This is a genomic window from Vibrio sp. R11-SG3-ISO9, assembly GCF_059834255.1.
Window position 1 is genome coordinate 1 of the sequence record NZ_JCBDGU010000034.1, and the last position, 57,671, is coordinate 57,671.

Consider the following 57,671-nt stretch of genomic DNA (forward strand, 5'->3'; position numbering starts at 1 on the left):
GTTCCTCGTTCTAGGGAATGACGGTTGATTGGGAGTTATCTTCGTCACCCTCGGTCGTGAGGAACGAGCGAGCCGGGGATCTATTCCGTTTCGCGACGAGTTTACCCATCCCTCGTATTTATACTCCTAACATTAAAAACTATTGATAGTGTGTTAAAAACTATGTTACCTTCCCGCCCAATCTCGGAATGGACAACGATTGCTTCTGGGGGATACGCGCAGTGACCATTCAGGCTGATTGTGACACTGCGTAGGGTAGGTATCAGTTAGTTCTTTAACTGATAGACGGGATACTTATGGCGCTTGATGCCATGTTAATGGGAAACCCAACATTGAACTCACTTAACACAACACTGCGAATCAGCTTTTCACATCCAATTGGGCCGGTACTTCACCTTTGCCCGATCCTTCAAAACAGTAGCATTACTGAACCTTGATTTTGCGCTAAGTAAATTTTGCTGTCGTTAGACGGCGCTTTGTCGTGTTTGTCATTTGACTTACGCGAGCGTACAGCTATACCTCACTTCTAGCAATGTGCTGTTAGGAGGGAGTATGAATACATTCAAGGGATTTTTTATGACTACCGCCTTTGAAGTCGATACAAATACTATCGCACACTCGTTTTCAACTTCAGTTCCTGTTGTTGAAGGCACTTATGATCTTACTCCAGACGCTATTTTGCTTGAACAAGAGCAAAACGAATCGGCAGTCCGTTCTTACCCAAGACGTCTACCGATTGCAATAAAACGAGCATATGGCGCTCTGGTTGAAGATACCCGTGGACAAATTTTCCTAGACTGCCTTGCCGGTGCAGGGACGTTAGCACTGGGTTATAACCACCCAGAGATTAACCAAGCATTAAAAGCTCAGTTGGATTCAGGTCTACCATATCAAACCTTAGATATCACAACTCAAGCGAAAGAAACTTTTATCAATCGTGTTAAAGGGTTCTTACCACAAGACTTTGCTGAAAATTCAGTGATTCAATTCTGTGGCCCATCTGGTGCTGATGCGGTTGAAGCTGCTATCAAGTTGGCGAAACAGACTACTGGTCGTAACACGATGTTTGCTTTCCGTGGCGCGTACCACGGGATGACCAACGGTACTATGGGCATGATGGGTAACTTAGGCACGAAAGCGCGTCGTAGCGGCTTGATGTCTGATGTTCACTTTATGCCATTCCCATACAACCTTCGTTGCCCATTTGGTCTTGGTGGTGAGCAAGGTGCACAGGCCAGTCTTCGATACATCGAACGTCTACTTGCGGATGACGAAGCGGGTATCATGAAACCTGCCGCGATGATCGTTGAGCCAGTACAAGGTGAAGGTGGTGTAATTCCAGCACCTGCTTCTTGGTTGCGTGGTTTAAGACGCATCTGTGATGAGCACGGTATCCTACTGATTTTTGATGAAATCCAGTGTGGTGTAGGCAAAACAGGTCATCGCTTTGCATTTGAAGAGTCCGGTATTAATCCAGATATCCTATGTCTGTCTAAAGCGATCGGTGGCGGCCTACCAATGTCACTGCTGGTTTTTGATAAGAGTATTGATACTTGGAAAGCGGGTGAACATACCGGTACTTTCCGTGGTAACCAATTGGCAATGGTGTCGGGTGCGAAAGCCTTAGAGATTATTGAGCGAGACAACCTTGTTGAGCACGCGAATATTTCGGGTCAATATCTTCGCCACGGTTTAGAAAAGCTACAGCAACGTGTTGACTGTATTGCTGAGGTTCGTGGTAAAGGCTTGATGTTAGGTGTTGAGATTCAAAACCCTAACGGTGAAAAGAACAGTTTTGGTGAGCCAGTTGCTGACGGCGAGCTGACTCTTAAAATCCAGCGTGCAGCACTTGAGCGCGGCTTGATGGTTGAAAAAGGTGGACGTGAAGGCTCTGTTATTCGCTTCCTTCCTCCAATGATCATCAGTTTCGAACAGATTGATTTTGCCCTTCGCGTGATGGAAGAAGCGATTCTTGCAGCCGGTGGTAGCCATGTTGAAAGCAGCAGTGCTAACGGTGAATGGAAAAAACACTTCATCCATACAGGTGTAGGTGGCAGCGACGAATTTGAAAAGGTTCTTAATCAAACCACTCAAGCAATGAAGTCGGTGTTCGAACAAGTGGATGCCCCATATTCTGGTCTCGAGCCTAAGCTACTAGAAGCCGCAATTAACGCAGTCGATCTTGATAACGTTCAAGGTTCACTGGTTGATGTGGTAGAAGATACGGCTGACTTGGTTGCTAAGAACTCCATCTTTGTTCAACACCCTGACTGTATTGCACACCTGCATACACCACCATTGATGGCATCTGTCGCTGCTGAGTCTATGATTGCGGCACTTAATCAATCAATGGACTCGTGGGATCAGGCATCTGCGGCAACCTATGTTGAGCAGAAAGTGATTGATTGGATGTGTGGCAAGTACGAACTGGGCGAAAATAGCGATGGCATTTTCACAAGCGGCGGTACCCAAAGTAATTTAATGGGGCTGCTACTTGCACGCGACTGGATCGCGAACAAAATCGATAACCACTCGATTCAAAAACTCGGCCTCCCAGAGTACGCACAGAAATTACGTATCCTTTGCTCTAAAAAATCTCACTTTACAGTCCAAAAGTCGGCTTCTTTGTTAGGCTTGGGCGAAAGTTCGGTGCGCTGTGTTGATACTAACAGTAACGGTACCATTAAAACCGAATTGTTAGAGAAAGCGATTAAAGAGCTAAAAGACGATGGCCTGATTCCATTCGCAGTCGTAGGCACGGCAGGTACAACCGATCACGGTGCGATTGATGACTTAGAGTCGATTGCGCAGATCGCTCAGCAACAAGAGCTGTGGTTCCATGTCGACAGTGCTTACGGTGGCGCTTTGATCCTCAGCAGCCACAAATCTCGCCTGAAAGGTATTGAGAAAGCGGATTCTGTCAGTGTGGATTTCCATAAGCTGTTCTATCAAACGATCAGCTGTGGCGCGCTGTTGCTGAAAGATAAGCAAAACTTCCAGTTCTTACTGCATCATGCTGACTATTTGAACCGTGAGCACGATGAACTGCCTAACTTGGTTGATAAGTCGATTGCAACGACCAAGCGTTTTGATGCGCTCAAAGTCTTTATGACGATGCAGAGCGTAGGGCAGGAACAATTGGGTGAGATGTATGATCATCTGTTGGCACAAGCACTTCATGTTTCCGATCTAATTCAAAACCACGAAGGTTTTGAGCTATTAGCCGAACCAGCATTATCGACAGTGCTGTTTAGAGCGGTTAATAGCAATGTCACGGATTTAGACACGTTTAACCAAACATTAAGGTTAGAGGCTCTGACTCGTGGAGTCGCTGTACTGGGCGAAACAATGGTTGATGGCAAGAGCGCTTTGAAGTTCACCATCCTAAATCCATGCTTAGACATGGCAGACTTCGAATCTCTAATTACAAAAATTCATAATCTAGCAGCTGAGCTAGCAGAACAACAAGGGTAATAAATATTATGGCAATTCTACAAATTGGTGCAGGTGGCGTAGGTTGGGTTGTTGCACATAAAGCGGCACAAAACAACGACGTTCTGGGTGACATTACTATCGCATCTCGTACTATCGCGAAATGTGAAAAGATCATCGAATCGATCAAAGGTAAAAACAACCTTAAAGATTCAACTAAGAAACTAGAAGCACGCGCTGTAAACGCAGATGACGTTGATGCACTTGTTGCTCTAATCAAAGAAGTTCAGCCTGATCTAGTGATCAACGCAGGTCCTCCATGGGTAAACATGGCGATCATGGAAGCGTGTTACCAAGCAAAAGTATCTTACCTAGATACGTCAGTAGCGGTTGACCTATGTTCTGAAGGCCAACAAGTTCCTCAAGCTTACGATTGGCAATGGGGTTACCGTGAGAAGTTCGCAGAAGCGGGCATCACAGGTATTCTTGGTGCTGGTTTCGATCCAGGTGTGGTTTCAGTATTTGCTGCTTACGCGGTTAAGCATCTGTTCGATGAGATCGATACTATTGATGTAATGGACGTTAATGCTGGCGACCACGGTAAGAAGTTCGCAACTAACTTCGATCCAGAGACAAACATGCTTGAGATCCAAGGCGATTCTTTCTACTGGGAAAACGAAGAGTGGAAGCAAGTACCTTGTCACTCTCGTATGCTAGAGTTTGATTTCCCGAACTGTGGATCTCACAAAGTATACTCAATGGCGCACGATGAAGTTCGTTCAATGAAAGAGTTCATCCCTGCAAAACGCATTGAGTTCTGGATGGGCTTTGGCGACAAGTACCTAAACTACTTCAACTGCATGCGTGATATCGGCCTACTGAGCCCAGATCCGCTAACATTGCACGATGGTACTGTGGTTCAACCTCTGCACGTTCTTAAAGCATTGCTACCAGACCCTACATCACTTGCACCGGGCTACACAGGTCTAACGTGCATCGGTACATGGGTACAAGGTAAGAAAGACGGCAAAGAGCGCAGCGTGTTCATCTACAACAACGCAGACCACGAAGTGGCATACGAAGATGTAGAGCACCAAGCGATCTCTTACACAACTGGTGTACCAGCAATCACAGCTGCACTTCAGTTCTTCCGTGGTGAGTGGGCGGACAAAGGTGTGTTCAACATGGAACAGCTAAACCCAGACCCGTTCCTAGAAACTATGCCGGGTATCGGTCTAGATTGGCATGTTCAAGAGCTTGAAGCTGGCCAAGGTCTTCCTGTGATTCATGAGCTGAAAAAATAAGAACCGTTTCTTGTTTTGATTGCTAATTAAAGGGGACATGGATTGTTCCCTTTTCGATGATGATTTCCTTAAAGCTTTGGTATCATTTATTTTGATTTTGTAACTCACTACGTTCGAACAGGACAAAATCAAAATAAATCACACCAAATGTTTAATTTACCTTTCCATCTTTAGATGCTGCTTGAGCGCGTATAGAAAATGACATTTAAGAAAGAAGAACTTAAAACCCCATACTTTATGATCAACGAAGATAAGTTGATTGAGAATCTAGAGAAAGCAAAACAGCTCAAAGAGTTGTCTGGCGTTAAGCTTGTGTTGGCTTTGAAATGCTTCTCTACGTGGGGCGTATTTGACATCATCAAGCCTTACCTAGATGGCACGACAAGTTCTGGCCCGTTTGAAGTAAAGCTAGGTCATGAGACCTTCGGTGGTGAAACACATGCATACAGTGTGGGCTACAGCGAAGATGATGTACGTGAAGTAGCGGACATCTGTGACAAGATGATCTTCAACTCACAAAGCCAGCTTGCGGCTTACCGACACATTATTGAAGGTAAGGCGTCTATTGGTCTTCGCCTAAACCCTGGCGTTAGTTATGCAGGTCAAGATTTAGCAAACCCTGCTCGTGAGTTCTCTCGTCTAGGCGTGCAAGCTGATCATATCAAACCAGAAGTCTTTGAAGGTATTGATGGTGTAATGTTCCACATGAACTGTGAGAACAAAGATGTGGATGCGTTTATTAGCTTGCTAGATTCAATCTCAGAACAGTTCGGTGAATACCTTGATAAGCTGGACTGGGTGAGCATGGGCGGCGGTGTCTTCTTTACGTGGCCAGGTTATGACATTGAAAAGCTAGGTGCTGCACTAAAAGCATTTTCTGAGAAGCACGGCGTTCAAATGTACCTTGAACCCGGTGAAGCGATCATCACTAAGACTACAGATCTTGTAGTGACAGTAGTTGATATCGTAGAGAACGTAAAGAAAACAGCAATCGTTGATTCTGCGACAGAGGCACACCGCTTAGATACGCTTATCTACGACGAGCCAGCGTCTATCTTGGAAGCGTCAGCGAGTGGTAAACATGACTACGTAATTGGTTCTTGTTCTTGTCTTGCGGGCGATCAGTTCTGTGAAGCAAGCTTTGATGAGCCACTAGAGATTGGTCAGCGTCTGCACATTTTAGACAGTGCTGGGTACACAATGGTGAAGTTAAACTGGTTTAACGGTTTACGTATGCCTTCTGTCTACTGTGAGCGCTCAAGTGGCGAAGTGCAGAAACTAAACGAATTCGATTATTCAGACTTTAAGCGCTCATTATCGCAATGGTCTGTAAAATAGATTGAAATAAAAAGAGCAACCGATGGGTTGCTCTTTTTGTATGGGATTAGAGAGTCTTAGTTAAACTCTTTTACTAGTCGAACAAGTGGGGAAGGAACATTGTCTGGGTCTGTAATCACTTCCAACGCTTCGTCAAAATCGATGATCAGACCTTCGTAATGACTATTGATGCTATGAGCATCTGGTGTATTGGTCCAATAAGGTTCATTGGTCGTCGTTGGGAAGAAGGTTAGGTTGATCGCTGGTCGAGTGCAGCGGTAATCCACAATAGAGCTCAGTTCTTTGATGTTTGGAAGCCTAAAGCCGGGTTGGCCCGCAATTGTTGTTAGCGTGGTGTCATGTGTGGCAACCAAAGCATCGCTCCAGTTTTGGTACTTTAGAGCAGTTCCATCACAAGTATCTGTAGACGCATTGTATGTTTCGCCTAAGTTACACTTTGACCACAATAAGTTCGTTGTTACGTCTAGCAAGGTACCATCTTTACGATCGATAAATTGCCCGTCTTGATGAGAAGCTGTTTGCGTCGTGACACATGTTTGAGCGATAGCATTTGCACTTAGTAGAGCGGCAATAGCGCCTAAGCATAATTTCATTTTCATTACTCGATTCCTCCACTTACCGCGACGATGCCTGTTGAGCCTGTGATGTTCTTGTTGCACAGTTCCAATTCACCGGTTTGAGAGTCGATACATCTCGCACTACCGTCTTGCTTTACAGAGCTCGAGTGAGTGAACAGGTGATCTCCAAGGTTAGGGAAGAAATTCACTGAACCACTCGGCGATGTGCCAACGTTGAAGTTAATGAATGAACGAGCCTCAACTGGTGAAGGTAAACGCCAATCAGTGATACCGCATATCGCGTAAGTATTTAGACTTGAAACATAGCTGCTGGTATTACAGTTGCGAGTGCCTGAATTGTCATTTGGGTATGCGCATTCAGACGAAATCGGCCCTTCACTATATAGTGCATCGTTGGGAGCCCCTGCGTATCCCCCATTGGTTGTCCCATCTGCGTCGTACCAAGTATACGTATACGATGAGCTACGCCACATTGAAGACTCAGTGCCATATGGATAAGGGTAAGCGTCTGGATCGTTTTTATGATTTTCAACCCAAGTGTCAATATCAGACTGGCTTGGTAGAGCAGTTGGAGCTTGTTTTGCTTCGATGTAAAGGCCAGTGTGTTCATCCTTTACACAGCGCCAGCTTGTCGCACTTGGATCCATTGGGTTACCGTGAGCATCGATTTTGGTATAACGAAAACCATATTCGCCATCCGAGTGCTCTGTACCATTGGTTTTATCCAAACCATAGTCTGCATCTTGGTTTGGATGACTGGCTGGCGGGGTCGTGCTATCAAAAGCGGTACCGTCATAATAGGTTACGTAGCCGGTGTCATTGAAATTCTTTTGGCCTGGAATATAGAAGGCTAGCGTGTTTTTCGCTGAGTCAATCGTTGCATTCCCGACTTCTGTCATGGTGTAAATGACGGATTCACCGCCTTCGTTAAAGCCATCATCTTTAGCAGAGAAAGTAATGTCTGAAGTTAGGGTTTCCGCAGAGAGCGTAACGTTGAGGCTCGCCATATCAACTGTGTAGTCGTCGGATGCCGCAATACCGGTTTGAACCAAGGTAATCGTGACGTCTTGGCTTGAATAGTTACTTAGCACCATTTGTTGTACAACGCTATCACCTTCAACGACGGTACTTAGGCTATTGCTAAACCCGATAGTAGGTTGGCTGTTCGCATCGTTGATCGTTACGGTCGTTTGGTTATTGGTAATGGTGTACGTCGAACTTGAAAGAGCAGTAATCGAGTATTGGAGCGTCTTAGCGCCTTCAAAGACATTATTGTGTAATACATTAAGCGGCAGCGTTGCGGTTGTTGACCCTGCTGGGATAGTTACGACGGAGCTACTTAGCGGGTCATAATTTCTAAAGTCACCAGTAGAACGAGCAGTGACATTTGAAGTCGTAATAGTTAGGTTTACATCGCTAGTGAGTGCTTCTGAAAGTGTGACAGCCACGCCTTCTGTACTGGAACCTGAACTTGGCTCGGTCACGCTAAGCGTCTCTGGGATGGAAATACTGACTGCTGTCGGGTTGGTGGAACCATCACCACTGTCTTCATGGCCACTTTGACAGCCTGTGAAAAGTGAAGTTAGAAGGATTACTGAGACGGCATTAAGCGGCCAACTCGGCTTGTTTCTATCCATATGTGAACCTAAGTGACTAAGTTAATGAAAGTAGCCGTATGGTAACAAAAAACGCAACCAAGTAGTCTTGTTTCACTATCTAAAATTATGATTTACGTAGAATTTATATAGAAATTTTGTAAGTAATGTAAGAATCGAAAGGGATTTATAGGATGTGTTAAAGGGAAGGTTGGTTATGGCTTTCTCCTCCGGCAATTTGTTTCACCGGAGGAGAAAGTGAATTAACTCTCAATCATAACGCGTGTATCTTCGCTCAGTGTCTCAAGTTCGTTTGCGACGTCTTGAATTGGTAACTCAAGAGGAAGTTTTACGGCAATCTTAGCGGTGAACAGACTTGAGCTGACACCACCGCCTCCTGCGATAAACACACGGTGACAGTCCATATCGAGAATTGTAATACCTTGACCATCTAATACATGGGTGACTTCGTTGACGATACCGGCGCGATCATTCGAATCCAAACGCAGATGATGGATAGTATCTTGTACTTGTGGAGAGTGGTCGGCATCAACAAATTGGACGGTTAAGTCGATATTGGCGCTAAATGCCTCTTTAACCGTGGACTCGTTGATTGCTGGGAGCTCAATTTTGATTACGCCGGCAACTTGATCCTCAATGAAATTCACTTTACTGATTAGCCACTTGCCCCCGTTTTCGTGGGTGACTGCCGCAAGTTGCTTGATGGTTGCAGGTGACGCCTTACCAATAAAGTTAACGATAAATGTACTATTCATATCAGCCCCCAAAGATTCAATTGAACGCCCCTAATAAGCGTTTGAAATAACGAGATAATCTGTCTTACTTACAGTTTAGAAGCTGGTTTAGAACAATATTTGACCTGCGTCAATTTTTGAAACTAAGCCGTGGCGCAAAACAAGTTAATGAAGAGTAGGGCACAAAAAAAGCGACTCGTAAGTCGCTTTTTAGGGAAATTTGCATTTATTGAGTGATTTAGAAGGTCACTTTGAAGTTCATACCGACAAATTGCGAGTCGTATGCAGCACCTGCATCGTATGCGAATTTAGCTGCATCTTGGTTGCCCCACCAAGGGTTAGTGTTCAGATTCACTTCTGCATCGCCACCCCAAGCATCACTTACCCAGTAATGAATGTGACCAACAGGGTTCAAGAAGAACAGAGAAACATCACCCATGGTTTGTGAGCCCATCACTTCACCACCAGACATTAGGATGTCTTGCTCAGCTTCTAGCATCATTTCACCAACAACCGCACCGAAGAATGGAGTAATGAAAAGGTCTTGCCAAGAAGGCACTTCAGCAAATGCTTCAACACCGTATTCCCAGAAGAAGGTCGACATGGTCCAAGAGTACACGAAAGACTCAAACTCGTTGTAACCAGCGTGACGAGCTGCCGTGTAGTAAACACCACCAAAGTAAGGGTGCATCACATAGTTTAGGAAGTGCTCATCTCGGTCCCATACCGGGCCATCAGAGACGTTATCTTTCCATTTTTGACCCAGCTTACTTAGGTCACGCTGGTCATCATCCCATTTGGTGATGGATTCAGGAAGGAATGTCATCAAACCAACAGTCGCAACACTAAGACCCAGAATGGTATAAGTTTGGCCCATTAGGTAATCCCAGTCTTTCTCTTCGCTTACTAAGAAATGCTTTGGTTGTTGGATTGAGAAATCGTACTCGTCGCTTGATTCACTTAGCGCGTAATTGGTGCTCGGCTTGTAGGTATACAAGTTATCATTTACGCAGTACTCTTGAGTACAATCATCCGAGTATGAAAGGTTGAATGGTTGGTCGAAATCGTATTGGCTTGCAACCGAGTTCGCTGACATTAACAGTGAAAATGCAGCAGTAACCTTTGCTAATAACGGTGATTTGGCCACAAGGGTCTCCATGAAAGTTGATAGGTTGAGCGAAGTCACAATTATCTATTAATTGCCTGATTTATGGAACTAATAATTGTGCGCTTTCTGAAAGATAATCTTAAATTTCACATCATTAATACTTGTGAAATGACTTAAACGCCTAAACATTGAAGATAGACCACTTTAAAAATAATGCAGCGTCTTTATATGACAGCAAGGGATGAAAATATGACCAAAATCGCAATGTTAAGTACAGGTGAAGAAGTTCTTCACGGAGACATTGTAGACACGAATGCCGCTTGGATGTCCGCTGAGTTCTATCAACACGGCTTTGCATTGGCAAAACGTTCCACTGTCGGTGACCAAATGGGTGCGCTGGTGGAAGAGCTTTTGATGCTGAGTTTTAACTACGATGTGGTCATCGTTAATGGTGGGTTAGGGCCAACGACGGACGACATGAGTGCCGCCGCAGCAGCAAGCGCGGCCGATCAAAAACTGGTTCTTTTTCCTGATTGGCTGCAACGTATGGAGAGTATGTTTGCAGCGCGTGGAGCTAAAATGCCAGACAGTAACCTGAAACAAGCTATGCTGCCTGAACGTTCACAGATCGTCGATAACCCTGTCGGCACGGCTTGTGGTTTCAAACTTAAAATTAATGACGCGACCTTCTACTTCACTCCCGGTGTCCCGAGTGAGTTTAAAAAGATGGTGAAAGATCAAATTCTACCGGATCTATCGCGAAGCTACCCAGAAATCAGTGCTTTTGAATGCAGCAGGCTCTACACCTTCGGACTCTCTGAATCCGGTATCTCAGATATTCTAGACCAGCTTAAGTTACCTGAAGGATACGAATTAGGTTACCGTTCTTATTTACCCTTTATAGAAGTGAAACTATTTGGGCCTAAATCGGGCCTTGAGGTTCGTGTAAAACTGCTTCAGATGGTTCATAAGCTCTTAGAAGGCAATGTCGTGAGTGTCGATGAGCCAATGGTTGAGCATTTAGGCCACCTATTGAGTGAAAAACACAAAACCTTATCTGTGTCAGAAGTGTCGACTAAGGGAGCTTTATCTGCATGGTTACAGTCTGACGAAAACATTGAAAACTGTTTTGGCCACTCTTGGGTAATGGCGGAGAGCAAAGGCAGCGATATCGATAAAAGCGATCCTTTGGCTGCAACATTGGCCTTAGCTGGAGCGACAAGAGAGAAGTGTGCCACGGAGCTCGCTCTTGTGACGGGCAAACTTGAAGATAAAACCTTCAGTGTAGCGTTATCGACGCCAGCAGGTGAGTGGGGGCAAGTATTTGAGTTTCACCGCTCATACAACCGAGAAGACTCCAGAACGGTAATCAAAACGGTTGCCGCAGACATGTTACGAAGACACTTAGAAAATAAACCTATGTTTGGTCAGTTCACTTCGCTTAAGCGCATCAAAGAGCTGTTCATTCCTAATTCTGTTTTATGACAACAGGCTTGTAACGTTAGAATCAATATATGAAAAAGGGCCCGATAATATTAATTATCGGGCCCTTTGTGTTTTGATGTCTTTATCGAGCTATCCCATGACTAAGCGCGTTTCTGCTTGTTGCGATGAATCACGTTGCTCAATGACAACTCTGTTTTGGCTTTACAAATACAAGGCAAGATCTCGTTGCTTTGTGTGTAAGCCATAGCAAAACCAACGTACTCGACTTCGCCTGAGTCCAACGTGCAGCGACAAGCGCCACAGTGACCATCTCGGCAGTTGTACTCAGGCTCAAGTCCTGCCTGCTCCATGGTCTCTAACAGAGTGTTAGATGGGTTAGATTCAATCGTGATGAGTTTGTTGATCTTCAGCGTTGGCATTACAGTTCGAAACCTTCGAAGTCATCAGCATTTACTTCGTTGTCGATTTGACCAACTAGGTAAGATGAAATTTCTGCTTCCTGTGGTGCTACTTGAACGTTATCAGAAGATAACCAAGCGTTGATCCACGGGATAGGGTTAGACGTTGCTTCTGGGTAAGCTGTACCTAGACCAACCGCCTGCATACGAATGTTCGTAATGTACTCAACGTATTGGCAAAGGATGTCTTTGTTTAGACCGATCATAGAGCCATCTTTGAATAGGTATTCTGCCCACTCTTTCTCTTGCTCTGCTGCATCTTTAAATAGGTCGAAACATTCTTGCTTACACTCTTCAGCGATCTGCATGAATGAGAAGTCATCTTGACCGTTACGCAGCAGGTTAATCATGTGCTGAGTACCAGTTAGGTGAAGCGCTTCATCACGAGCGATTAGCTTGATGATTTTCGCATTACCTTCCATTAGCTCACGCTCAGCGAATGCAAATGAACACGCAAAACTTACGTAGAAACGGATAGCTTCTAGTGCGTTAACAGACATTAGACATAGGTACAGTTTCTTCTTCAGCTCGTATAGCGATACTTTGATCTCTTCGCCGTTGATGTTGTGTGTACCTTCACCGTAGCGGTGGTAGTCAGAAGTCAGCTTGATTAGCTCATCGTAGTAGTGTGCGATGTCTTTCGCACGCGCTAGGATGTGTTCATTTTCAACGATGTCGTCGAACACAACGCCTGGATCATTCACAATGTTGCGGATGATGTGCGTGTAAGAACGAGAGTGGATCGTTTCAGAGAAAGACCAAGTCTCGATCCAAGTTTCAACTTCTGGTAGTGATACCAGTGGAAGTAGCGCTACGTTCGGGCTACGGCCTTGAATTGAGTCAAGAAGCGTTTGGTACTTCAGGTTTGAAATGAAGATGTGCTTCTCGTGCTCTGGTAGCTTGTTGTAGTCGATACGGTCGCTAGATACGTCAACTTCTTCTGGACGCCAGAAGAAAGACAGTTGCTTCTCGATAAGCTTTTCGAATATTTCAAATTTCTGTTGGTCGTAACGTGCTACGTTTACAGATTGACCAAGGAACATAGGTTCTTTTAGTTGGTCATTTTTTGTTTGGGTAAAAGTACTGTAAGCCATGAATGCCTCAAATCCTTTCCAGACCTATATAACAGGCCTCGTTAATGCTTTAGACCCAGAGAAGATGGCTTCTCTGGGTTCTTATGTTTGTTACTTGTGCTTAGATCTTACAACCGCCGCCTGCACAATCATCTTCTTGTGCCACTGCGCCCTGTTCATCTTTCGCACCATCACGAGTGTTATGGTAGTAAAGCGTCTTCACACCGTATTTGTATGCAGTCAGTAGGTCTTGAAGAAGTTTCTTCATTGGTACTTTACCGCTTTCGTATACGTTTGGATCATAGTTAGTGTTTGCTGAAATCGCTTGGTCTACAAACTTCTGCATGATACCCACTAGGTGCAGGTAACCGTCGTTAGAACCGATGTTCCAAAGTAGTTCGTAGTTGTCTTTCAGGTTTAGGAAGTCAGGCACAACCTGCTTCAAAATACCGTCTTTCGATGCTTTTACAGAAACGAAACCACGTGGTGGCTCAATACCGTTTGTCGCGTTAGAGATCTGAGAAGATGTCTCAGAAGGCATTAGCGCTGTTAGTGTTGAGTTACGCAGACCGTGTTCAACGATCTCTGCACGTAGTGCATCCCAGTCGTAGTGAAGTGGTTCTTCACATACTAGATCAACGTCTTTCTTGTAAGTGTCGATTGGCAGTAGGCCTTTCGCGTAGTTCGTTTCGTGGAACGAAGGACACTTACCTTGCTCTTTCGCAAGCTCTACCGACGCTTTCAATAGGTGGTATTGGATAGCTTCGAATGTACGGTGAGTTAGACCGTTTGCGCTGCCATCAGAGTACTTAACACCGTGTTTTGCTAGGTAGTATGCGTAGTTGATAACACCAACACCCAGAGTTCGACGGTTCATTGTTGACTTGTAAGCCGCTGGCAGTGGGTAGTCTTGGTAGTCAAGAAGTGCATCAAGTGCACGAACCACTAGGTCAGACAGTTCTGCTAGGTCATCAAGAGAGTCGATAGCGCCAAGGTTAAATGCTGAAAGCGTACATAGTGCAATCTCACCTTCGTCGTCTTCTACGTTTGTTAGCGGCTTAGTTGGAAGCGCGATTTCAAGACATAGGTTTGACTGGCGAACAGGTGCTACTTCCGCATCAAATGGGCTGTGAGTGTTACAGTGGTCTACGTTTTGAATGTAGATACGGCCTGTAGAAGCACGCTCTTGCATTAGTAGAGAGAATAGCTCTACCGCTTTCACTGTTTCACGCTTGATCGATGGATCGTTCTCGTACTTAACGTAAAGCTCTTCAAAACGTTCTTGGTTTTCGAAGAACGCATCGTATAGACCAGGTACGTCAGATGGCGAGAATAGGCTGATGTTACCGCCTTGAACCAAACGAGAGTACATAAGCTTGTTCAGCTGTACACCGTAATCCATGTGACGAACACGGTTCTCTTCTACACCACGGTTGTTTTTCAGTACAAGTAGAGACTGAACTTCACCGTGCCATAGTGGGTAGAATACTGTTGCAGCACCGCCACGTACGCCACCTTGAGAACAACACTTAACCGCAGTTTGGAAGTATTTGTAGAATGGGATACAACCTGTGTGGAATGCTTCACCACCGCGAATCTCTGAACCTAGAGCACGGATACGACCAGCGTTGATACCAATACCCGCACGTTGAGAAACGTAACGTACGATTGAGCTTGCTGTTGCGTTAATTGAATCTAGGCTGTCACCACACTCAATCAGTACACAAGAGCTGAATTGGCGTGTAGGAGTACGTACACCAGACATGATCGGTGTAGGTAGGGAAATCTTAAATGTCGATGCCGCATCGTAGAAACGCTTGATGTAATCAAGACGAGTTTCTTTCGGGTATTTAGCGAACAGACAAGCAGCAACCAAGATGTACAGGAACTGAGCACTTTCGTAGATCTCTTTCGTTACACGGTTTTGCACGAAGTATTTACCTTCAAGCTGCTTAACCGCTGCATAAGAGAAGTCTAGGTCGCGTTTGTGATCGATGTATTGATCCAGTTCTGCAAACTCTGCTGGCGTGTAGTCTTCCAGAAGGTGACTATCGTACTTACCCATATCAACCAGTTTTGCAACGTGGTCAAATAGTGCTGGCGGCTCGTATTGACCATACGCTTTCTTACGTAGGTGGAATACAGCTAGGCGTGCAGCTAGGTATTGGTAATCAGGAGTCTCTTCGGAGATCAGATCCGCAGCTGACTTGATGATCGTCTCATGGATGTCAGTTGTGGTGATGCCATCATAAAATTGAATGTGAGCTTTCAATTCTACTTGTGATACAGAAACATTGTGCAAGCCTTCTGCTGCCCATGTGATCACGCGGTGGATCTTTTCTAGATCAATCGTTTCTTTGCGACCGTTACGCTTAGTAACAGTAAGTTGTTGGTTCATTCTGCTTAATTTCCCTAACAAAACTGATTAAAGCCATGTTTTTGTCTATTTCTGTGTAATTTTTGTAAATTACATGTCGGCTTTGTGATCTTGGTCTACCCATATATTGTAGTTCAAACACAACATATAGGGGTCATTTGTTTGTTGGGTTACAAGATAGTGCTAGGCCGGAGATTTTTCAAGGCAAAGAAATGGGAGTACTTGTGGATAACTACGAAATTGAAAAAAAACTGTAAGTGACCACTAACTGATGAGGATAGCTCTCACTTGATTGTAGAAAATTGGCTTTTTAATGATGGTTTAATTTTGCGCGCTCATAAAAAAAAATTCCTTGATCTTTGGCCAAAAGAGGAGGCGGATTTTCAAAGGTTAAAATTGAATCTAGATGGTCAAAATGGAATCGGGAGCACGAAATTTAGACTGAAAAAAGTCGCAAACTTATGGTAATTGCAACCTTTTTCATTAGTCTAAATTAAATTATTTTTTATGGGGTTATTGGTAGGGTTTACGCAAAATTCTTTGTGTGAACAATGTAGTTAACATCTATGTTACTTCCCAAACGGTAGGTGTCCGTCAGTGGGTTGTAATGCAAGCCAGTAATACCTAATTCCTGAAGAGGCGTATTATCGATCATCTTGATAAGTTCAGCTGGGCGAATGAACTTCTCGTGCTCGTGAGTACCCTCTGGAACGATCTTCAATAGCTTCTCTGCGCCAACAATCGCAAACAAGTACGACTTAAAGTTGCGGTTTAATGTTGAGAAAAAGACGTGGCCGTTAGGCTTCACTAACTTAGAACAAGCCGTGATCACCGATTGCGGGTCTGGTACGTGCTCAAGCATCTCCATACAAGTTACCACATCATACGTTTGTGGGTTTTGCTCTGCGTGATCTTCAATGGTGCTCTGAATGTACTCAAGCTTGGTGCCAGTCTCTAACGCATGCAAACGAGCAACTTCTAACGGCTCTTTACCCATGTCTAAACCGGTAACAACTGCGCCTTCTTTTGCCATGCTCTCAGCAAGAATACCGCCGCCACAACCCACGTCGAGAACTTTCTTTCCGAACAGGCCTTCTGTTTTTTCTAGCACGTAATTTAGGCGTAAAGGGTTGATTTGGTGAAGAGGCTTAAACTCGCCTTCGAGATCCCACCAGCGTGACGCCATGTCTTCGAATTTTTTGATTTCTGCTGGGTCGACGTTCTGTGATTTGGTCATAATCGGCATTTCCAAGTTAAATAATGCATCCATGAAATTGAGAGCATTATAACTTGGCTTTTGCCTCTGACCAGAAGATCTACAATTTTGCGAATTTGTTGGACGCAAAGTAACCATCTTTCAGCAAGATATGATGATGACGTGCAATTTCTCATCAATTGATTGGCTACAAGGCTCACAAGATGATAAAAGGATAGGGAAAGTGATGCCTCACAAGGTAAATTTGTGTTATATTTTTCGGTCTTATACGTATTCAAAAATACGATCTGACTATAGAGGGAAAATGGCTCTATGAGCGATCTAGCGAAAGAGATCACGCCCGTAAATATTGAAGATGAGCTTAGAGGTTCATACCTAGACTACGCGATGTCCGTCATCGTTGGTCGTGCCCTTCCTGATGTGCGTGATGGCCTAAAACCAGTACACCGCCGCGTTCTATTCGCGATGAATGTACTTGGTAATGATTGGAACAAACCATATAAAAAATCTGCTCGTGTAGTAGGTGATGTAATCGGTAAATATCACCCGCACGGTGATAGCGCTGTATACGACACTATTGTTCGTATGGCTCAGCCGTTCTCACTGCGTTACATGCTAGTTGATGGCCAAGGTAACTTTGGTTCTATCGATGGCGACTCCGCGGCTGCAATGCGTTATACCGAAGTTCGTATGGCGAAAATTGCCCACGAGCTTTTGGCTGACCTTGATAAAGAAACGGTGGACTACGTACCTAACTATGATGGTACTGAACAGATCCCAGCGGTTCTACCAACGAAAATTCCTAACCTATTGGTAAACGGTGCTTCTGGTATCGCAGTAGGTATGGCGACCAACATCCCACCTCATAACCTAGGTGAAGTTGTTGATGGCTGTTTGGCTTACATCAATAATGAAGAGATCACGATTGATGAGCTAATGGACTACATTCCTGGTCCTGATTTCCCAACAGCAGCGCTGATCAGCGGTCGTAAAGGCATCGTCGATGCTTACAAGACTGGTCGCGGCAAGATTTACATGCGTTCAAAAGCGGACATCGAAGTAGAGAAGAGTGGTAAAGAGACCATTATCGTTACTGAGATCCCTTACCAAGTAAACAAAGCACGTCTGATCGAGAAGATTGCTGAACTGGTTAAAGATAAGAAAGTAGAAGGCATCAGTGCACTGCGTGACGAGTCTGATAAAGACGGTATGCGTATTGTTATTGAATGTAAGCGTGATGCAGTAGGCGAAGTGGTTCTAAACAACCTTTACGCACAAACTCAGCTGCAAACGACTTTCGGTATCAACATGGTTGCCCTAAACAACGGCCAGCCACAGTTGTTCAACCTGAAAGACATGCTTAAGTGCTTCGTAGACCACCGCCGTGAGGTTGTGACTCGTCGTACTATCTACGAACTAAGAAAAGCACGTGATCGTGCACACATCTTAGAAGCGTTATCTCTGGCTCTAGCGAACATTGATGAAGTTATTGAACTTATCAAGAACGCTCCAACGCCAGCAGAAGCAAAAGTTGGCCTAGTTTCACGTGGTTGGGACCTAGGTAATGTTGCTTCAATGCTTGAGCGCGCAGGCACTGATGCGGCTCGTCCAGATTGGTTAGAAGACCAATACGGCATCCGTGACGGTCAGTACTTCCTAACGGAAACTCAAGCGCAAGCAATCCTAGAACTTCGTCTACACCGTCTAACCGGTCTAGAGCACGAGAAGATTCTAGACGAATACAAAGCACTTCTTGATGAGATCGCTGAGCTAATGCACATCCTTGCAAGCACTGAGCGCCTAATGGAAGTGATCCGTGAAGAATTAGAAGCAGTTCGCGATATCTACGGTGACGCACGTCGCACTGAGATCACCGCAGCTAGCCACGATATCGACATGGAAGAGCTGATTGCTCAAGAAGACGTAGTGGTGACACTGTCACACGAAGGTTACGTTAAGTACCAAATCCTAAGCGACTACGAAGCACAGCGTCGTGGTGGTAAAGGTAAGAGTGCGACTAAGATGAAAGATGAGGATTATATTGAGCGTCTGCTTGTTGCCAATACTCACGATAACATCTTATGTTTCTCTACTCGTGGTAAGACGTACCGTCTGAAAGTTTACCAACTACCACTAGCAAGTCGTACTGCTCGTGGTAAGCCAATCGTGAACATTCTTCCTCTAGAAGAAGGTGAGCGAATTACAGCGATTCTACCTGTTTCTGAGTTCTCTGAAGATAAGTTCATCTTCATGGCGACTGGCGACGGTACTGTTAAGAAGACATCTCTGGATCAGTTCGCAAACGTACGTGCTAACGGCCTAATCGCGGTTAACCTACGTGACGACGATTCATTGATTGGCGTAGACATCACAAACGGCGATAGCGACATCATGCTGTTCTCGAAGTCGGGCAAAGTTGTTCGCTTCAACGAAGATAAGGTTCGCCCAATGGGTCGTACTGCTTCTGGTGTTCGCGGTATGAAGCTTCCAGAAGATGACCAAGTTGTGTCTCTGATTGTTCCTTCTAATGAAGGCGACATTCTAACAGTGACTCAAAACGGTTACGGTAAGCGTACTGAGCTTGCAGAGTACCCAACTAAGGGTCGTGCAACGCAAGGTGTAGTATCTATCAAAGTCTCTGAACGTAATGGCCCAGTTGTTGGCGCAGTTCAAGTTGAAGAAGGCGATGAGATGATGATGATCACCGACGCAGGTACATTAGTACGTACTCGCGTAGCGGAAGTGAGCCAAGTTGGCCGTAATACGCAAGGTGTGACGCTAATCCGTACTTCTGAAGACGAAAACGTAGTTGGTCTACAGCGCATCGATGAAGTTGAAGAAGCAGAAATCGTTGACGGTGAAGTTGCAGAAGGTGAAGCGCCAGAAGCAACAGCTGAACAGCCAGCTGCAGATGCATCTTCAGATGAGCAAGACGCAGAATAAAATCTATCGTTAAACATGATTTTATGAATAAAAACCGAGCCTTAGCGCTCGGTTTTTTTATGTTTCAAATTCATTACCAAAGTCAGGAAAGTTCATAAACTCGATCAAAGTATATTGCTGGAGAAAGGGGTAAAGTAAGATTTCTACTCTAGGAGATATGCATGGAAAATTGGTTGTTGATCTCGATCCTACTCACAAGCCTATTTATCATCTCGATGATCTTTATGAGTAGTCGCAGCAAAAAGGCACGACGCCTTAATTTAAGCTTGGCAGTGTTCGCTGTTTTAGGGACTGGCATTTTATGGTATCTGATGAAACAAGATCTGCCACAGCCTGACCCTTCTGAGTCACAACCCGTTACCTTCGCTAACTATCAAAGTGAACTGCAGAGCAAGCTTGAACAAGATCCAAATCAAGCAGAACTGTGGTTTAAACTCGGCAGTGTCTACCTTGAGCAAGGGGAGTTTGCAGCCGCTGTAACAAGCTACGATTATGCTATCCGACTAGAGCGCAAGCCAGTAGCACGGCTGTTTGCAGCAAAAGCTACGGCGTTATACTATGCGAATAAGCAGTCGATGGGAGAGGAGGTCAATGCACTTCTTAAACGATCTTTGGAGCTTGATCCTAACGATCGTACAGCGTTAATGCTCATTGCGAGCGATCACTTCATTAGCATGCGATATGAGCAAGCGATCGAGGTTTGGACTCAGCTGCTAGACTCGAACCAACAAGGGCTTGATAGGGTTTCAATCATCCACTCGATCAATCAAGCTAAGCAGATGCTGTAATAAAATGCCTTATACTGATTAGCTTGCTAGGATCAACCTGCGATCTTGCTTAAAGCTCTGTTTTCCTATTAAGACGAATAAAGTTCAGAGCTTATTTACTTTGCTGCATCTCTACCAATCCACCAGCGTTGTGTAAATTGGTGAAGCCTTGCTTCTCTAGCCATTGATAGGCTTGACCTGAGCGATTTCCACTACGACAGTAAAGAACGATTTGAGTGTCCTTGTCGAGTTTCGCGAAATGCTGCTCTATCTCAGAGAGAGGATAGTTAATCGCATTGTCTAAATGACCATCTGCGAATTCTTGAGGCGTTCTTACATCAACAATCAAAGCGCCTTGCTCAATCCATTCCCATCCCGTTTCTGCACGCTCAGAGGCTTGAGCGATGCCACAGGTTAAACTTGCACACAATGCGGTGATGACTAATGTTGTTTTCATCGGTTCTCCATTGGCTCTCGAGTGGGTGAATAAGATAAAAGAAAGCCACACGTAGAGTGTGGCTTGATTTGATGATGACGTCTATTTCAGGGCGTTAAAAAGCAGCCCTTGATCATAGTGAGTATGGATACTCACGGTTTTGGCTGAAATTACCGCCCTTGGCTGTCACGATTAATAGTCGTAATTCGCTTCGCGTTTTTCAGCCGCTTCATCCCATTTTGGAACGACAGTATCTAAGAAGTGCTTCTTATCAGCGTTCATCTTATCCATATCCATGCCTAACGCTTTCTGTGCAGCCGCTTTGGTTGAGATATCTGGGATCTCGATAGGATCTGTGATTCCTTTTTTCGCTAGCAGGCGAACCAGTTTGGTACGTGCATCTGCTGCTCTATCAACCGCGGTGCCTAGCACTTCTAGTGCAACTTCAGGAGCGTGCATATGTACACCGTGAGAGGCAATCGCATAGTCCCAGCGCCATTGTGCATGACGAATATCTTGTAGGATAGGTTGCATTTCATCTTCAGTCGCACCAGCATCCCAGGCTGCGCCCGCTTCAAAGTGTGCTGCCACAATCTGCTTCTCTGCGGTTAGCTTCATGTTAAGCACTTGCGCTTTACGGCTAGAAACGATGTTCTGCATGGTCTCTTTGCTTTGTGTATGACAGTTTGCACAAGTGTCTTCAAAGCGGTCGAATGGGTTTCCGACTTTATGGTCGGTATACACAGTTCCATCTTCCTTGGTCACTTTAGGCATGTGACAGTCGACACAAACCACCTTGTTCTTACCATGGATGCCTTCACGCCATGTTTCATAGCCTGGGTGCTGTGCTTTCAACATTGGTGCTTTGGAGACTTTGTGTGTCCAGTCTTTGAAGTTAAGTGCATCGTAGTAGCGTTCCATGTCTTCCACGGTGGTACCTTGATCCCATGGGAACTTAACGCTTTTGTTTGGACCCGTGAAGTAGTATTCAACGTGGCACTGCGCACAAACAGAAGCTTGTTGATCGAGGCGGCTCTGCTCATCAAACTTCTTGCCAATCGCTTCGAATGCACGCTCAACATAAGGTCGAGTCACTTTCAAAGCGGGTTCTCCGTTTTTAAAGCCGTCGCTTTGCGTATCATGACAGTCCGAGCAGCCAATTGGGTTGACGATCTCTTCGCCTAGGCGTGCCCATTTGCCTTCGAAGTAACCATCTTCGCCACGCTCTTCGATAACACGAGCTACATCTGGGCTCTTACAGCTCCAACACGCCATTGGCATAGGGCCAGATCCTTCGTCCATTGGTGCGCCCGTACGAAGTGTTTGTCGCACGTCGTCAAGTGCATAGAAGTGACCTCTGGCCTTGTTATAGTCTTTTGCAAAACCATAACCCGCCCACATGATCACCATATTAGGGTCTTCATGTAGCGCGTCTTCAATGTGCTCACTCTCTGACGTTTGTCTCCAAGAATGATATTGGTCGGGGTGGTTCTGCTCGAATTGGTCGTTACGAGGGTCACCAATTGTTTTTTGTTCTGACGCAGCGAAGCTAGCTGCACTTACTAATGAAGTGCTGACCAGCAATAAGGCTGTGACGGAATTACGTATCCAGTGCTTTTTCACAGTGATATCTCCAATATACTGATTTTTATACCAAGCGTTGTGAGTTTGCTATTTCAAATTAAGAATTGGAGAATTCCTGTTTATATTAATTCATAAACAAACACATTTTGTTACGTGTTGAAGCATTGTTGTTTTAGATCAATTATCACTAGTGATATAAATCACGCTAGTTTAACAATAACCCTAAAGGGGTAGGTGTGGGTGTTTTGACTGGTTAATCATAAGAATTATTCTCATTAAAGAACAATAACTTAACTCTATAACCACAATTGAAATGTGGTGACTGTGCTCACATAATCATCAATGCAAATTTCAACTTAACCCATTAGAGGTATATCCTTATTAATAGAAAGCGTTGTGGCTTTTCCAAAATAAGAATTGATATCATTTAGACGGTAATAGTGCTGTTTAAGGATACTTTTGTTTAATCGGATTTTTATTTAGTTGAGAGTTAAATAAATCCGATATAAGGAAAGGAAAAATGGGCAATATAAAATTGGCCATAGTCATAATGCTTAAATCCCTTCTAGCATTCTGCCTCTATGGTTATTCCATTCATGCTGTTGCCGAATCCGTTGAAATAACGCCAACGGAATCAAATAGGCATGCAGTCGAATTAATTCGCGATAAAGATTATAAGTGCGTTCAATGTCATAAAGATTCCAAAGAAACATTATTGGGTTCACATGGTATAGATGCACATAATATTGTTGGACGAGAAATTAACTGTACAGATTGTCACAGTAATATAAGTCCAGATCACCGAGAAGGGGCACCAGAGGTGATCAAATATCGATCCGCACAATCGCAAAAAGGAACAAATAAGGTATTTTTGGATCCTCAAAAGATCTTACAGGCAAATAGTGGATGTACAGATTGTCATAAACCAGAATATTTACAAGAAGATAACTGGACACATGACGTTCACGCTAAAAACCTAACTTGTTCAAATTGTCACGATGTACACGCTAATAAATCTAAGGTTCTGAGTTTAGATAAGAAAGCAACGATCAAACTGTGTGTTGATTGTCACTCAGACTTTAACCAGAAGAAAGAGGAGGAGTAATCTATGAGCTGCTCTAGAAGAAACTTTTTAGCTGGTGCCGGTGCAGTGATTGTGACAACCGGGATCGCTGGCACATCGGTTGTTACTAGCAGAAAAACACTGGCTAGCGTACAGACTGATGGCACTAAGCGCTATGGAATGATCCACGATGAAACCGCATGTATCGGTTGTACAGCCTGTACAGAAGCGTGTCGGGAAGTGAATAAGGTCCCTGAAGGCGTTTCAAGGTTGGAAATTGTGCGCAGCGAGCCACAAGGTGAATACCCTGATGTCGATTATCGCTTTACACGAAACTCCTGCCAACACTGTGACAACGCACCATGTGTCATGGTGTGCCCAACAGGTGCAGCATATAAAGATGAGAAGACTGGCATTGTCGACGTACACAAAGAGAAGTGTGTTGGTTGTGGTTATTGTCTACTGGCTTGCCCTTATCAAGTACGCTTTTTCAATCCAAAAGACGGTTCGGCCGACAAGTGTAATTTCTGTCGCGATACGAACTTAGCACAAGGAAAACTGCCTGCTTGCGTGGAGTCTTGTCCAACAACAGCGCTGATATTCGGCGATCTTAATGATCCAAACAGTAAGATCAATCAAGTGCTGAAATCAGAAGTGGTTTACAGAGATAAAGTGCATTTAGGTACGCAGCCTAAGCTTTACAAAGTACCACATCAGAAAGGGGAGATTTGATTATGAGTGCATGGGATACAGCTTTCCAATCTGGAACCGTGGTATGGGATTGGATTATCGCTATCTACTTGTTTTTAGCGGGTATGTCAGCGGGTGCAGTGATGATCTCTATCTACCTTAAGAGGAAGGTTATCGAAGGTGATGCGTCGAAGAATGGAGTGTTAAAGGCAACGGCTTTTCTCGCGCCATTTGGCATCATTTCGGGTTTGCTTATTTTGGTGTTTCACCTTACGAAACCACTCTCTTTCTGGAAGATCATGATCTTCTATAACCCAACGTCAGTGATGTCGATGGGCGTGATCCTATTCCAAGTCTACATGGCGATCTTATTCGTGTGGATTGGAATCATCTTTAGGGATCAGATCACACTGTTTTTGAGTGAGCAGAGCTGGCTTAAAGGGCGCTTAGATTTTGTTGGTAAACTCATTGGCAAACTGGAACCTCTTGAAAACGCAACAGAAATCTTTTTGGCAGTGCTAGCACTCTTGCTTGCGGCATATACCGGTTTCCTACTATCAGCGCTAAACACATTCCCAATGTTGAACAACCCAGTATTACCGATACTGTTCTTGTTCTCTAGCTTATCTTCGGGTGCCGCAGCCTGCATTTTGTTTGGGGTTCTGGTGTTTAAAGAGTCTCCTCAAGGCCCGAGTATCTCTTGGATCCATGGCTTCGAACGTCCAGTGGTGATGTTTGAACTATTCGTTCTCGTGACCTTCTTCACTGGTTTGATCTTCGCTGGTGGTCAAAGCGAGCAAGCGGCGTGGAATGCAATTGGTAGTGGGTTCTGGGCGAGTTGGTTCTGGTATGGAGTGATTGGTATCGGCATGGTTTTACCTTTGCTGCTCAATGCTTTTACTCCTAAAGCGGTTCGTCATACTGGAGTCTACATTTTTGCTGTGACTTGCTTGAGTTTGGCGGGCGTTTTAATGCTCCGTACCTTTGTACTTTATGCTGGCCAATTAACTCTAGCGTAAGCGTGGGTTATGTTTGTTCTATCCGGCCCCTTCGTTGGGGCCATATCGAGGTGATATGCTAGGTTCTTTAGGGCTATTCAATCTCATTGGCGTCGCAATCCTCAGCAGTCTGGTGAGTATTGTTTATTTGGCTGGCTGGTATGCTCAGTCAAAGCGCTACTCAGCCTTCATTGGCAGTGCGACTCAAGCGGCTTCTCTTCTATCGATTGCTGCTGTGAGCATCCTCGCTGTGGCTTTCTATCAAGACGACTTTTCGATTCTCTACGTCGCTGAGCATTCAAATACCCAACTACCGAGCGCCTTTAAAATAGCAGCCGTATGGGCAGGACATGAAGGGTCGTTGCTGTTCTGGGTGCTTACCTTAAGTTGCTGGGCAGGGCTTATTGCAAGACAAAGCCGCTATCGAGCGGACTATCACGATGCAGTCCTTTGGGTAATGAATCTGCTTCTCACTGTGTTCGCCTGGTTTACCTTATTTGCATCCAATCCATTTGAACTTAACTCAGCGTTTGTCACCGAAGGGCGCGATCTCAACCCTATGTTGCAGGATGTTGGGCTGATTTTTCATCCGCCATTACTCTACCTTGGCTATGTCGGTTTTTCTGTTGTTTTGGCGTTTTCAGTTGCGGCCTTGATGATTAAACCTATTGAATTTGATTGGGTAAGACATTGCCGAACATGGTGCTTAGTGGCTTGGTGCTTCTTAACCGCAGGTATTGCGCTTGGCTCTTGGTGGGCTTATTACGAGCTTGGTTGGGGAGGCTGGTGGTTCTGGGATCCGGTTGAAAACGCGAGCTTGTTGCCTTGGCTAACTGCAACGGCGCTACTGCATATTTTGGGCGTTGCCAATGGTAAGAAACAGTTATTGAAGTGGTCTTTCAGTTTAGCTTTTATCACGTTTAGTTTAAGTATCTTAGGCACTTTCATTGTTCGCTCTGGAGTACTTACTTCAGTACATGCATTTGCGGTTGATCCAACCAAAGGGATGTCATTACTACTGATCCTAGTTTTGGTATTACTGAGCTCTTTCTCCCTGTTAATCATCAAAGGGGAGCAACTCGAATCGCAAGCGATTGTTGGTTTTAAAAGCAAAGGCTTTATGGTGTTGATCGCCGCACTGATGTTGATACTGGCGATGTCGATTGTTTTGTTTGGTACTTTCTACCCGATGGTTTTCGAATTGTTAGGCCTCGGGACTATTTCTGTTGGCGCGCCGTATTTCAATTTGTTGATTGCGCCGTTAGGGCTATTGGCTCTTGTGATGATGGGTATCGCACCACTAATGGTGTGTAAACCACAGTGCTCGCTCAAGTTAGCGATGCTGTTGGCGGTGGTTTCCATGGTAAGTGGCTCGCTTCTATACGTACCACAAGTGTTAATTAGTGACTTGTACTCAATCTCATGGATGGTATTGGTTACTTGGTGCTTAGCGTGTTGGGTCGTTTTTACCCATGGCTATGGCCTTTGGCGCGTGCGTAACACGCGTTATCAACGTAAGTTATTTGGGATGTCGATAGCACATCTTGGTGTGGCTGTTCTCGCGGTAGGGGCTGGGATGAACAGCTTTCACTCTTTCGAAGCGAGCTACCGTTTGGCACCGCAGAGCCAAGTTGAGTTTATGGACTGGACGTTGGCCTATCAAGAGACAGAGCTCTATGTAGGAAATAACTACACTGCAGAGAGAGGCGTTATTGAGGTCTCAAACGAAGAGCATCGTTTCGTTATCACACCCGAACGTCGCCATTATCCTGTACGGGTTATGAACATGAGTGAACCGGCGATGAAGTGGTTCTGGCATGGCGACATCTATATCACAATGGGAGAGAAGGTCGATCGTCAAGGTTATGCATTTAGAGTGCAGTACAAAGCGTATGTGCGCTGGATTTGGTTGGGGGCGTTATTCATGATGTCAGGAGGTTTAGTGTTAGTCGTGCAAAGGTATCAGCGACCAATCAAGGAGACAGGTTATGAAATCCAATGTTCGCAATAAAATGGTGATGCTGTTTGCCATTACTGCTGTAGTGATGGTCGTCTTTGGTTTGGCTTTGGGCAAAAAACAACAAGTCAGTGTCACCGAGCAACATACGAGAGATTTCCCTGAGTTTTCGCTTGCGAGTCTACCTATGTCTGCAGGAAGTGCGGTAGCGGGAAATGCCCCTGTTACTTTGACGAGAAAGGATGTGACTGCACACCCTTACCAATTAGTGAATGTGTGGGCTTCGTGGTGCGGAATATGTAAGCAAGAACATCCAGTCTTATTAAAGCTTGCGGATAATGATGTACCTATCATTGGTTTGAACTACCGTGACACGGCCGCAGCGGCGATTAAGGCGCTTCAAACTTCTGGTAATCCGTACCATCAAGTGATAAGCGACCCTAATGGTAAATTGGCATTGGACCTAGGCGTTATTGGTACGCCTGAGACATACTTAGTTGACCAACAGGGGAGAGTGATTAAAAAGCTAGTGGGAGCAATGACACAACAAGTGTGGCAAGAGGAGTTTGCTGACTATTTTAAGAATAAGGCAAAGCTATGAATCACTTAGTCTTAGTATTGTGTTTTTTAAGTGTACTAGTTATGAGCCCATCGTTAAAAGCTAATGAAGTGTTTGTTTCTAACAACAAACAGGTAGCGGTAGAAGTGGAACTATTTGAGTTCGATAGTTTAGCACAACAACAACAGGCAATATCATTAGCGAAAACATTACGTTGCCCCCAATGTCAAAACCAAAATTTAATTGAGTCAAATTCGCCAATAGCAAAAGATTTACGACTTCATGTATTTAAAATGGTTAAGTCTGGAAAAACCGATACACAAATCATTGAATATATGACTGAGCGTTATGGTGAATTTGTTCTTTATAAACCTGCGTTCAAAATGACAAATGGATTACTTTGGCTATTTCCGCTTCTCTTATTACTGCTATTTATATATTTGCTAATTAAAAGTGTTAAGGTGAGTCCATAAAAAATTAAATTAATTGTTTACCTCAAGATCGGTATTTTGTAACATATCCCACTCGTATATGACTTAGCACTCTAATATAAGGACGTATTGGTGGAAAACAGAATCTCAAATCTAAAAAAAGAGTTTTATAGCCATGTCCAATCTGAGCAGTGGGCAGATAAGTACAGTGCTAAGTCAACAGTCTCTCTTCTGACGCAAGAAGAGCTGGCAGAGTTGGAAAATGCCTGGATTCAACTCGTGATCTGGAAGCAGAAGCAGGTCGGCTAAGTTAAGCTAACTGTCTAATTTTTAACCCCATGTCAACCTGGTTGGCGTGGGGTTTTTTAATGCTGTTAACAAAAAATGTTATATTATAACATTTTGTTGGTTCAGAGCCTTGAAAAAAGTGATCAACAGCGCCATAGTGTCTATCATTAGATTGTTCGCTACAAAATTATTACTTAAATGAATAACGTAGCGCTGTTAAATACAACGAATAGCAAGTGAGTGTAGATATGGCGGAAGTTCGTGCCAGAGTAGATTTTAAAGTAGGGGCCAGCAGCAACATCGATGCTGAGCTTCTTTCATTCCACGGCTTAAAAACAGATAAAGAACACGTTGCTGTGATTTTCAAAGCAGCAGACAAAACACAGGATATCCCTCTAGTTCGTATGCACTCTGAGTGTTTGACTGGGGATGTGTTCCATTCGTCACGTTGTGATTGTGGCGAACAATTAGATGAGACGATTCGTCGCATGGGTGAATCAGGCGGTATCATTCTTTACCTTCGTCAAGAGGGCCGCGGTATCGGTCTTTATAATAAGATTGACGCATACCGTTTGCAAAGCGAAGGTATGAACACTTATGAAGCGAATAACCACTTAGGATTTGGTGATGACTTACGTGATTTCACTGAGGCCGCAGAGATGTTGCGCGCGCTAGATGTGACCAAAATCCGTTTAGTTACCAACAACCCTAAGAAAATCAAAGAGCTGAAGTCTTACGGTATCGAGATTGAAGAAGTTGTAAATACGGCTGCACACATCAAGTCGGGTAATGAGAGCTATCTGAAAGCAAAAGTGTCTCACGGTAAGCACAACTTAACTATCGAGTAACTTAGCGTGCTTGACCTAACATAAAATGAACTAAAAACCTCACATTTGTGAGGTTTTTTTGTATGAGCCTTGCAAATAAATTGTAACTTTGTATTATTCGAACAAGTAGTGCAAATGATAATGGTTTGCACTATTAATATATATAATAAATCAAGCTCAACAAGGATGCTTCATGACCATTAAATCTTTAGTGACTAAAGCGGTTACTTCGTCACTCATTTTTGCTTCTGCTTCATCTTTTGCAGCAGTGACCCAAGATCAAGTTGTCGAGCACTACGCTGACATCGCTCACGCGGTATTTGCTGACTCTGTGATCACAGCGAAAGCTCTTAACTCTTCTATCGACACATTTTTAGCTTCGCCGTCTGCGAGCAACTTTGAACAAGTAAAACAAGCTTGGTTAGAGTCTCGTGTTCCTTACCAACAGTCTGAAGTGTTCCGTTTTGGTAACGCTGTAGTTGATGACTGGGAAGGTCAACTAAACGCATGGCCACTAGATGAAGGTCTAATCGATTACGTTTCAACTAACTACCAATACGAACTAGGTAACGAAGGCGCGAGTGCAAACATCGTTGCAAACGAAACTTTCCAAATTGGTCAAACTAAAGTTGACGCATCAAACATCACACCAGAGCTAATCGCTGACCTAAACGAGATCGGTGGTTCTGAAGCGAACGTTGCATCGGGTTACCACGCAATTGAATTCCTACTTTGGGGTCAAGACCTAAACGGCACTAACGCTGGTGCTGGTGCGCGTGCATACACAGATTTTGTTGTTGGTGCTGAGTGTACAAACGGCAACTGTGAGCGTCGTGGTGCTTACCTTAAAGCAGCTGCGGAGCTTCTAGTTCAAGATCTAGAGTGGATGGAAAAGCAGTGGTCTGCGGATGAAAAGGGTAACTACCGTCAAGAGCTACTAGCTGAATCTAGCGACAATGGTCTTCGTAAGATGCTATTCGGCATGGGTTCACTATCTCTAGGTGAGCTTGCTGGTGAGCGTATGAAGGTAGCACTAGAAGCTAACTCTACTGAAGATGAGCACGATTGTTTCTCAGACAACACGCACAACTCTCACTACTACAACGAGCAGGGCATCTACAACGTATACACTGGTCTGTACAAGCGTGAAGATGGCACATTGCTTTCTGGTCCAAGCATCTACGACCTTGTTGAGCAAAAAGACAAGCAAGCTGCGAAAGAGATCCAGAAGCAGTTCGATCTAGCACGTGCACAAGTTGGCGAGCTTGTTTCTTCAGCAGAGAAGAACAACGAGTACTTCGATCAGCTAATCGCAGCAGACAATGCAGCGGGTAACGCACTTGTGAACAAAACGATCGTTGCACTAGTTTCTCAAACTGCAGCAATCGAGCGTGCAGCGGGCATCATCGGCATCGATAGCCTGAACCCTGACACAGCTGATCACGAGTTTTAATCTCTTGTGATACCTCGATATTTATAAGGGCTCGTTTGAGCCCTTATTTGTTGAGTCCTTATTTGTTGATAGCTAATAGGTTGTGACTCAAAGAGAAAACCTCGCGTCCAACCACCGATGACTGTTCACCTCGGTCGTCAAAGCCAACCCAATCTAATGAATCTAAGTATTAGCCAATAAAAAGTACAACGAAGCTAAATACTCACTAACTTAGCAAAGGCAATGTATGAAGTCGTATCTTTCCGCCTCGTTTTTAACCGCTCTGTTTTTCGTTTCGCCATTACAAGCCCATGATGTTTATTCAGGCGGTAAGACTACCGTCAAAAAAGAGGGGGCGAATGCATTCTCTCTTCCAGCAGCGAACCTGCCTATGACCAAGCGCCTAGATTTCAGCGTAGGTAACAGCTTCTTTAGAAATCCTTGGGTGCCTGCGCCGGCATCGACAGATGCTCGTGATGGCTTAGGTCCACTATTTAATACTAACGGTTGTCAAAACTGTCACATCAAAGATGGACGTGGACACGCGCCTGAAAAAGGTGATGAGAACGCCGTTTCAATGTTGGTTCGTCTCAGCATCCCTGCAGAAACGCCAGAGCAGAAAACCGCTTTTATTCGTGATGGTGTCATTCCAGAGCCAACGTATGGTGGCCAACTCCAAGATTTTGCGATTCAAGGTGTTAAGCCTGAAGGCAAGGTCAACATCTCCTATACCGATGTACCTGTAACTTTTGCAGATGGCACTGTTGTAACACTTCGCAAGCCAACACTGACAATCTCTGACTTGGCATTTGGTGAGATGCATCCGAAAACACAGTTCTCTGCACGTGTCGCTCCACCTATGATTGGTCTTGGTCTATTAGAAAGTATCCCAGAAGAGACCATTCTAGGTTTTGCCGAGCAACAACAGAAAGAGAACAAGGGAGTGTCAGGTAAAGCGAACCAAGTGCTTGATGTTCGTAGCAATGAGATGACACTCGGTCGCTTCGGTTGGAAAGCAGGACAGCCAAATCTCATGCAGCAAAATGCTGCGGCGTTTAATGGTGACTTAGGTCTAACAAGTAACCTGTTCCCAAATGAAAACTGCACCTCGGCCCAATCAACGTGTACTGATTTCCCTGATGGCGGTAAGCCGGAAGTGAGTGACAACATTCTCGACTTTGTAGAGTTCTATTCTCAACACTTAGCAGTACCAATTCGCCGAAATGTAGAAGATCCACAAGTAGTTAAGGGACAGGCACTGTTTGCTCAATCGGGTTGTCAAAGTTGTCACCAAACAAATATCCGTACTATGGAGCGAGAAGGGCTACCTGCACTGTCTAAGCAACTTATTAGCCCTTATACCGATATGCTTTTACACGATATGGGTGAAGGCTTGGCAGATAATCGACCTGAGTACCTAGCAAATGGTCGTGAATGGAGAACGACACCACTTTGGGGCTTGGGCTACACGCAAGAAGTTAACGGCCATACGTTCCTATTGCACGATGGTCGAGCTCGTAACGTGATGGAAGCTGTATTGTGGCACGGTGGCGAAGCCGAGCAGGCTAAGCAGAACGTGCTTAAATTGAATAAGTCTGAACGTGAAGCACTTATTGCGTTCTTAAACTCGTTATAATCGACGTTTAGGCTCTATATCTTTATCGGAAATTCACAATGTTCAATACGCATTGTGAGTTTCCTTTGCTTTGCGCGAAGTAAACCAATAATCAAACGCGCAACAATGCTCAACATTAGGTAATAACATGAAAAATAAGCAATTCATGAAAAACAAATTGTGGGCTCTTCCGCTTTCAGCTCTGGTTGTGGCGGGGTGTCAGTCTTCGGGAGAATCTAACGTTTCACAAGAAGCAAATCTTGGTTACTCTGCCGATACGACTCAACACTTGAGCACAAATGTTTATCTGACTGAATTCAATTCAGCGGTAAATTTTGCGAAACAAGCGTCTGAGCTAGAAGCGGCGGTTGAATCTTATTGCCAAAGCGATGCAGTGACATTAGATCAGCTAAAATCGGAGTGGCAACAAACTATGACGGCTTGGATGGCGTTGCAAGGGCAGGAGCGTGGCCCTGCAAAAGCGCTTGAAGAGAGTTGGAACGTGCAGTTTTGGCCGGATAAAAAGAACACCACTGGGCTTAAAATGAGTCAGCTTAACCAGCAAAACAAGCGTTGGACACAGCAAGATATCGCGCTTCAGAGTGTGACAGTCCAAGGCCTAGGTGCACTCGAGTGGTCTTTCTATGATAAAGCTTCTCCACTATTAGCTGACAAGGCGTCTGGCTGTCAGAGCGTTACTGCGATTGCACAAAACCTAGCGGTGAAATCTTCTGCTATTGCATCGGCTTGGCAGGTTAACCCGTGGACGTCTCTTGATGAGAAGCAATGGGAATCAGAGTACATTGCACTCATGACGAATCAACTCGACTACAGCATGAAGAAGTTGAGTCGCCCACTCGCTAAAATCGGTAAGCCACGACCATACTTTTCTGAATCATGGCGCGCGCAAACTTCATTGGCTCAACTAAAAGCGAACGTTGTTGCATTAGAAGCGCTCTATTTGGCAGATGGCAAAGGTTTAGATGCAATCCTACGAGAGCAGGGACATCAAGACCTTGCTGATCGTGTTTTCGCCCAGTTTGAACAAACCATCGAAACTTGGCCAGAGCAAGAGAGCTTGTTTGAGTTATTGCAAAGCAAAGAAGGCTATCGTCTTGTGTTGTCTCAATATAACAAACTAGAACAGCTGAAATACCTGATTCACGAAGAAGTGGCAATCGAGCTTGGTGTGGTAATAGGGTTTAATGCAACTGATGGTGACTGATTCTACACGTAGAAACCTGTTGAAGGCGGCACTAGGTTGTGCCGCTGTTCCAGTACTGCCGTTTGGTTGTGCTTCTAATCAATCGAATCAAGTAACAGACGGTTCACCTAAACTGATTGGTTGTGCACTGAATGGCAGAGATCGCTTCTCAGCAGTGATTGCCGATCAATTCGGAAAGCCTATTAGTCAGTTGCCGATCCCAGAGCGCGGGCACGGCGTTGCAATAAGTCCAAAGCAAAATCACGCTGTCGTATTTGCTCGTCGCCCGGGTAACTTCTTTATCGTGTTTGACTACGTGACTGGGCAACAGCTCAAAATGATGGTCAAAGGCAACAATCGCCATTTCTATGGGCACGGAGTTTACTCACTGGATGGTCGTTACCTATATGCGACCGAAGGTAAGAGTGATACCAGTGAAGGAGTGATTGGCGTTTACGATGTAGAGCAGAACTACGCCAAAGTTGAAGAGTTTAGTGGTTTTGGTATTGGCCCTCATGAAGTGATCATCATGCCTAGTGGTGATCTGGCTATTGGGGTTGGTGGAGTTCACACTGATGGCCGCACACCGAAAAACCTCGATACGATGAAACCAAGCCTGACTTATCTTTCTGCTTCGGGGCAGATTCTCGACCAGGTTGGATTGCCAGATAAGAAGTTGAGCATTCGACATCTAGCGCATGATGGCGCAGAGACGGTTCTATGCGGACAGCAATATCGGGGTGAACCGGATGAATACCCATCTCTTCTGGCGATGCACACTAAAGGTGGAGAGTTTGTCAGTTTGAATGCTGAGCCAGAGCAGTGGTCTAGATTCAATCACTATATTGCGAGTATTGCCGCGTCAGAGGAATGGATACTAGCGACGTCCCCGCGCGGTAATTGCTACGGAATTTGGTCGAAAGAGACACGCGAACTTGTCGAGCTCTCGTATCTTGCTGATGCTTCTGGTGTGGTACTACTTGCAGATGAATTTCGACTAAGTTCAGGTGCTGGTGGTGTGATCAGTCAGTCTCGACCACACGATAAATCGACACTTCAATCGGGTATTCAATGGGATAACCATTGGAGTGCAACTTGATGCATAAAAATCTTTAAAAAATAACATGCTTGCTCCATTTCTTTGCCATACTTAAAAGATGATTTGGCATCAGGAGCATCGCATGTTAGTGAAGTATATTTTCGCCATATTACTGGTGGTCTCCACGCATTCGTGGGGCTCCGCCAGTCATCAGATCAGACAGGATATTAAGCCTGGATCTGACCTGTCATTTTCGCTCCTGTACCCAGAATTAACGCAGCGTGTTTACCATGATGCGTCTTACCCAGTGGTTTGGGAGTCCTCTGCAGCGTTTAAAGCCTTTGAGTTTCAATTGTCGCTTATCGACAAGGCGCAGTTTGCTCCTCTTTTCAGTGAGCAATTTAATCAAATCGAACAGTACAAAGCGTCGGGTGAATGGGACAAAGTCGATATCCTCACCACGGACGCGTTTCTACACTATTTAAGTTATGTTGAGAACGCTCCACTGATTGGTAAAGAGTGGTATTTCTCAGAGAAATTGCAAGATAGGCTACCTGAACCCGCTCCGGAAACTGTAGAACGTTTACAAGACAGCATCGATAACGGTTATCTGCTGGAGTTAGTCCTCTCTTATGCGCCACCTGTGGGTAATTTCGATCAGTTTAAAGAGTCTTACGCCGTACTCTCTCAAGCGATGGACGAGACTTTCCCTCGCTATGATCAACTTGGCCTCAAACGTCTGAAAGATGAGATTACACAAAAGCCAATTTTATTAGAGAGAATGGCTTTAGTAGGTGTCGATATCTCTCACGTTGACCCAAATATCCCGATTTTCGATCTAGAATTAGAAATCGCGGTCAAATCCTTCCAGAAGATCCACGGAATAAAATCTGACGGGATCATTGGCCCCGATACGATGAAGTGGATCAACATGCCATTTGACGATCGTTTACGAGCGATTGCGTTGAATGCGGAGCGTGCGCGTCTGTGGCCGAAAGACAAAGATTCCCTGATTGTGGTTAACGTACCTAGCTTTGAAATGAAGTATTGGGAGGGCGGCAAAGAGGTCTTTGAATCAAAAGTTGTAGTCGGCAGAAAGTCTCGTAAAACGCCACTACTGGAAATCAATTTAGACTCGGTGATTCTCAATCCGACTTGGAATGTGCCTTGGAAGATCATGGTGAAAGACATCTTGCCGAAGGTACGTGCCGACGAGAGTTACCTAGCCAGCAATAATTTCCGAGTGATTGATGGCTGGAGAACGATGGAAACCATAGATCCTGAGCTCATCGATTGGCAGAGCATTAATTTTAACTCCTTCCCTTATCGCATGAGACAAGAAGCGGGCTCACGTAACGCATTGGGCTTGTATAAGTTCAATACGCCAAATAACCGCGCCATCTATTTGCATGACACACCGAGTAAAGGTTTATTCAATGACGATTTCCGTGCTTACAGCTCTGGGTGTATTCGCGTAGAACATGCTGAAGAGCTGGCAGAGTTGTTGTTTGCAACTAAAGTTAGAAAGGCACCGCAACAAGATGGTTCGCTAGGCCCGAACACCAAAGTGAGGCTCAAAAAGCGAATCCCGGTGCATATTATTTATCAAACCGTTCTGTTTGAAGAGGAAGGGATCCAGTATCGCGGTGACGTTTACCAGTACGACAAGGAAGGCGGAGAAGGGTGATCTTGACCAAAATTTACAAACAAAACTTTATTGATGAATTTGTAATGCCTATCAATAACTAAGAGTTTTAAGGCATCAAAAATAGCGTCTTTGAGCAAATTTTGCTCATTGACGTCGCAATACCCATTATGTATCGTGCGTTTTTTGTTCGATTTAATGGGATTTTTTGCTGTATGTCTCAAAATGTATTCTCTCGCCGTCAGTTTCTCACTATTGCTGGTGGCTCTGTGGTCGCGGCTTCACTCACTCCTTCAATCGCTTTTGCTTCGTACCCAGACCAACCTAGAGTCATTAGCATGAATAATCTTCATACCGGTGAACGGTTGGAAAGCTGCTACTTCGATGGTAAGAATTACGTGGGTGATGAAATGGCTCGCTTGAGTAAGTTGTGTCGCGATTTCCGTCGTAATGAAATTCACCCAATGGACAAGAATCTGTTTGACCAAATAACTCAGATCCAAAATATCCTTGGTATTCAAAAAGAAGTACAGATCATCTCTGGTTACCGCTCTCCAGCGACTAACGAAGCGCTTCGCTCAAACTCAAGTGGTGTGGCGAAAAAGAGCTACCACATGTTAGGTAAAGCGATCGATTTCCGTATTGATGGCGTAAACCTAAAAGAGCTACGTGACGTTGCGAAAAGTTTGAAAGCGGGTGGTGTAGGTTATTATGCTCGTAGCAATTTCATTCACATTGATACAGGTCCTGTGCGCAGCTGGTAAGTAAGCCCCGGCTCGATGCGTTTGGTTGTACCAAGCTCAAAACTTGTCAAAATAGACATCCAATGTCATAGTTTGCGCCAGATTATGTAATGGAACGCTAAATTAGCCATTATTAAGTTTGCTTTCTAAGGTTTGTATATGTCTCTTAAGTATCAAGTTGTACCGGTTACCTCTTTCTCTCAAAACTGTTCGATTGTGTGGTGTGATGAAACCATGGAAGGCATTGTTGTTGATCCAGGCGGTGACGTTGCACAGCTAGCAGCAATCATTGAAGAGTTGGGCGTAAAAGTGGTGAACTTGGTGCTGACTCACGGTCACTTGGATCACGTCGGTGGCACAGTTCCACTGGCCGAAATCTTAAATGTTGAGATTGTCGGTCCACACAAAGCGGATAACTTTTGGCTCCAAGGCCTAGAGAACCAAAGCCAAATGTTTGGTTTCCCTCTGTGTAAAGCATTTGAACCTAATGCATGGCTAGATGAAGGGGATAAGGTGACATTTGGTAATCAAGTGATCGACGTTATCCACACGCCAGGCCACACCCCAGGTCACGTTGTGTTATTCAGTGAAGAAGCGCGAATGGCGTTTGTTGGTGATGTGCTGTTCAACGGTGCGATTGGTCGTACAGACTTCCCTCAAGGTGACTTCAACACGCTAATCTCGTCTATCAAGACTAAGCTTTGGCCCCTAGGTCGCGATGTGACGTTTGTACCGGGTCATGGCCCTGAATCGACATTTGGTCGTGAGCGCGCATCTAACCCGTTCGTTGCTGATGAAATGCCACTTTACTAAACGAGCGGTATAACTTACTTCCTATCTAAATAAACAGCTCGCTCAAGAGCTGTTTATTGTTCACGTTCCGCCGCTGCAAGGTAACGTCGAGCAAGCCCCACAAACTCTTCCCCAGTCATTTTTAGGTCATTGGTTGATATAAAGATATCGTAGCCATGATACCCACGCTGATAACGCATCCGGTTTGCTAGCATCGCTTGTAAACCTGAATATTGCCAGCGTCTGTCTTTCTCTTTGGTTAGGGCTTGTGCCTTTGAGGCATCAAGCGCGTCTTGGTCGATAAAAATATCACTGTTATCGTCGCTAAAACGCATCTTGCCGTTGAATTGTGATGAGTCCAAAACGATGTCTTCAAACTTAGATTCATGCCCCGCCTGCTTAGCCCCAAGGTAGAGTAGTGCTCGTTGGTTGAGTAGCAGTTCAGTTGTGATCTTAGGACAGATGGAGTCAAGGTAAGGGGTGTAGTCTCGAATTTTGATACCAATCCAAGGAAGAGGTTGATGCCATCCATCTTGTTGATAAGTGCATAAGCCAATCTTTTCTATGTTTGACCATTTCAGTACCCAACCACCTTTATAGAAGTGTTGCTGAAAATGAGTTGGCGTTAGCGTAAACAGGACTCTGCTACGCAGCATCAAATAGTAGCCAGCGACAAGTAAAACAATAACCAAAAAAGAGCCAACAAAAAGTAAGCGAGGAGCGTCATAATAGAGGGCAACCAATAAGCAAACGAAGCCCAAGATCACAGCGACATAACGATATGCACTTTTGAATTTAGGTAGTGAAAAGTTTGCAATATGACGTGTTTCCATAGGGTTCACCAAGTTTCATATTTTGGGTCTGGATGGATAACCAGTAGATATGACCTCAAATTAATAATGCCCTGTCTAAATAATAGACGTTGATAGACAATATCGTTATTTTTCGTCGACTTTCGACGCTCCACTCTACAAATAGCTCCCGTTTTTTGGTATAAATCGCGCTTCAAATTTTCACCACTGCGAGTTAGAGCAGTGAACTGGAGAAATATTCAATGAGACTTGCTCATAAGCGTAAGGTGCAGGCGAAGCTGCAAAAGCGCATTAAAGCGGCTGTAGCAAAAGTAGAAGCAACGCCAAAAACAGCAAAGCCTGTCGCAGAGAAAGTTGTAGCAGAAAAAACTGTAGCAGCAAAACCAGCGGTAGAGAAAACAGTAGCAGCACCAAAAGCGGCGTCTGTATCACTGACTCCTAAACAGCAACAAGTTCTAGACATCGTTGCTAGCAATGCCGACGGCATCAACCCTAAAGGTATCGGCCTAGCGGCTGGTCAAGAAGATGCGAAAGCTGGTTCATGGGCAACGGGCGCATTGAAAAAACTTCTTGAAGAAAACCTAGTAGCGAAAGAACAGCTTGCAGGTAACAAGGTTGTCTACAAAGCTATCTAATTCCTTTGGAATTAATTCGCTTTCTAAGTTTTAAGCCTCGATCTTATCGAGGCTTTTTTACATCTAGCACCTGCCAAACTTTCTACTGCTTTTGAGCACATCCAACTTACAAAGACTTTTTCAATATTTTATAAGTGCTTATGTTCATAATCACTTGGCACTCTACACGACGTCTGTCACGTTCTCGTAAAATGTTGTTAACTTTAGCCGTAGATTACTACGTACGAACTTTTCTTTACGATCTCCTGCTTGTCTCTTCTCTATCTCTTTAATTTTCGTTGTTTGAGTAAAAGTCCTACGTACTACTACTTAGTTCTTTGGTCTAATACTGAATTTATTGGCTGCGTAGCCTGCGTGCTCATTCCCATTTCTTATTAACAGATGTCGATGCATTCTTTGGTTGAATCATAAAGTACTCATAGAAAGAGTATTGAACCCAACAAAGGACGTGAACATGAGTCTTATTTCTAACTCCCTCACTCGAGTGTTTAAAAACGTAGCGGTTACCGCGACAGCTTGTTTAGCAATGGTTGCTACAGGCGCGACAGCTGCTGACAAAGTCTATCGTTTGAAACTGGCGGAAACTTGGGGACCAAACTTCCCAATTTTCGGTGATACGACTAAGAACATGGCCAAGATGGCTGAAGAGATGTCGAACGGTCGTCTACAAATTCGTATCGACTCTGCGAATAAACACAAAGCGCCGCTAGGTGTATTCGATATGGTGAAATCTGGTCAGTACGATATGGGTCACTCTGCATCGTATTACTGGAAGGGTAAGGTGCCAAACACGCTTTACTTCACTTCGATGCCTTTCGGTATGCTACCAACAGAGCAGTACGCTTGGTTCTACTACGGTGGCGGTATGGAGCTGATGGAGAAGGTTTACTCTCCACATAACCTACTTTCGTTCCCAGGTGGTAACACAGATACTCAGATGGGTGGTTGGTTCCAGAAAGAGATCAACTCAGTAGAAGATCTACAAGGTCTTAAAATGCGTATCCCAGGCTTCGCTGGTGAAATCTTAGCAGAGCTAGGTGCTAAGCCTACAAACATCGCACCGGGCGAGCTATACACGTCTCTAGAGCGTCGTACGATTGATGCATTGGAGTGGGTAGGTCCATCTCTAGATTTACGTATGGGCTTCCACAAAATCGCACCTTACTACTACACAGGTTGGCATGAGCCAGGTACAGAGCTTCAGTTCCTAATCAACAAGCGTACTTGGAACAAGCTACCAGATGACCTGAAAGCGATTTTACAAGTAGCGATGAAGACTGCTGCTTACGACATGTACACGCAATCTAAACATGAAAGTGGTAAGAACTGGGCTTCAATCCAGTCTGAGTACCCAAATGTTCAGGTAAAAGACTTCCCAGTTGAAGTAATGACTGCACTTCGTGAAGCGAATGACCGTCTACTGAAAGAGCATGCTGACAAAGACGCAACTGCGAAAGAGATTCAAGCTTCGCAAGCGGCTTACATCGAGCAAGTTCGTCCATGGTCAAACATCTCACACCGTGCTTACCTAAACAGCCAAGCACAGTAATAGGTTTGCGTATTAAAGCGTAATCCAAAAAATCGGTAGCTTGGGCAAGTCTTAAGCTACCGAGAAGCCCAAGAAAACCTCTTTGCAGTTTCACCTTAAATAATAACGAAACGCCAAGAGCCCCTAATACAGCTCCGCTGTTGCATTGAGCGGAGCCATTTCAAATTCCATGGAGTAGGGAATGAGAAGTCTAATTTATATCGAACGAGCCTTTAATCGTTTTGGTGATTTCCTTGGCTGGTTATCCAGCATCCTGTTCATCTTGTTGCTTGCCAACGTGGTGTATGACGTTGTGATGCGTTATGTATTTAACGACGTGTCGATTGCGTTTCAGGAGATGGAATGGCACCTATTCTCGGCCGTATTCCTACTTGGCGTTCCTTATGCTATCAAAGCGGGTGGCCACGTACGTGTTGACCTGTTTTACGAGCGTCTTTCCAATCGTGCTCAAGCCATTATCGATTTGCTAGGGACAATATTCTTCCTATTCCCGTTCTGTTTGTTGGTAGCTTGGTACGGTATTGATTTTGCCAAAGAGAGTTACTCACTAGGTGAAACATCGGGAGATCCTGGCGGCTTGCCGTATCGCTGGATTATTAAAGCGATGATCCCATTGTCATTCCTATTTATGGCAATCAGTGGTGTTGGCCTGATGCTGCACTCACTGAATAAGATATTTAACCCACACCTGATTCAGTCACACGAGCAAAAGTAAGGAGACAAAAATGATCGGTATTGTAATGTTTTTTGTAGCCTTGTTTGCGTTGCTACTTGGCTTCCCGGTTGCGTTCACCTTTGGTGGTATCGCGTTGATTTTTGGTGTGTGGGCCGAAGGCATGGATATGTTTGCCTTCATGCCTTATCGAATCCAATCCATCATGGAAAACACGGTGTTGATGGCGGTGCCATTGTTCGTGTTCATGGGGTTGGTCTTACAGAAGACTCGTCTTGCTGAGCAGTTGCTTGAATCCATGGGTAAGCTGTTTGGTGGTGTACGAGGTGGTATCGCTATCTCGACAGTCTTGGTAGGCGCACTACTTGCTGCCTCGACAGGTGTAGTAGGGGCTTCAGTGGTAGCAATGGGTCTTATTTCACTCCCTGTTATGCTTAAGTACAACTACGACAAAGGGTTAGCGTGTGGCACCATCTGTGCTTCCGGTACTCTAGGGCAGATCATCCCACCTTCTATCGTACTTATTCTGCTAGGTGATGTGCTTGGTGTACCTGTTGGAGACCTTTTCCAAGCGGCAGTATGGCCGGGTTTGGTATTGGTTGGTGCTTATGTGTTGTACATCCTTATCTACGCAAAAATGAACCCTGAAGCGGCGCAAGCGATCCCAAGTGACGATAACATCAGCCGTAAGCAAGAAGTTATTACCGCTCTGAAAGCTGTGATTCCGCCTCTAGCTCTGATTGTTGTGGTACTAGGTTCAATCTTTGCGGGTGTTGCGACGCCAACGGAATCAGCCGCTCTTGGTGGTGCCGGTGCTATCGTATTAGCGCTACTTTACCGTCAGTTTAGCTGGACAATGGTATACGAAGCGTCAAAAGAGACAGTGAAAGTGACAGCAATGGTATTCGCTATCCTTCTAGGTGCAACGGCCTTCTCTATGGCGTTTACCTACACTGGTGGTGACTACCTAGTTGAAGAGTGGATGCTACAAATCCCGGGTGAGAAGTGGGGCTTCCTGATTATCACGATGTTGGTTATTTTGATTCTTGGTTTCTTCATCGACTTTGTTGAGATCTGTTTCATCATCGTACCAATCATTGCACCCGTTGCTGAGATCATGGGCATCAACATGACGTGGTTTGCAATCTTGATCGCAATGAACCTACAAACCTCTTTCTTAACACCACCATTCGGATTTAGCCTGTTCTACCTGAAAGGCGTAGCGCCAAAAGGTGTGACGACGCGTGATATTTACCGTGGTGTAATGCCGTTTATCGGGATTCAGATACTGGTGCTCGCATCGCTATTGGTATTCCCTGAATTCTACGGAATGTGATCGCCTGATTACATAAAATTAACAAGTCTTGATAAAGTAAAGCTGCTCTTAGGGGCAGCTTTGTTTTTGTACTAAGCTGCAAGGAGATTGGCTGTTTCGGCCAAAGAGCGAAATAATGAAAGCATATAGAGCTGACGTATCCAAGGAGTGGAAATGCCTCTAAAAGCGAAACTGATTCTATTAAGCCTATTACCCTTGTTGTTGGTGATGGCTCTTACCAGCTGGATCTCTGTTTTCCAAGCCAAGACCTTGGGTGAAAAAGAGGTGGAGCTGTTCCATTCAAGTTTGATTAAGTCTAAAGAGTCTGCATTAAAGGATCTGGTCGATCTGGCGTTTGATGCAATCTCTCACATCTACAACGATCCCGATATGGACGAAGCCGAAGCTCAGCACGCCGTCAAAGCGATCATCAGCAAACTGCGCTACGGCACAGATGGTTATTTCTTTGTTTATGATGAGTTTGGCACCAATCTTGTTCACCCAGTCATGCCTGAGCTGCAGGGAGAGAACCTTCTTCATATCCAAGACGAAAACGGCAACTATTTGATTGAGTCTTTGTTGGCGCAAGCAAGAAGTGGCGGTGGCTTTCACCACTACCTGTGGCAGAAGCCGTCCACTAATGAGATTGTCCCTAAACTGAGTTATGCATCGTGGCTAAGCAAATGGAATTGGATGATAGGAACCGGGCTCTATATTGAAGATGTCTCTCAAGAAGTGACCAATATGCAGTCTGCGGTTAATAACAATATCGAAACCACTTTCTTCACCATGGTGGTCATTGTAACGGTAACCGTGGCCGTAATTGTGGTGCTGACACTCGCGGTTAACCTGCATGAACATCGTATTGCAGACAAGAGTCTCAAAGAACTTGCCCACAAGACTGTGATGTTCCAAGAAGACGAGAAAAAGCATCTAGCTCGCGAACTTCACGATGGGATAAATCAATTACTTGTATCGAGTAAATGTCACCTAGAGCTGTTAGGGACTAAACTGGATGATGACACCCAAAAACGACATTTGGAGAAGTGCCAGAACTCGTTAATGACAGCAATCAACGAAGTTAGGCATATTTCTCACAATCTTCGCCCAAGTGCCTTGGATGATTTAGGGCTTGAAGCGGCACTGAATTCACTGTTGATTGATTTCAAATCACATTCTCAGATAGAGACAGAAGCTGCAATCAGTTTAAATGGTTTAAAGTTGAAATCAGAAGTAACAACAACACTTTATCGTGTTGCTCAGGAGTCATTGACCAATATTGAGAAGCATGCGAGTGCCAATAGTGTGAGAGTGGCACTTCAGCCTTTGGGCAGTATGTTGCAGCTAATTATACGCGATGACGGCGTTGGTTTTGATGTCAGCACAACACTGCGCAAGTCGGGTATTGGACTGCGTAATATGCGCGAACGCGTCGAGTTTATTGGCGGTGAATTTGAATTGGAAAGTGAGCCGGGCTTCGGCACAGAGATCACCGTATTATTGAAATTAGATGGATTAGTTTATGGATAAACCAATTAAAGTGGTGATCGTCGATGATCATCAAGTGGTATTAGATGGATTTATCGCACGTTTGCACTTAGAGCCTAAGATCGAAGTGATTGGGTCTGCAAGCAATGGTTTAGAAGCGGTTGAAGTGGTGAAAGACCTACAACCCGATGTGGTGTTGATGGACGTCAGCATGCCGATTATGAATGGCATCGACGCCACTCGATTGATTAAAGAAGAGACGCCGGAGATCAAAGTGCTGATGTTAACCATGCACGACAACCGTGAATACATCATGAAAGTGATGCAGTCGGGTGCTGTGGGTTACATGCTTAAAGAGATATCCGCTGAGAAAATGGTGCAAGCGATTAAGACCGTTAATCAAGGCTCCACCTATTTCTGTGAGAAGGTGACTCAGACTTTGTTCACTCAGCCTATCACTCCAACTCAAACAGCAAAGAATCCGTTGAGTAGACGAGAAGAGGCAGTATTGAAGCTGGTGGCGAAAGGGGAGAGCAGTAAAGCCATCGCTAAGACGTTGGATATTAGCTATCGAACGGTAGAAACGCACAGGCAAAACATAAAGCACAAATTGGACATTCATTCGACCGCTGAGCTGGCGAAATTCGCGGTTAACTCAGGCCTTGTTGAATGATTAATCTCTAGTTACCGCTATTGAAAAAGTGCTTTTTAAGCATAAAAATACTTTGACCTGAAAGTAATTTAAATCAATAGACCGACGTGTTCGGTCTTTTTTTAGTCATAAATTCGAGTAAATTGGTTACATTTGAGTGAAAACTCAGCGAACTGCCTATGGTTTACTGAAAACAACAGCTTAACCTGCTAAACTTCAGTCATCCAAGTATTTGAATTGCTGTGACAACGAACTTGTTCTGCTTGGATTGAGTGTTCTGGTTTGTTTTATTTAGTCACAATATGATTAGGGATATTACTAAATTAGTAGTACCCCGTAGAGAGGGATAATGACTAAAGGTATAGATAAATACAGTATTGACAGTACCGATTACACGGTAGGTCAAGATAACGTACAAAAATGGGGATTTGATGTTCACAACCCTGTTTTTGGTATCAGCGCAGGTCTTATTGCGCTGTTTTTAATTGGGATATTGGTTACGGATACCGCGTCGGCTAAGGCGGCACTAGACGGTGTTAAATGGCAAATCATCAACTCGTTTGATTGGCTGTTCATCTGGTCTGGCAACATTTTCGTTATTTTCTGCTTAGGCTTGATCGTTTCTCCTTTTGGTAAGATTCGTTTAGGTGGTAATGACGCGACGGCTGATTACTCATTCATGTCTTGGTTGGCGATGCTGTTCGCTGCAGGTATGGGTATTGGTCTAATGTTCTGGAGTGTGGCAGAGCCTGCAGCATACTTCACTGGTTGGTACGAGACGCCGCTTGGCGTTGAGCCTAACACACCAGAAGCAGCACGCTTGGCGATGGGTGCAACTATGTACCACTGGGGTCTTCACCCATGGGCTATTTACGGTGTGGTTGCTCTGTCTTTGGCATTCTTTACCTACAATAAAGGTCTTCCGCTTTCGATTCGTTCTATCTTCTATCCGATTTTAGGCGATCGCGCATGGGGTTGGGCTGGTCACATCGTTGATATCTTAGCGGTACTGGCAACGCTGTTTGGTCTAGCTACATCTCTTGGCCTAGGTGCGCAGCAAGCTGCATCAGGTATCCAACATGTTTTTGGTATTGAAGCTGGGCTTTCACTACAAGTGATTGTTATCAGCGTCGTGACTCTGCTTGCCGTTGTTTCGGTGCTGCGTGGTATCGACGGTGGTGTAAAAGTCATCAGTAACATCAACATGCTGGTGGCGTTCTTACTATTGATTTTGGTTGGTCTGATTGGCTATGCAGTAACGCTCGGCTCTATCCCAACCACATTGATGGCGTACATTGAGAACATCATTCCACTGAGTAACCCACACGGTCGTGAAGATGAAGCTTGGCTACATGGCTGGACGGTATTCTATTGGGCTTGGTGGATCTCTTGGTCACCATTTGTAGGTATGTTCATCGCACGTGTTTCTAAAGGTCGTACCGTTCGTGAATTTATCACAGCAGTATTGATTGTTCCGACGACAGTAACCATCATCTGGATGTCAGTATTCGGTGGCTTGGCGATTGATCAAATTGTGAACGGCATTGGTCAACTAGGTACTGAAGGCCTAACCGACATTTCACTCGCGATGTTCCAGATGTTTGATGTACTACCGTTTGGTACGCTGCTGTCAATTATTGCCGTGATTCTAGTACTTGTGTTCTTCATTACTTCGTCGGATTCTGGTTCGTTAGTAATCGATAGCATCACTGCGGGTGGTAAAGTTGATACTCCAGTACCACAGCGTGTGTTCTGGGCGTTCCTTGAAGGTGCAATTGCGGTAGCACTACTTTGGGTTGGTGGCACAGAAGCGGTACAAGCACTGCAAGCGGGTGCGATTTCGACGGCTCTTCCGTTTACGCTTATTCTATTGCTGATGTGTTTGAGCCTACTAATGGGTATGCGTACAGAGAAACGTTAATTGATCTGGTAAATCTGTAACGAAATATAGATTTCCGATCTAAATATGAGGCGAAAGAGTGATGCTCTTTCGCCTTTTTTATACACCAAATATAGGGTCCTTTATGAGACAAAAAAGGCTGATTTGAGCGCTATAAATTTGGCGAAGTGACAAGCTTTTGTCATAAAATAAAGCTATGAATCTTGTGGCGTTATTTTAGGCATTTATTTGTTAAAACCGCTCGAATTTGGTTATTAATTTGGTTAGTATGCGCGGGTTTTCCAACCACTTGTGTACTAAGAATGAAACTAACATTAAAGCAAAAGTTGATAGGCGCGAGCTTATCGGCAGTGGTAGTTATGGCAACTGCGTTGACATGGCTCTCTGCAAACCAACTATTTGAACAAACTCGTAGCGGTATTTACATGCGAGCAGAAAGCGTATCGGAAGCGGCTTCTGAAGGTATTAAAAATTGGATTGATATTCGTAGAGACATTGCATCTGCATTTAATGATTTTTCGCAAGAGAGCGATGTAGTCCCATATCTAAAACAAGCTCGTGTAGCGGGTGGCTTTGACGATATTTTCCTTGGTACACCAGAAGGTGGTATGTACCGCTCTCACCCAGAGCGTAACCGTGCAGGTTATGATCCGCGTCAGCGTCCTTGGTATCAAGAAGCGAACGCTGCAGGCAAACAGATCATCACAACGGCTTACACAGATGCGATCACTAAAGCGCTTCTAGTAACGATTGCTGAACCTGTACGTAAGAATGGTCAATTTGTTGGTGTTGTTGGAGCTGACGTACTGATTGACCAACTGGTTAGCGATGTAATTAGCCTTGATGTGGGTGACAACGCATACGCAATGTTGATCGATGCAACAGACGGTACATTCTTAGCACACCCGGATTCTGCACTGAGCTTGAAGCCTGTAAGCCAACTGTCTAACGATATCTCTATGTCGACTATTGAGAACGCAGTTCGCACGGGCAGCATCGAGATCATTAATGAGCGTGGTAAAGAGAAGCTGCTTTACTTCACTAAGGTACCAGACACGAACTGGATCTTTGCTGTTCAAATGGATCGTGCAACTGAAGAAGCGAGCCACTCAACACTACTGACTCAGCTGATCACGACTGCTGTAGTTATCACTCTAGTCGTTATCGCACTGGTATCTTGGTTAGTGGGCTTCCTATTCCGCGATCTAAACCGCGTATCTCTTGCTCTAGAAGAAATTGCATCAGGTGAAGGCGATTTAACTCAACGTCTTGAACCTAAGAGCGATGATGAAATTGGTCAACTGGCTGAAAACTTCAACCGCTTTGTGGGCAACATGCATACTATGGTGCTTAAACTGAGTGAAGTATCGGCTTCTTTGGCGAATCAAGCTCGTCAAACAGCTTCTCAAGCAGAAGAGCGCAGTGCGCGCATTCAAATGCAGCAAGATGAGATCAACATGGTTGCGACTGCTGTAAACGAGATGGCTGCTGCAACACAAGAGATCGCGGGCAACGCAGACCACACGGCACAGAACTCATCTGAAGCAGTGGGTGCGTGTGAGCACGGCACAGGCCAAGTGACTCAAACTCAAAGCTCTATTCAAAACCTTGCACAAGAAGTTCAAGTAGCGACTAACGTTATTCTTGAACTGGAAGAGCATGGTAATAGCATCAACGCGATTCTTTCGAACATTCAAGGCATCGCAGAGCAAACGAACCTTCTAGCATTGAACGCAGCTATTGAAGCGGCACGTGCAGGTGAGCAAGGTCGTGGTTTTGCTGTGGTAGCGGATGAAGTACGTGTTCTGAGCCAACGCACACACGGCTCTACGCAAGAAATCCAGCAAACTATCGAACTGCTACAAGGCACAACGGGTAAAGCGGTTAGCATTATGAACGATAGCCGTTCTCTTGCTGAAACCAGCGTAGATGATGCAAACTCTGCTGCTGCGAGCCTAACGCAGATTCACGCAGCGGTTGAACGTATCAGCGATATGGCGACACAAATCGCTTCTGCTGCTGAAGAGCAAGCATCGGTAACGTCTGAGATTACTCGTAACACTGAAGGTATTCGTGACGTATCTAACGAGCTAGCTGACGAAGCACACCAAGCGGCAGAACAAGCAGCTCAACTGTCTGAACTTTCTCATGAACTAGAGAACGAAATCAGCCGCTTTAAGCTGTAATCGAACCCAATAAAATAAAAGCCCCAACCTAGATTTAGGTTGGGGCTTTTTAGTATCTGCTTTCTGAATCGGTTTGTTAGCTTATTACTTAAACTCGAATTTGCCTTTCATGATTGCCCAGTGGCCTGGGAAAGAACAGATAAACGAGTAGTCACCACCAGCTTGCATTTTCTCTGTGCTGAAAGTAACAGAAACCGATTCGCCTCCGCCAATAACGCGTGTAAACGCATATACACGATCATCGCCCGGCTTTACGTAGTTGTTGTCGAGACCAGCAGACATACCATCAATACCAACTGCTTGAACTGACGCTGTATCAGTGATGACAACATTGTGTCCCATTGATTGTGCAGGTAATGAACCAGTGTGGTTTAGCGTTAGTGTCACCTCTTTACAGGTAGCTGGAACGCTCAGGGTATCCGTTGAAAACTTCATTTGGTCGCTGGCATCAATTGATACTTCACACTCAGAGGCTTGGGCAGTAAAACTCGCACCGATAAGAGCGACGGTGGTTGCGATTAATCGTAAAGACATACGTTGTTCTCCATTATTGTTTTTGGGGGAGGTTTTTCCTTAAGAACGATCGATACGTATTATCTTCGAAAGTTGATCATAGAAATGTGCTACAGCCAGAATTATAAGCAACTCATTGCTTTATATTTGTTAGCAAATAATATCCGTTGAGGGTGGGTAGATTTCTGATGAGCTGAAGTGGCTAAATACCGGCTTGATGAAAAAATCCGAGCGACGAGCGCTCGGATTGGTTGGTGCACGATTCCATTAGTTATTAGGGTAACCCGGGAATTGAGTTTTGAAGTCGGCTCTAGAAGGGAAGTGCTTCTCTAAGAACTTAACCACTTCCGGATCAAGACTCACTAACTCACTGTAAGTAGACGCCTTATACTCTTGAGACGTGTGACCTTTCGGATTGATGTCGTAGTAAGCGTAAAGCGCATAAGCAAGGTACTCTTGGTCGTACGACTCCGCATCTAGGTCGGCTTCAACGATGTTTGCGTCTTTAAGGTTTGGGTAGTAAGTGCCATTGCGAATTGCTGCTGCGTTTAATTCATCCAACTCTTTCTGCATAGTTGCCCAAACTGATGTTGGTTTGCTTACAGCAACTTTCATCACACCATAGTCGTGAACAAAATGAAGGATTTCTTCAAATGCCGCATCGCGACCAGTTAGGTTAGGTTTGGTCTCTTCACTCGTCGACTCAGTTGTTTCGGTCGCAAATAGATCTTGGAAGCGGTAGTTGCCTTCCAACTCATCCATGTGTGCGTCTAAACGTTCATCCCAAGACTCATCATAGAAGAAAGCCATCGACGCTTTGCTTTGATAAACCGCCTCTGCAATCTCTTTATCCATGTTATCTAGGAAGAAGCTCATAACCGCTTTCACATGAGCCACTTTTGATTCGGTGTGCATCTTAGACTTGTCTTCAATGATTAGCGGGATCTGGTAACCATGAGCGTTAATACAAGTTTTTTGAAGGATGCCAATATCGCTCAATGCTTTAGATGTCGGTTCAATCGCTGTGCAGTTGGTATGTGAGATCTTGGTATAGCCAGTTTCTGTATTCTCCGCAGAGTACGGCAAGAATTGAACACCATTACTTAGAGTTTCGCCCAATCGTACGTATAAGTTCATCGGTCTCATTGAATCGAGGTCAAACATCACACCCATATTGGCTTCAACGAAATCTTGGTTGATCAGAATATTCGATTGCTGCTTCCATAGCGTCACGTTTTTCGCGTCTTGTTCAACAGTGGATAGAGCTAACTTTTCAGGTACTGAGGTGCTGTTAAAGTTCTCGTAATACAGATTGAAATGAGTCAGTTGGTACTCTTCACCTTTATCTGTTTTGACTGTGACATTGAATGACACATCGGCATCACTCATCGTTTTGTAGTTTCGCTCTGGTATGCCATGAACTTGAGCAAATGTGCCTGTGGTGTTGGTTTTCTCGGCATACTGCGTGATATCGATATTGAAGTCTTTATTACTGTTCAATTGGAATGAACTGACAGCCAGTTGTAAGGTGTAATCTTTTCCAAGCTTAGCGATTGCGACTGGGTCACGAGCGTCAATTTGCTTTGAAGGTGCTGGAGTTGGTGTGTTCTTGTTACTTTCTTCGCTGCCACAAGCTGTGAGCAACATCGGGATTAGAAGCGTTGATAAAGCAGAAGCGTATTTCATGATTCATTGTCGTTATTGATAGGGATGAAAGTAAACTCTACAAGAATTTATAGTCGCCTTCGGTAAGGGGTTGTAATGACAATGTAATGAAAGGTCAGCAAAGGTGGCTAGGACTAGGAATAGTTGCTTGTTGGTAGGCTGGCTACTAAACAAGCAACGGAGTGGATTATGGATGTTCTTATTCGGATTGACGTTGAACTATGCGAGCATGGCTGAGTATGTGTCTTACGATAGCTTCCAAACCTTGGCTACGACTAGGGCTTAACTGAGATTGCAAATCCAGTTGAGTAAACCATGCTTTGATGTCGAATTTCAGAATACCACCGACGGTTTGGTTGTTGTATGCAATGACAACGAGAGCCAGTAAACCTTTGACTAGTGATGAGTCACTGGTCGCCTGAATTGACATTTTACCTTGTTGATCAACAGTAAGATCCAGCCACACGTTACTTTGGCATCCGGCAATAAGGTATTCATCGTCTAACTTGGCTATGGGGAACGCCTGTAGCCTTTCTCCTAACTCGATAAGGTAGACATAACGCTCTTCCCAGTCGGCGCATCGGTCAAAGTTTCGTTTAAGTTTGTCAGGGGTCATACATTACCTTAATAGTTGGCTAATTCGCTTTAATGCTTGGCAAAGCATGTCTACATCTTTTGGCCCGGTATACATGCCTACAGACGCTCTACAAACCGAATTCTGGCCAAGGCGCTTAATCAGCGGCATTGCACAGTGATGGCCGGTACGAATCGCAATTCCATATCTGTCTAGGAAAGAGCCAACATCGAATGAGTGCTGGTTTTTCATATTAAACGCCAATAGACCGGTTCGATTTTCATCGTCGCCATAAAGCTCTATTTCAGGGAGTTGTTTAATGCTATCAATCAGATAGTACATAATGCTTTTTTCGTAGGCGGAGATCTCTTTGAAGCCAATCGCTTCTAGATAGTCTATTGCTGCCCCTAAACCTAAAATCCCCGCGATGTTTGGTGTTCCCGCTTCGAACTTCCACGGCGCCTGACCAAATGAAGTCCCCAGAGGTAGTGTCACTTGATCGATCATTGCACCGCCGCCTTCCCAAGGGACCATACTATCCAGATGTTCCTTTTTTGCATAAAGGACACCGATTCCCGTAGGGCCATACAATTTATGGCCAGAGAACGCGTAGAAATCACAACCTAGATCGGTCACGTTTATTTCTTGGTGCATGACAGCTTGAGCACCATCGACCAACACTGGCACTTTAGCTTTGTGCGCCGCTTTAACAATGGTTTTAATTGGATTAACTCGTCCCAGAACATTGGAAACATGGCTGATCGCAAGCAGCTTGGTTTTGTTGTTCATTAAAGAGACAAGGTCATTCAAGTTCAGATAACCATTCTCCGCCATCGGCCAAACACGAATGGTGATATCGTAAATCTCAGAGAGCAGTTGCCAAGGAACGAGGTTGGCGTGGTGCTCCATTTCGGTCACGATGATTTCGTCGCCCGGTTTTAACCTTGGTCGTAAATAACTGTTGGCAACAAGGTTGATGGCTTCGGTGGTGCCTTTGGTAAAAACAATATTCTCGCGTGATCTTGCTGAAATAAAGTGGCTAACTTTTTCTCTAACCAGCTCCATCTCTTCGGTCGCTTTAGAGCTTAAGAAATGGACACCGCGATGAACGCTAGCGTAATCATGTTGGTAGAACTGTGTCATGCGATCAATGACGACCTGAGGCGTTTGAGCAGTCGCAGCGCTGTCTAAGTAGACGAGAGGCTTGTCGTAAACTTGAGTTTTTAAGGCAGGGAAGTCACTAAACCAAGGACTTGCTGTGACGATGGAATCAATCATGGTCGCTCTCTTTATTTAGTGACGCGTTGATTTTATCTATCGCGTATTGCCTTAATGCGGGATGTTTAATTCTTTCAGCCACATCAATGGCAAAAGCAGATGTAATCATATGTTCAGCGCGTTGTTTTGGAATGCCTCGTGCGCGTAAGTAGTTGATCTGATTTGGGTCAATCTGTCCGGTGGTAGCACCGTGACTGCACTTTACGTCGTCGGCATAGATCTCTAATTTAGGCTTGGAATTGACTTGAGCATGATCACCTAGAATAAGACTGTGAGTATCCATTTGCCCGTCTGTTTTTTGCGCTACAGGATCAACGTAAATCATTCCATCAAATACCGACTTAGATTGGTCACGAGCGATAATTTTATGATTTTGTTCACTTAAACAGTGTGGCGCATTGTGCTTGAGATAGGTGCGAGTATCGAAAACCTCTTCAGATTGAGGCAGTGATACGCTATCCATAGACACAAAGCCTTGTTCCCCAGCGAGTAAACTGCTGACTTGGTGGCGGATAAGTTGCCCCGAGTAAAGTAGGCAGCAAGAGTGGGCGCTTGCATGCGCGTTGACCGTTATATCATTGTGTCCAAAGTGGTGTTGTGCGGAGGACTCTTCGATTACCTTTGTGTGATGATAATGTGCACCGCAACCAATATGCTGAGTTAAACGAGATAACGTAACCCCACCACCAGCGCCTTCAGAGACATGGTGCTCGATGACGTTGATTTCCGAATGAGCAGCCACTTCAATGTGGTTTCTGTAGCTCGACACATCTCCTTGCTTACTTGAATTTACATGCAGCAGGTATATCGGCTTTGAAACCTGCGTGTTAGCTTCCACTTCGATTAACACGCCACACGAAGCAGTGGCATCAGTAATGTAAGTAAAAGCATCCGGCTTTATCGAACGTGATAACTCGTCGGTTTCGATGGGTGACAGTACACTTATTGGCGTCACGCGAACTTTGGGGATCCAGTCTGAGTATCTTGCAGAGAAGTATCCGTCAACGAAAACGAGTCGATAAGCGTCAATATCTAAACTGAATTCATTGTATGGCGTGTTCGCTGCAGGTTGTTCAGGAGCACTAATCATTTCAAGTGCTTTCAGTCGGTCGAGCGGTGTGTATTTCCAGTCTTCATGCTTAGAAGAGGGGAGCTCAACATCAAGCAATTTCAACCACTGCTTATTCTGCCACTCATTTGGTTGAACAAGGGTTTGAAATGAATCAAGCAATGAGAGTTTATTCTTCATCAATGATCCACCCATAACCTTTCTCCTCTAATTTGTGAGCTAACGTATGGTCGCCAGATTTTACGATTTTTCCCTTGTATAACACATGGACGAAATCGGGCTTGATGTAGTTAAGGATGCGTTGATAGTGCGTCACCAGAATAAAGGCACGCTGCTTATTCTGTAATGCGTTCACACCTTCTGATACCGCCTTAAGCGCATCAATATCTAGACCTGAATCGGTCTCGTCGAGTATGCAAAGATCGGGAGAAAGTACCGCCATTTGCAAGATATCATTGCGCTTTTTCTCACCACCTGAAAAGCCCTCATTAACAGAGCGTTGCAAGAGGTGTGGAGGCATTTTCAGTAGTTGGGCTTTCTCTTCGAGTAGGTCTTCAAAGTCGAAGCGGTCGATAGGTTCTAGACCACGATATTCGCGAATTTCGTTGAGAGCAGTATTGAGAAACAGCTTGTTGCTCACACCAGGAATCTCGACGGGGTATTGGAAAGCCAAAAATACGCCTTCGCCCGCTCTCTCTTCTGAATCGAGTTCAGTGAGATCTTGGCCTTTGAAAATAATCTCGCCGCTGTCGACTTCGTAATCGTCTTTTCCTGCTAGTGTTGCCGATAGTGTACTTTTTCCTGAACCATTTGGTCCCATGATGGCATGAACTTCACCGGGTTTAACGGTTAGGTTAATGCCCTTTAGGATAGCGTTTTCTTCAACGCTAACGTGCAAATCTTTAATTTCTAACATGTTTATCCCACACTATGCTCGAGGCTGATTGATAAAAGCTTCTGGGCTTCAACAGCGAATTCGAGTGGTAATTCTGAAAATACGTCTTTACAAAAGCCATTCACAATCATTGAAATCGCGTTGTCTTCACTGATGCCTCGTTGGACACAGTAAAAGAGTTGGTCTTCGCCGATTCGAGATGTTGTGGCTTCATGTTCAACATGAGCGGATGGATTTTTGACTTCGATATATGGGAAGGTGTGCGCGCCGCATTGATCGCCAATTAACATCGAATCACACTGAGTAAAGTTCCTCGCACCTTCAGCGTTAGGAGTCACTTTAACCAGCCCTCGGTAGCTGTTTTGGCTTTTGCCAGCAGAGATCCCTTTTGAGATGATCGTAGAGCGCGTATGTTTCCCGATATGGACCATCTTGGTTCCGGTATCCGCCTGTTGAACGCCATTGGTTAAAGCAACTGAGAAAAACTCGCCGACTGAGTAATCGCCCTTTAAAATGACGCTCGGGTATTTCCAAGTGATTGCAGAACCTGTTTCGGACTGAGTCCAAGACATCTTGCTGTGGTGACCCTCACAAACGGCTCGTTTGGTTACAAAGTTAAGAATCCCGCCTTTGGAATCTTCTTCGCCGGAGAACCAGTTTTGGACGGTGGAGTATTTCACTTCCGCGTTTTTATGAATGATCACCTCTACCACGGCTGCGTGAAGTTGGTAGCTGTCTCGCATGGGAGCGGAGCAGCCTTCAATGTAACTCACGTAGGAATCTTCATCGGCGACAAGAATGGTGCGTTCAAATTGGCCTGTTTTGGCTTGATTGATTCTAAAGTAGGTAGAGAGCTCTCGAGGGCACCTGACACCTTTGGGGATGTACACAAAGGTCCCGTCAGAAGCTACCGCGGCGTTTAAGGCTGCAAAGAAATTGTCTTTAGGAGGGACAACGGTGCCCAAATATTGTTGAACAAGGTCTGGGTATTCTTGAATAGCTTCACTAAATGAACAGAAGATAATCCCCAGCTCTTGCAGCTCTTTTCGATAGGTGGTGGTAACAGAAACCGAATCAAAAATGGCGTCTACAGCAACTTCAGATCCTTCTCTTACTGGGACACCAAGTGCTTCAAAAGCAGTTTCTACTTCTTCGGTTAAGAACTCATTTGACCCATCGTCACTGTTGTCGTTACCAGCATTATCGCAACTTGAGCAGCTCGGAGCTGAATAGTAACTGTAATCTTGGTAGTTGAGCTCAGGGTAGTCGGCTTTGAGCCAATGTGGCTCCTCCATTTCTAGCCATTGTTGGAACGCTTTCAGGCGAAATTCCAACATCCATTCAGGTTCGTTGCGCTTTGCGGAAATCGCTCTGACAACCTGTTCATTGATCCCTTTTGATAAAGTATCTGAAGACAGCTCTGTGTAGAAACCTTCACGGTAGTGAGTACTTTGCAGCATCTCTTCAACTTCAGGCTGCGTTTCAACTGCACACATGCTTAAACTCCAAAACTCTCACCACATCCACAAAGGTTTTTTACTTTGGGATTGTTGTATACAAAATTGCTATTTAGCCCTTGACGTACAAAGTCAATCTCAGTGCCATCGACCATAGGCATTGCTTGGAGAGCGACATAAAAAACAACGTTATGAGACTCATATTTAATGTCGCCTTCTGATGGTTGTTCAATAAGGGTTACAACGTAGGCAAACCCCGTACAGCCAGAGGATTTCACTGTCAGGTGGAAGTGCTGTTTCTCACCCGCTAGTTGAGTGATTCTGCTGGCGGCATCTTCACTCAAAGTGACGCCTAGCCACTGCATGTCATGTATTGATATTTCGTTAGAACCAGAACTCGGAATACTCACCTTACTGCCTCATAGTTGATTACTGCTATCGAATGATATTGATTATCATTTTCATATCAACCATGCATTTTTTATGGTTTTTGGTGTGCAGATCAATATATTGACAAAATTAAATCTACAAATACTATATGTGCCACGTTATATTTGATAATGGTTATCATTAAGATTTAAGTGAGGTTGTACTATATGGATATCGTCGTCTACTCGAAACCACAATGTGTTCAATGCACTGCGACAGTGAAGGCATTACAGAGCAAAGGTATCGAGCATACCGTTGTTGATCTAACGCTGGATGAAGTCGCGATGGAGAGGGTTCAATCACTGGGTTATCGACAGGCCCCAGTGGTGGTGGCCAATGGTCGTCACTGGTCGGGTTTTCGACCTGACATGATCAGCGCTTTGGGACAATGATCGTTTACTACTCGAGTGCCTCAGGCAATACCCAGCGATTTGTAGAACAGCTAGGAATGTCGGCAATTCGGCTTCCTATTGAGGATGTTAAAGGGCTACCCGAGATTGAACAGCCATTCGTGCTCATATGCCCAACATATGCTGACGGAGAAGGGCGGGGAGCCGTGCCTAAGTCTGTTATACGCATATTGAATAATCCGAAAAATCGCGCATTGATTAAAGGCGTGATCGCGTCGGGAAATCGAAACTTTGGGGCGTTGTTTGCTCGTGGTGGTGCGATTGTCGCTGAAAAGTGCAATGTACCACTCTTGTACCGTTTCGAACTATCAGGAACCCAGAACGATGTTGAAATCGTTCGTGACGGGTTAAAACAATTTTGGAAACATCATGGATAACCACTTCGAGAATGAGTCTCTTGACTACCATGCTCTAAATGCGATGTTGAATCTGCTCGATGATCAAGGGGCGATTCAATTTGAGGCAGATAAGCAAGCTG

51 protein-coding genes (1 of these 51 running past the window's edge) are annotated in these 57,671 nt (G+C 44.7%); 32 read left to right on the forward strand and 19 right to left on the reverse strand.

Features of this window, described 5'->3' with window-relative positions; translation table 11 throughout:
* Positions 1-552 precede the first annotated feature (552 nt).
* The 3 genes from AC6R05_RS10525 to nspC all read left to right on the forward strand — a co-directional run bounded on the left by AC6R05_RS10525 (position 553) and on the right by nspC (position 6,074).
* A complete protein-coding gene (locus AC6R05_RS10525; RefSeq protein ID WP_500647324.1) occupies positions 553-3,474 on the forward strand; it encodes a pyridoxal phosphate-dependent class III aminotransferase in 2,922 nt (973 codons plus the stop codon).
* Between the two features lie 8 nt (positions 3,475-3,482).
* Positions 3,483-4,736 carry a carboxynorspermidine synthase gene (locus AC6R05_RS10530; protein WP_032549298.1) on the forward strand — a complete coding sequence of 418 codons (1,254 nt, stop codon included), beginning with the start codon at positions 3,483-3,485 and terminating at the stop codon, positions 4,734-4,736.
* Between the two features lie 198 nt (positions 4,737-4,934).
* The gene (gene nspC, locus AC6R05_RS10535; RefSeq protein WP_500647325.1) at positions 4,935-6,074 is read left to right on the forward strand and encodes a carboxynorspermidine decarboxylase; all 1,140 of its coding nucleotides are present in this window, start codon (positions 4,935-4,937) and stop codon (positions 6,072-6,074) included.
* A gap of 56 nt (positions 6,075-6,130) precedes the next feature.
* Here the strand turns inward: nspC and AC6R05_RS10540 are convergent, their stop codons facing one another.
* The 4 genes from AC6R05_RS10540 to AC6R05_RS10555 all read right to left on the reverse strand — a co-directional run bounded on the left by AC6R05_RS10540 (position 6,131) and on the right by AC6R05_RS10555 (position 10,149).
* Positions 6,131-6,673, reverse strand: coding sequence for an Lcl C-terminal domain-containing protein (locus AC6R05_RS10540; RefSeq protein ID WP_500647326.1), 543 nt, complete (start codon positions 6,671-6,673; stop codon positions 6,131-6,133).
* A complete protein-coding gene (locus tag AC6R05_RS10545) occupies positions 6,673-8,289 on the reverse strand; it encodes a Calx-beta domain-containing protein (RefSeq protein WP_500647327.1) in 1,617 nt (538 codons plus the stop codon). Before AC6R05_RS10545 ends, AC6R05_RS10540 begins: the two co-directional genes overlap by 1 nt.
* A gap of 221 nt (positions 8,290-8,510) precedes the next feature.
* Entirely contained in the window at positions 8,511-9,023 is a 513-nt protein-coding gene (locus AC6R05_RS10550; protein ID WP_152468528.1) for a glycine cleavage system transcriptional repressor, read from the reverse strand.
* 217 nt (positions 9,024-9,240) lie between these two features.
* A complete protein-coding gene (locus AC6R05_RS10555; RefSeq protein WP_152468529.1) occupies positions 9,241-10,149 on the reverse strand; it encodes a DUF3943 domain-containing protein in 909 nt (302 codons plus the stop codon).
* 210 nt (positions 10,150-10,359) lie between these two features.
* On the opposite strand from AC6R05_RS10555, the gene AC6R05_RS10560 reads away from it, so the two are divergent.
* On the forward strand, positions 10,360-11,595 hold the full coding sequence (locus AC6R05_RS10560) for a CinA family nicotinamide mononucleotide deamidase-related protein (RefSeq protein WP_500647328.1): 1,236 nt from the start codon (positions 10,360-10,362) through the stop codon (positions 11,593-11,595).
* A 101-nt stretch (positions 11,596-11,696) separates the two neighbouring features.
* Here AC6R05_RS10560 and yfaE read toward each other — a convergent pair whose 3' ends face one another.
* The 4 genes from yfaE to ubiG form a co-directional block, all read right to left on the reverse strand.
* Positions 11,697-11,975, reverse strand: a complete 279-nt coding sequence (yfaE, locus tag AC6R05_RS10565; protein WP_150872047.1) for a class I ribonucleotide reductase maintenance protein YfaE — start codon at positions 11,973-11,975, stop codon at positions 11,697-11,699.
* Positions 11,975-13,108, reverse strand: coding sequence for a class Ia ribonucleoside-diphosphate reductase subunit beta (gene nrdB / locus AC6R05_RS10570; RefSeq protein WP_285466845.1), 1,134 nt, complete (start codon positions 13,106-13,108; stop codon positions 11,975-11,977). The genes yfaE and nrdB overlap by 1 nt, the downstream gene beginning before the upstream one ends.
* 100 nt (positions 13,109-13,208) lie before the next feature.
* A complete protein-coding gene (gene nrdA, locus AC6R05_RS10575; protein WP_032549287.1) occupies positions 13,209-15,485 on the reverse strand; it encodes a class 1a ribonucleoside-diphosphate reductase subunit alpha in 2,277 nt (758 codons plus the stop codon).
* A gap of 505 nt (positions 15,486-15,990) precedes the next feature.
* Positions 15,991-16,734, reverse strand: coding sequence for a bifunctional 2-polyprenyl-6-hydroxyphenol methylase/3-demethylubiquinol 3-O-methyltransferase UbiG (gene ubiG, locus AC6R05_RS10580; RefSeq protein ID WP_500647329.1), 744 nt, complete (start codon positions 16,732-16,734; stop codon positions 15,991-15,993).
* 258 nt (positions 16,735-16,992) lie between these two features.
* On the opposite strand from ubiG, the gene gyrA reads away from it, so the two are divergent.
* Both gyrA and AC6R05_RS10590 read left to right on the forward strand, forming a co-directional pair.
* Entirely contained in the window at positions 16,993-19,623 is a 2,631-nt protein-coding gene (gyrA, locus tag AC6R05_RS10585; RefSeq protein WP_500647330.1) for a DNA topoisomerase (ATP-hydrolyzing) subunit A, read from the forward strand.
* A gap of 161 nt (positions 19,624-19,784) precedes the next feature.
* Positions 19,785-20,411, forward strand: coding sequence for a TPR domain-containing protein (locus AC6R05_RS10590; protein WP_500647331.1), 627 nt, complete (start codon positions 19,785-19,787; stop codon positions 20,409-20,411).
* 91 nt (positions 20,412-20,502) lie between these two features.
* On the opposite strand, the gene AC6R05_RS10595 is transcribed toward AC6R05_RS10590, so the two are convergent.
* Both AC6R05_RS10595 and nrfA read right to left on the reverse strand, forming a co-directional pair.
* Positions 20,503-20,847, reverse strand: a complete 345-nt coding sequence (locus AC6R05_RS10595; RefSeq protein WP_331441481.1) for a rhodanese-like domain-containing protein — start codon at positions 20,845-20,847, stop codon at positions 20,503-20,505.
* Positions 20,848-21,018: 171 nt separating this feature from the next.
* Positions 21,019-22,449 (reverse strand): ammonia-forming nitrite reductase cytochrome c552 subunit, encoded by a 1,431-nt coding sequence (gene nrfA, locus AC6R05_RS10600; RefSeq protein ID WP_390519116.1) that lies wholly within the window; start codon positions 22,447-22,449, stop codon positions 21,019-21,021.
* 481 nt (positions 22,450-22,930) lie between these two features.
* Here nrfA and nrfB point away from each other — a divergent pair, with 481 nt between their 5' ends.
* From nrfB to AC6R05_RS10675, 15 genes are all read left to right on the forward strand, one after another.
* Positions 22,931-23,515: a cytochrome c nitrite reductase pentaheme subunit gene (gene nrfB, locus AC6R05_RS10605; protein ID WP_150872063.1), complete on the forward strand. Its 585-nt coding sequence runs from the start codon at positions 22,931-22,933 to the stop codon at positions 23,513-23,515.
* A gap of 3 nt (positions 23,516-23,518) precedes the next feature.
* Positions 23,519-24,205, forward strand: coding sequence for a cytochrome c nitrite reductase Fe-S protein (gene nrfC / locus AC6R05_RS10610; protein ID WP_150872066.1), 687 nt, complete (start codon positions 23,519-23,521; stop codon positions 24,203-24,205).
* Between the two features lie 2 nt (positions 24,206-24,207).
* Positions 24,208-25,182, forward strand: a complete 975-nt coding sequence (nrfD, locus tag AC6R05_RS10615; RefSeq protein WP_032549277.1) for a cytochrome c nitrite reductase subunit NrfD — start codon at positions 24,208-24,210, stop codon at positions 25,180-25,182.
* A gap of 55 nt (positions 25,183-25,237) precedes the next feature.
* Positions 25,238-27,172: a heme lyase CcmF/NrfE family subunit gene (locus AC6R05_RS10620; RefSeq protein WP_500647332.1), complete on the forward strand. Its 1,935-nt coding sequence runs from the start codon at positions 25,238-25,240 to the stop codon at positions 27,170-27,172.
* The gene (locus AC6R05_RS10625) at positions 27,150-27,719 is read left to right on the forward strand and encodes a DsbE family thiol:disulfide interchange protein (RefSeq protein ID WP_500647333.1); all 570 of its coding nucleotides are present in this window, start codon (positions 27,150-27,152) and stop codon (positions 27,717-27,719) included. The genes AC6R05_RS10620 and AC6R05_RS10625 overlap by 23 nt, the downstream gene beginning before the upstream one ends.
* Positions 27,720-27,760: 41 nt before the next feature.
* Positions 27,761-28,150 (forward strand): heme lyase NrfEFG subunit NrfF, encoded by a 390-nt coding sequence (nrfF, locus tag AC6R05_RS10630; RefSeq protein ID WP_500647334.1) that lies wholly within the window; start codon positions 27,761-27,763, stop codon positions 28,148-28,150.
* 90 nt (positions 28,151-28,240) lie between these two features.
* Positions 28,241-28,417, forward strand: a complete 177-nt coding sequence (locus AC6R05_RS10635) for a hypothetical protein (protein WP_032549272.1) — start codon at positions 28,241-28,243, stop codon at positions 28,415-28,417.
* A 227-nt stretch (positions 28,418-28,644) separates the two neighbouring features.
* On the forward strand, positions 28,645-29,244 hold the full coding sequence (locus AC6R05_RS10640; RefSeq protein WP_150894993.1) for a GTP cyclohydrolase II: 600 nt from the start codon (positions 28,645-28,647) through the stop codon (positions 29,242-29,244).
* 172 nt (positions 29,245-29,416) lie between these two features.
* The gene (locus tag AC6R05_RS10645; RefSeq protein ID WP_152468542.1) at positions 29,417-30,676 is read left to right on the forward strand and encodes an imelysin family protein; all 1,260 of its coding nucleotides are present in this window, start codon (positions 29,417-29,419) and stop codon (positions 30,674-30,676) included.
* Positions 30,677-30,902: 226 nt separating this feature from the next.
* A complete protein-coding gene (locus AC6R05_RS10650; protein ID WP_500647335.1) occupies positions 30,903-32,291 on the forward strand; it encodes a di-heme oxidoreductase family protein in 1,389 nt (462 codons plus the stop codon).
* A 145-nt stretch (positions 32,292-32,436) separates the two neighbouring features.
* Complete coding sequence (locus AC6R05_RS10655; RefSeq protein ID WP_500647353.1) at positions 32,437-33,495, forward strand: imelysin family protein; 1,059 nt, start codon at positions 32,437-32,439, stop codon at positions 33,493-33,495.
* On the forward strand, positions 33,485-34,573 hold the full coding sequence (locus tag AC6R05_RS10660) for a DUF1513 domain-containing protein (protein ID WP_500647354.1): 1,089 nt from the start codon (positions 33,485-33,487) through the stop codon (positions 34,571-34,573). Before AC6R05_RS10655 ends, AC6R05_RS10660 begins: the two co-directional genes overlap by 11 nt.
* Before the next feature lie 82 nt (positions 34,574-34,655).
* A complete protein-coding gene (locus tag AC6R05_RS10665) occupies positions 34,656-36,200 on the forward strand; it encodes a L,D-transpeptidase family protein (protein WP_500647336.1) in 1,545 nt (514 codons plus the stop codon).
* Between the two features lie 173 nt (positions 36,201-36,373).
* Complete coding sequence (gene mepK, locus AC6R05_RS10670; protein WP_500647337.1) at positions 36,374-36,922, forward strand: peptidoglycan L,D-endopeptidase MepK; 549 nt, start codon at positions 36,374-36,376, stop codon at positions 36,920-36,922.
* A 138-nt stretch (positions 36,923-37,060) separates the two neighbouring features.
* Complete coding sequence (locus tag AC6R05_RS10675) at positions 37,061-37,714, forward strand: MBL fold metallo-hydrolase (protein ID WP_032549265.1); 654 nt, start codon at positions 37,061-37,063, stop codon at positions 37,712-37,714.
* 53 nt (positions 37,715-37,767) lie between these two features.
* On the opposite strand, the gene AC6R05_RS10680 is transcribed toward AC6R05_RS10675, so the two are convergent.
* Positions 37,768-38,526, reverse strand: coding sequence for a DUF2982 domain-containing protein (locus AC6R05_RS10680; RefSeq protein WP_500647338.1), 759 nt, complete (start codon positions 38,524-38,526; stop codon positions 37,768-37,770).
* 221 nt (positions 38,527-38,747) lie between these two features.
* On the opposite strand from AC6R05_RS10680, the gene AC6R05_RS10685 reads away from it, so the two are divergent.
* The 8 genes from AC6R05_RS10685 (at position 38,748) to AC6R05_RS10720 (ending at position 48,903) form a co-directional block, all read left to right on the forward strand.
* Entirely contained in the window at positions 38,748-39,140 is a 393-nt protein-coding gene (locus tag AC6R05_RS10685) for a hypothetical protein (protein WP_032549263.1), read from the forward strand.
* Between the two features lie 454 nt (positions 39,141-39,594).
* Entirely contained in the window at positions 39,595-40,689 is a 1,095-nt protein-coding gene (locus AC6R05_RS10690) for a TRAP transporter substrate-binding protein (protein WP_032549262.1), read from the forward strand.
* Between the two features lie 181 nt (positions 40,690-40,870).
* Positions 40,871-41,404 carry a TRAP transporter small permease subunit gene (locus AC6R05_RS10695; protein ID WP_032549261.1) on the forward strand — a complete coding sequence of 178 codons (534 nt, stop codon included), beginning with the start codon at positions 40,871-40,873 and terminating at the stop codon, positions 41,402-41,404.
* Positions 41,405-41,414: 10 nt separating this feature from the next.
* Positions 41,415-42,698, forward strand: coding sequence for a TRAP transporter large permease (locus tag AC6R05_RS10700; RefSeq protein ID WP_032549260.1), 1,284 nt, complete (start codon positions 41,415-41,417; stop codon positions 42,696-42,698).
* 153 nt (positions 42,699-42,851) lie between these two features.
* The gene (locus AC6R05_RS10705; protein ID WP_152468547.1) at positions 42,852-44,207 is read left to right on the forward strand and encodes a cache domain-containing protein; all 1,356 of its coding nucleotides are present in this window, start codon (positions 42,852-42,854) and stop codon (positions 44,205-44,207) included.
* Positions 44,200-44,838: a response regulator gene (locus AC6R05_RS10710; RefSeq protein WP_150872100.1), complete on the forward strand. Its 639-nt coding sequence runs from the start codon at positions 44,200-44,202 to the stop codon at positions 44,836-44,838. Before AC6R05_RS10705 ends, AC6R05_RS10710 begins: the two co-directional genes overlap by 8 nt.
* A gap of 328 nt (positions 44,839-45,166) precedes the next feature.
* The gene (locus AC6R05_RS10715; protein ID WP_152468548.1) at positions 45,167-46,738 is read left to right on the forward strand and encodes a BCCT family transporter; all 1,572 of its coding nucleotides are present in this window, start codon (positions 45,167-45,169) and stop codon (positions 46,736-46,738) included.
* A 281-nt stretch (positions 46,739-47,019) separates the two neighbouring features.
* Positions 47,020-48,903, forward strand: coding sequence for a methyl-accepting chemotaxis protein (locus AC6R05_RS10720; protein ID WP_032549255.1), 1,884 nt, complete (start codon positions 47,020-47,022; stop codon positions 48,901-48,903).
* Between the two features lie 84 nt (positions 48,904-48,987).
* Here the strand turns inward: AC6R05_RS10720 and azu are convergent, their stop codons facing one another.
* From azu to AC6R05_RS10760, 8 genes are all read right to left on the reverse strand, one after another.
* Positions 48,988-49,437, reverse strand: coding sequence for an azurin (gene azu / locus AC6R05_RS10725; RefSeq protein ID WP_500647339.1), 450 nt, complete (start codon positions 49,435-49,437; stop codon positions 48,988-48,990).
* Between the two features lie 246 nt (positions 49,438-49,683).
* On the reverse strand, positions 49,684-51,102 hold the full coding sequence (locus AC6R05_RS10730; RefSeq protein ID WP_500647340.1) for a hypothetical protein: 1,419 nt from the start codon (positions 51,100-51,102) through the stop codon (positions 49,684-49,686).
* A 178-nt stretch (positions 51,103-51,280) separates the two neighbouring features.
* Positions 51,281-51,697: a SufE family protein gene (locus AC6R05_RS10735; protein ID WP_500647341.1), complete on the reverse strand. Its 417-nt coding sequence runs from the start codon at positions 51,695-51,697 to the stop codon at positions 51,281-51,283.
* Between the two features lie 3 nt (positions 51,698-51,700).
* Positions 51,701-52,933, reverse strand: a complete 1,233-nt coding sequence (locus AC6R05_RS10740) for a cysteine desulfurase (protein ID WP_500647342.1) — start codon at positions 52,931-52,933, stop codon at positions 51,701-51,703.
* On the reverse strand, positions 52,926-54,182 hold the full coding sequence (gene sufD / locus AC6R05_RS10745; RefSeq protein WP_500647343.1) for a Fe-S cluster assembly protein SufD: 1,257 nt from the start codon (positions 54,180-54,182) through the stop codon (positions 52,926-52,928). Before sufD ends, AC6R05_RS10740 begins: the two co-directional genes overlap by 8 nt.
* The gene (sufC, locus tag AC6R05_RS10750; protein ID WP_500647344.1) at positions 54,172-54,918 is read right to left on the reverse strand and encodes a Fe-S cluster assembly ATPase SufC; all 747 of its coding nucleotides are present in this window, start codon (positions 54,916-54,918) and stop codon (positions 54,172-54,174) included. Before sufC ends, sufD begins: the two co-directional genes overlap by 11 nt.
* A gap of 2 nt (positions 54,919-54,920) precedes the next feature.
* Positions 54,921-56,393 (reverse strand): Fe-S cluster assembly protein SufB, encoded by a 1,473-nt coding sequence (gene sufB, locus AC6R05_RS10755; protein ID WP_500647345.1) that lies wholly within the window; start codon positions 56,391-56,393, stop codon positions 54,921-54,923.
* Between the two features lie 2 nt (positions 56,394-56,395).
* Entirely contained in the window at positions 56,396-56,764 is a 369-nt protein-coding gene (locus AC6R05_RS10760) for an iron-sulfur cluster assembly accessory protein (RefSeq protein WP_150894963.1), read from the reverse strand.
* Between the two features lie 186 nt (positions 56,765-56,950).
* On the opposite strand from AC6R05_RS10760, the gene nrdH reads away from it, so the two are divergent.
* The 3 genes in view from nrdH to nrdE are tightly spaced (each overlapping or abutting the next) and all read left to right on the forward strand, a layout consistent with a single transcriptional unit that may run on beyond the window.
* Positions 56,951-57,175, forward strand: a complete 225-nt coding sequence (gene nrdH, locus AC6R05_RS10765; protein ID WP_150894961.1) for a glutaredoxin-like protein NrdH — start codon at positions 56,951-56,953, stop codon at positions 57,173-57,175.
* Positions 57,172-57,570 (forward strand): class Ib ribonucleoside-diphosphate reductase assembly flavoprotein NrdI, encoded by a 399-nt coding sequence (nrdI, locus tag AC6R05_RS10770; protein WP_500647346.1) that lies wholly within the window; start codon positions 57,172-57,174, stop codon positions 57,568-57,570. The genes nrdH and nrdI overlap by 4 nt, the downstream gene beginning before the upstream one ends.
* Positions 57,563-57,671 carry the 5' end (the start) of a class 1b ribonucleoside-diphosphate reductase subunit alpha gene (nrdE, locus tag AC6R05_RS10775; RefSeq protein WP_500647347.1) on the forward strand. 2,024 nt of this gene lie beyond the right edge of the window, so 109 of the gene's 2,133 nt are visible here — the first part of the coding sequence; the start codon lies at positions 57,563-57,565; the stop codon falls past the right edge of the window. Before nrdI ends, nrdE begins: the two co-directional genes overlap by 8 nt.

What these genes read in the sequence shown, in the direction of transcription:
- AC6R05_RS10525 (WP_500647324.1), top strand. Translation starts at nt 553, where the DNA reads ATGAATACATTCAAGGGATTTTTTATGACTACCGCCTTTGAAGTCGAT.
- AC6R05_RS10530 (WP_032549298.1), top strand. Translation starts at nt 3,483, where the DNA reads ATGGCAATTCTACAAATTGGTGCAGGTGGCGTAGGTTGGGTTGTTGCA.
- nspC (WP_500647325.1), top strand. Translation starts at nt 4,935, where the DNA reads ATGACATTTAAGAAAGAAGAACTTAAAACCCCATACTTTATGATCAAC.
- AC6R05_RS10540 (WP_500647326.1), bottom strand. Translation starts at nt 6,673, where the DNA reads ATGAAAATGAAATTATGCTTAGGCGCTATTGCCGCTCTACTAAGTGCA.
- AC6R05_RS10545 (WP_500647327.1), bottom strand. Translation starts at nt 8,289, where the DNA reads ATGGATAGAAACAAGCCGAGTTGGCCGCTTAATGCCGTCTCAGTAATC.
- AC6R05_RS10550 (WP_152468528.1), bottom strand. Translation starts at nt 9,023, where the DNA reads ATGAATAGTACATTTATCGTTAACTTTATTGGTAAGGCGTCACCTGCA.
- AC6R05_RS10560 (WP_500647328.1), top strand. Translation starts at nt 10,360, where the DNA reads ATGACCAAAATCGCAATGTTAAGTACAGGTGAAGAAGTTCTTCACGGA.
- yfaE (WP_150872047.1), bottom strand. Translation starts at nt 11,975, where the DNA reads ATGCCAACGCTGAAGATCAACAAACTCATCACGATTGAATCTAACCCA.
- nrdB (WP_285466845.1), bottom strand. Translation starts at nt 13,108, where the DNA reads ATGGCTTACAGTACTTTTACCCAAACAAAAAATGACCAACTAAAAGAA.
- nrdA (WP_032549287.1), bottom strand. Translation starts at nt 15,485, where the DNA reads ATGAACCAACAACTTACTGTTACTAAGCGTAACGGTCGCAAAGAAACG.
- ubiG (WP_500647329.1), bottom strand. Translation starts at nt 16,734, where the DNA reads ATGGATGCATTATTTAACTTGGAAATGCCGATTATGACCAAATCACAG.
- gyrA (WP_500647330.1), top strand. Translation starts at nt 16,993, where the DNA reads ATGAGCGATCTAGCGAAAGAGATCACGCCCGTAAATATTGAAGATGAG.
- AC6R05_RS10590 (WP_500647331.1), top strand. Translation starts at nt 19,785, where the DNA reads ATGGAAAATTGGTTGTTGATCTCGATCCTACTCACAAGCCTATTTATC.
- AC6R05_RS10595 (WP_331441481.1), bottom strand. Translation starts at nt 20,847, where the DNA reads ATGAAAACAACATTAGTCATCACCGCATTGTGTGCAAGTTTAACCTGT.
- nrfB (WP_150872063.1), top strand. Translation starts at nt 22,931, where the DNA reads ATGGGCAATATAAAATTGGCCATAGTCATAATGCTTAAATCCCTTCTA.
- nrfC (WP_150872066.1), top strand. Translation starts at nt 23,519, where the DNA reads ATGAGCTGCTCTAGAAGAAACTTTTTAGCTGGTGCCGGTGCAGTGATT.
- nrfD (WP_032549277.1), top strand. Translation starts at nt 24,208, where the DNA reads ATGAGTGCATGGGATACAGCTTTCCAATCTGGAACCGTGGTATGGGAT.
- AC6R05_RS10620 (WP_500647332.1), top strand. Translation starts at nt 25,238, where the DNA reads ATGCTAGGTTCTTTAGGGCTATTCAATCTCATTGGCGTCGCAATCCTC.
- AC6R05_RS10625 (WP_500647333.1), top strand. Translation starts at nt 27,150, where the DNA reads ATGAAATCCAATGTTCGCAATAAAATGGTGATGCTGTTTGCCATTACT.
- nrfF (WP_500647334.1), top strand. Translation starts at nt 27,761, where the DNA reads ATGAGCCCATCGTTAAAAGCTAATGAAGTGTTTGTTTCTAACAACAAA.
- AC6R05_RS10640 (WP_150894993.1), top strand. Translation starts at nt 28,645, where the DNA reads ATGGCGGAAGTTCGTGCCAGAGTAGATTTTAAAGTAGGGGCCAGCAGC.
- AC6R05_RS10645 (WP_152468542.1), top strand. Translation starts at nt 29,417, where the DNA reads ATGACCATTAAATCTTTAGTGACTAAAGCGGTTACTTCGTCACTCATT.
- AC6R05_RS10650 (WP_500647335.1), top strand. Translation starts at nt 30,903, where the DNA reads ATGAAGTCGTATCTTTCCGCCTCGTTTTTAACCGCTCTGTTTTTCGTT.
- AC6R05_RS10655 (WP_500647353.1), top strand. Translation starts at nt 32,437, where the DNA reads ATGAAAAACAAATTGTGGGCTCTTCCGCTTTCAGCTCTGGTTGTGGCG.
- AC6R05_RS10660 (WP_500647354.1), top strand. Translation starts at nt 33,485, where the DNA reads ATGGTGACTGATTCTACACGTAGAAACCTGTTGAAGGCGGCACTAGGT.
- AC6R05_RS10665 (WP_500647336.1), top strand. Translation starts at nt 34,656, where the DNA reads ATGTTAGTGAAGTATATTTTCGCCATATTACTGGTGGTCTCCACGCAT.
- mepK (WP_500647337.1), top strand. Translation starts at nt 36,374, where the DNA reads ATGTCTCAAAATGTATTCTCTCGCCGTCAGTTTCTCACTATTGCTGGT.
- AC6R05_RS10675 (WP_032549265.1), top strand. Translation starts at nt 37,061, where the DNA reads ATGTCTCTTAAGTATCAAGTTGTACCGGTTACCTCTTTCTCTCAAAAC.
- AC6R05_RS10680 (WP_500647338.1), bottom strand. Translation starts at nt 38,526, where the DNA reads ATGGAAACACGTCATATTGCAAACTTTTCACTACCTAAATTCAAAAGT.
- AC6R05_RS10685 (WP_032549263.1), top strand. Translation starts at nt 38,748, where the DNA reads ATGAGACTTGCTCATAAGCGTAAGGTGCAGGCGAAGCTGCAAAAGCGC.
- AC6R05_RS10690 (WP_032549262.1), top strand. Translation starts at nt 39,595, where the DNA reads ATGAGTCTTATTTCTAACTCCCTCACTCGAGTGTTTAAAAACGTAGCG.
- AC6R05_RS10695 (WP_032549261.1), top strand. Translation starts at nt 40,871, where the DNA reads ATGAGAAGTCTAATTTATATCGAACGAGCCTTTAATCGTTTTGGTGAT.
- AC6R05_RS10700 (WP_032549260.1), top strand. Translation starts at nt 41,415, where the DNA reads ATGATCGGTATTGTAATGTTTTTTGTAGCCTTGTTTGCGTTGCTACTT.
- AC6R05_RS10705 (WP_152468547.1), top strand. Translation starts at nt 42,852, where the DNA reads ATGCCTCTAAAAGCGAAACTGATTCTATTAAGCCTATTACCCTTGTTG.
- AC6R05_RS10710 (WP_150872100.1), top strand. Translation starts at nt 44,200, where the DNA reads ATGGATAAACCAATTAAAGTGGTGATCGTCGATGATCATCAAGTGGTA.
- AC6R05_RS10715 (WP_152468548.1), top strand. Translation starts at nt 45,167, where the DNA reads ATGACTAAAGGTATAGATAAATACAGTATTGACAGTACCGATTACACG.
- AC6R05_RS10720 (WP_032549255.1), top strand. Translation starts at nt 47,020, where the DNA reads ATGAAACTAACATTAAAGCAAAAGTTGATAGGCGCGAGCTTATCGGCA.
- azu (WP_500647339.1), bottom strand. Translation starts at nt 49,437, where the DNA reads ATGTCTTTACGATTAATCGCAACCACCGTCGCTCTTATCGGTGCGAGT.
- AC6R05_RS10730 (WP_500647340.1), bottom strand. Translation starts at nt 51,102, where the DNA reads ATGAAATACGCTTCTGCTTTATCAACGCTTCTAATCCCGATGTTGCTC.
- AC6R05_RS10735 (WP_500647341.1), bottom strand. Translation starts at nt 51,697, where the DNA reads ATGACCCCTGACAAACTTAAACGAAACTTTGACCGATGCGCCGACTGG.
- AC6R05_RS10740 (WP_500647342.1), bottom strand. Translation starts at nt 52,933, where the DNA reads ATGATTGATTCCATCGTCACAGCAAGTCCTTGGTTTAGTGACTTCCCT.
- sufD (WP_500647343.1), bottom strand. Translation starts at nt 54,182, where the DNA reads ATGAAGAATAAACTCTCATTGCTTGATTCATTTCAAACCCTTGTTCAA.
- sufC (WP_500647344.1), bottom strand. Translation starts at nt 54,918, where the DNA reads ATGTTAGAAATTAAAGATTTGCACGTTAGCGTTGAAGAAAACGCTATC.
- sufB (WP_500647345.1), bottom strand. Translation starts at nt 56,393, where the DNA reads ATGTGTGCAGTTGAAACGCAGCCTGAAGTTGAAGAGATGCTGCAAAGT.
- nrdH (WP_150894961.1), top strand. Translation starts at nt 56,951, where the DNA reads ATGGATATCGTCGTCTACTCGAAACCACAATGTGTTCAATGCACTGCG.
- nrdI (WP_500647346.1), top strand. Translation starts at nt 57,172, where the DNA reads ATGATCGTTTACTACTCGAGTGCCTCAGGCAATACCCAGCGATTTGTA.